Raw genomic sequence first — 57671 nt, forward strand, 5'->3', positions numbered from 1 at the left:
ATCCAAAGACAGGTGAATTCAATCAGAACAAGTCCGACCTAACACCAGTAAAAACTGGCAAAAAACAATGTCACACCCCTAAACGAGAAAAAAGAGTGCAACAACAACAAACAAAAACCATCAAACACACTATTGAGTTCTCAAACAACAGACCTGCACTGACCGCGCAACAATCCCGCGGCTAAAAGCCGCGATACTGTAGTGCGGGCGTAGAAGTAGTCCCACCTAAGTGGCTTTCCTCTTGAATGTCTCGCGCTCTGCGGCTTTCACCGCGTCGCTCTGACTTGCAATAAGTTACGCGAGGGGAAACTGGGAGTCAAATCGCCTGGTAGAGGCGATATTCATCCGAACTTCACTCATGTAACCCTCTGGACCCCCGCGATATTCCGCTTGCCCCTGCGGACCACGAGCCATCGCCCATGCAGGAAGTCCGATGCCTGCGGTACCCAGTCATCGCTTTCGATCCGCACGTTGTTGACCGAGACACCGCCCTCGGCGACCGTGCGACGCGCAGCTCCCTTGCTCGCCGACAGTCCCGTGGCCACCAGAAGATCGGTGATCGCATCGGGTCCGCCCGGCTTCAGCTCGGCCACCTGGTCGTTGCCGGCCTCCCGCAGGGCGGCCGCAAGGGTCGACTCGTCCAACTCCCCCAGTTCACCGCGGCCAAATAACGCCTGGCTGGCGTGCTCGACGGCATCGGTGGCCGCCTGCCCGTGCACCAACGTCGTGAGTTCCTGGGCGAGGCGCCGTTGCGCGGCCCGCTCGTGCGGACGCTCGGCGGTCGCCCGTTCGAGCTCCCCGATCTGCTCGGCGGTGAGGAAGGTGAACCACCGCAGGTACGGCACCACGTCGGCGTCGGCGGTGTTGACGAAGTACTGGTACCAGGCATACGGGCTGGTCATCTCGGGATCCAGCCACAGGTTTCCGCCACCGGTGGACTTACCGAACTTCTTGCCCTCCGAGTCCGTGACCAGCGGCGTCGTCATCGCGTGCACCGTGGCGCCGTGTTTCTGGCGGACCAGTCGAGCGCCGGCGACGATGTTCCCCCACTGGTCGGAGCCACCGATCTGCAGGGCGCAGCCGTGGCGCTGGTGCAGCTCCACGTAGTCGTTGGACTGCAGGAGCATGTAGCTGAACTCGGTGTAGGACATGCCGTCGCCCTCGAGACGGCGGCGCACAGTCTCGCGATCCAGCATCACGTTGACCGAGAAGTGCTTGCCGACGTCGCGGAGGAACTCGATCGCGGAGAGCTCCGCGGTCCAGGTCAGGTTGTTCTCCACGATCGCGCCGGTCGGCGACTCGTCGAACTCGACGAAGCGTTCCAGCTGGCCACGGATGCGCGAGGCCCAGTCGGCGACGGTGTCCGCCGTGTTCAGCGTCCGTTCGCCGGTCTCCCGAGGATCGCCGATCATGCCGGTCGCGCCGCCGGCGAGCACGATCGGCCGGTGACCGGCCGCCTGGAACCGCCGCAACGTGAGCAGTGGCACCAGGTGACCGGCGTGCAGGCTTGGCGCGGTCGGGTCGAATCCCGAGTAGAGCGTCAGGGGCCCTTTGGCCAGCTCAGCCGCCAATGCATCCCGATCGGTCGATTGCGCGATCAGACCGCGCCATTCCAGTTCGCCCAGGATGTCGTTACCCATGGGTCGATCTTCCCGTATGCCGGGCGGCGTCAGTCGCTGTCCCCCGGTGCGGGGGCCCGTGGACTACGCCGGTAGGAGGAGACCTCGGCGCGCCCACTCACCCAGAAGCGCCACGGGCGGTCGGCGGCCGTACTGACCCCGACACGCGGGCCATCGATACCCGCCACCGGGTCGCCGAGCGTCAAGCGCACCGGGCTGGCGTCATCGAAGAGATCGATTCCGTTGTCGGCCAAGGTGATTCCGAGCGCAGAGCACAGATTTCCCGGTCCTCGCGCGAGACCCGCGGGCACGACGGAGGCACCTCGACGCGATGCGGCGACGGTCGTACCGTCATCCACCTCGGCGGCGCGCAGCAGCACGGCGGCCGCCACCCCGTCGGCGCCGCACACCACGTTCGCACAGACGTGGATTCCATGGCTGCGGTACGCGTAGAGCCTGCCCGCGGGCCCGAACATGACCGCGCTCCGAGGCCGGGAGCCACGATAGGAGTGCGCCGCGGAATCGGGCCAGGGTCCGTCCGGGGGTCCGCCATAGGCCTCGACCTCGAGGATCACCGCCGACACCCCACGGCCGGTCAATCGTGCCCCTAGCAGACGCCGAGCCGCGGTGAGCGGGTCGGTGACCAGCGCATTCGAACTCACGGCAGCAATTCTGCCCGCATCGTTGACATCCCCGCGGCGCGGGAGGATATTTCATCACATGATGACTTCATCGTCAGATGAATTAAGCCCCTCGGCCGGGCCCGCCGTCGAGGTCGACCACCTGCGGGTCGTGCGCGGCAAGCGCACCGCCGTCGACGACCTCTCGGTGCGGATCGCCCGCGGCACCATCACCGGCATCCTCGGCCCCTCCGGGTGCGGCAAGACCACGCTGCTCCGCAGCATCGTCGGCACCCAGATCGTCGAGTCGGGCACCGTGACCGTGCTGGGTCTACCCGCCGGATCGGCCGAACTCCGCAGTCGCGTCGGCTACGTCACCCAGGACCCGACCGTCTACGACGACCTGCGGGTTCTGGACAACGCGCGCTACTTCGCCGCCCTGTACGGGAGGACCAAGGACGACGCCGACGGCGCGATTGAGACCGTCGGACTCACCGATCACCGAACTGCCCTGTGCGGCAACCTCTCCGGCGGACAACGCACCCGGGCGTCACTGGCCTGCGCACTGGTCGCCCAGCCGGAGCTGCTCGTACTCGACGAGCCCACCGTCGGACTGGACCCAGTATTGCGGGTCGAACTGTGGGAGCAGTTCCAGCTGTTGGCCGAGCAGGGCCAGACGCTGCTGGTGTCCAGCCACGTCATGGACGAGGCCGATCACTGCCACGACCTGCTGCTCATGCGGGATGGTCGCCTGCTCGCCCACACCACACCATCGAGACTGCGGGAGGAGACGGAATGCACGTCACTCGAGGAAGCGTTCCTGTCGGTCATCCGGCACAGCACCGAGCCCATGAGCGCCGAGGCAGGTTGAGCGCGACCGCCTACCTCGCCACGACCGGCCGGATTCTGCGCCAGCTCGCGGGCGATCACCGCAGTGTCGCGATGATCCTGGTGGTGCCAAGTGTGGTCATCACGTTGATGTACTTCATGTTTCAGAACGCGCCACATCCGCCGGGCATGCCGACGCCGTTCAACAACGCGTGCCTGATCATGCTGGGTGTCTTCCCGCTCGTCGTGATGTTCCTCATCACGTCGATCACCATGCAGCGTGAACGGGTGTCCGGGACGCTGGAGCGGATCCTCACCACTCCCCTGCGCCGGCTCGATCTCCTGGCCGGCTACGGCACGGCGTTCTCGATCGCGGCGGCCGCGCAGGCGGCGCTGGCCTGTCTGATCGCGTTCTGGTTGCTCGGCCTGACCACCGCGGGCAGCCCCGTGCTGGTGTTCGTCATCGCCATCATCAACGCGATACTCGGGGTCGGGCTGGGCCTGTTGTGCAGTGCGTTCGCCCGCACCGAGTTCCAGGCCGTTCAGTTCATGCCGGTGGTGGTGGTGCCCCAGCTTCTGCTGTGCGGCATCATCGTGCCGCGCGCACTGCTGCCCGACTGGCTGCAGTGGATCAGCAATGTGCTGCCGGCCAGTTACGCACTGGAAGCGCTCCAGCAGGTGGGGGCGCATCCCAATCTGACCGCCACCGCCGCCCGCGACATCGCCATCGTGATCGGATTCGCGGTCGTGGCGCTGTGTCTCGCCGCGGCGACGCTTCGCCGAAGGACCCCGTGACCAAACGCCCCGGACGACCGCCCGGGCAGTCCGACACCCGCGACCGGATCCTGTCCAGTGCCCGGGAGTTGTTCGCCCGCAACGGAATCGACAAGACCTCCATCAGATCGATCGCGTCGTCGGCGGGAGTCGACGCCGCGCTGGTGCACCACTACTTCGGGACCAAGCAGCAACTGTTCGCCGCCGCCATCCACATTCCGATCGACCCGATGCAGGTCATCGGCCCGATGCGCGAGACTCCGGTCGACGAACTCGGTCTCAAGCTGCCGTCACTGCTGCTGCCGCTGTGGGACTCCGAGCTGGGGTCGGGTTTCATCGCGACACTGCGCTCGCTTCTGGCCGGCAACGACGTCAGCCTGGTCCGGTCGTTCCTTCAGGAGGTCATCTCCGTGGAGGTGGGACGACGTGTCGACAGCCCACCCGGTTCGGGTCGGATTCGGGTGCAGTTCGTCGCATCCCAACTCGTGGGTGTCGTGATGGCCCGCTACATCCTGGAGCTGGAGCCGTTCAAGTCACTGCCGGTGCAACAGGTCGCCGAGACCATCGCGCCCAATCTGCAGCACTATCTCACCGGCGACCTGCCGGGTCTCGGCTAGTCGGCGCGGTCGAGGAGTCGCTGGTGTTCGGCGTCATCGGTGATCGTGACGGCCTCGTCGACCAGCAGAACCGGGACGTTGCCCTCGATCCGATACGCACGGCGCAGCCGCGGGTTGTACAGCAGCTCCTCGCCGATGAGCAGCAGAGGACCACGGTCCTCGGGGCAGACCAGGATGTCGCGCAAACGGGAGTCGAGCACGGGATTCCGAATCAGCCGAACGGCGACTGGTTGATGTTGATCGACGGCGTGCCCTGATTCCCCGCGGCCATGCCACGCTGCTGATTGCGGCGCTGGAAGGAGAGGGTGTTCTCGAGGGCTGCGATCAACGGAGCCTGATTCGGCCGCTTGTCCAAGGCTGCCACGATGGCGTCGCGATTCCCCTGGGAGGGATAGAACCCCAGCGAACGCAGCTTGAGGACGCTATGGATCAGCTGGGAGAGCTTTCCGCCGCCGGCGCCCGTGTCGTAGTCAGAGGCAATGATCGACAGCGCCTGATCAGCCGTCATCTCACCCGGCTGGGCACCTGCCGCAGCGGCCGACCCGCCGGGAGTGATGGGGCTACCCCGATCCGCTGGGCCCGGAGTGATCGGGCTGGCTGGATCCGCAGGAGCCTCGGGGTCCGAGAACGCGACGGGCGCACCCGCGAGCAGTCCGGCGACCAGGGCACCGCTTGCAACCGCGCCGACAGCGGCACGCCGCCACACGCTCGGCCTGCTGGTCTGCGATGTCATGAATTCCTCCATGCGGAGCGGGGCCCGACCCGTGCGGCGATCTGCCGTCTGCCGGAGCCTAACAGTGGGACATGAGTGACGCACGACCTCAGTCGGCCGAGCCATCACCCATCAGTTCGGCACGCACGGCAGTCGTGAGCCGCTTGTACACACCTGTTTCGTAGTCGAGGTACCAGGCGTTACGTGCAGGCTTCGGCACACCCATCGCCCGCAGTGGCGCGAGCAGCGGCCGGTAGGAGGCGCTGAGCTTCATATCGGGCACAACGTGCACCAGATCGGGGTGCACGCCGACGGGAAGACTGGCCAGCGCCTCGTTCAGGTCGGCGCTCGGAACGCTGCCACCCGGGGCCAGCGTCAGCGCCGTCACGGCCAGCGTCCGTCCCCCGGCCGTCACCTTGTAGGTCACCGAGAGATCGACCGCGCCGACCCTGCTCACCGTGTCGTTCACGGTGGCGCTGTACACCGGCCCCCGGTCGGTGTGGATGACGGTGGCACGGTTGTCGACAAGCCAGAAGTCGCCGTCCTCATCACGGCGGAACAGGTACTCGGTGGACACCCAGGTGTCGGCGGGCGCGAAGACCCCGCGCTTGATCGCGGCCGTCGGGTCGACGGGCCCGCGAGGATGCGCGAGGAGCACGCCCACCTCATTGGGCTGCGCCAGCCGCACGAAACCGCGCTCGTCTTCCAGGATGAGGTCGTCGTCGACGTCGTAGGCGGCGAGCTCCACCCGCCCGGCACCGGGCAGCGGTCTGCCCTCGCTGCCGATCTTGGCGCCCGACACGTTCGCCAGCACGGCCTGACCGTCCGTCGTCGCGAAGAACTCCACGACGTGGGCGGGTTCGAACTCCTGCTCGATGCGCCGCCACAGCCCCGTCGGCATGCCCGATCCGATGAACAGGCGAACCGGGTGCGTGCCGTTGACCGAGAACGACGGGTCGTCCACCACCTCGCGCAGCATCGCCCACGTGTAGGACACCACGGTGACGCCGTACTGGCGCAGTTCGTGCACGAAGCGGTCCGGACGCAGGCCGCGCGACAGGGCGATGCGAGTGCCGCCGACCACCGCGCCGCCCAGGCTGACCAGCAGGCCCGACTGGTGGTGCAGCGGAGTCAGGCAGTACACCGTGTCGCTACGGCCCAGGTTGGCCGCGGACGCGGTGCCGATCGCCGACAGTGCCCAGCGGAAGTTTGTGATCTGACGCGCCACGAGTTCGCCGCCGACGTGCGCGAACGCGACGTAGGCCAGGTCCCTGGCGTAACCGGGGTCGGGCCGGTACCAGCCCGGCAGTTCGACGACGTCAGGATCGATCTTCTCCATGTCGACGACGTCGGCGTCCTCGGGCAGATCCAGATCGCGGTTCTCGCCGCCACCGAGGACCAGCACACGGATCGGCAGCTTCCTCGCGGCATCCAGATTGCCCGGATCCGCGATCACATCGGATATCCCGCCGAGACGCGCCGCCTCCTCCAGGTCGGCGTCGGGCGGCATGAGCACGGCCACGGCACCCAACCGCGACAGCGCGGCGATCGCGACCAGCGCACTGGGCCGGGTCTCCATCAGGACCCCGACGTGCGCCCCCTGCCGCACACCGACGTCGATGAGACCGCGCACGACGTTGTTAATGCGACGGTCGACGGCCTCGTAGGTGTGCACGCGGCCGTCGAACAGCAGGAACTCACCGTTCGGCGTGGCGCTGCTCTGCTCGTTCATGATGCGGCCGAGCGAGATCCGGGTGTAGTCGTTGATCTGACCGAGTCGGGCCAGTCGCGGCAGCGTCCTGGCCGTCTCGACGACGAGTGCGCGTGCCGACTTGTTGGCCGCGACAAATGCGTCGGCCGCGGTGCGGGCCAGACTGAACGTCATCTCGGTGGCGGCCGCACCCACGTGCGCGACGCGCGACGTCAGCTGCACACCACTCTCGTTTGTCTCGGCCGGCTGCAGCGACATCGGCACGACCTGATCGGGCATATCGCCCTCGCCCGATATCCACTTCACCCAGGACGCCACCGTCGGCCAGGTCTGGGTGGCGGCCTTGCCGCCGACCACCAGACCGAAATGTCCTGCGCGGATCAGGTATTCGTAGACGTCGGCCTGCGGCGCGGCGCGCTTGATACCGCGCACCGACGCCGGCTGACCGATGTCATCGACCTCACCGACCACCGCGAGCACCGGGCAGTCGATGTCGGACAGCGTGACCAGATCACCACGGATGGAGAAGCCGCCGCTCATCATCCGGTTGTGCGCGATGAACTGCTTCAGCAGCTCCGCGATCGCGGGACCGGACCAGGCGATCCAGCCGTCGTTGGACAGGAACCGGCGCTGTTGCTCACGGGAGAGCAGCGCCTCGCGGTCGTGCAGTTGGCGCACGAAGTCGATGCGCGCCTGCGCGGTCTTGATCGGGTCGAGCATCTGGAATCCCGTGCGGGCCAGCCAGCCTGGGATGTCGATGCGACTGAAGACGTGGTCGGCCATGAAGTCCGCCGCGCCCGCGGCGAGGCTGGCGGGCAGGTTGAGGGGCAACGCCGCCAGGGTGTCGACCGGCGAGCCGAACGCGACGATGCTGGCCAGGTCCTTCGACCGCCGATACGCGGCGGTCTGGTAGGCGAACATCCCGCCCTGCGAGTACCCGGCGAGGTGGACGTCGCGGTCGGTGACAGTGCGGACGGTGTCGATGGCCTCGCTCAGCGCGACGACGTGGTCGGCGAGGTTGCGCTGCATGCCGCCCTCGACCTGATCGGGCGAGCCGAAGTCGATGACCCACGGGTCGACGCCGGCGGCGTGCAGGATGCCGACGGCACCCTCATCACGCGTCACGTCCCACATGTCGGCCGACATCATCATCGGGTGCACCATGAGCACCGGCGGGCCTGCCGGCTTGGCACCCGGGCGGGAATCGGGCGGGAAGTACCGCCGAAGCCGGTACATGGGGACGCTCTCGATGATCTGGAAGGGCGACGGGACCGCGCCCGTCTCCAGGCCGCCGTAGCGGAGCACCTCCAGCCCGTTCTGCGCGGTTGCCATCAACCGCCCGACCGGCCTGGTGAATGCCGAAAGGTCGACCACCTGTGCACCCCTCTCGCGCTCCCCGACCCGCAGTTTGCCGACGTCATCATGGCACAGCGAACTTCTGGCCCGCGGGGATCGCGCCGATGGCCGCGCGTGCCGAGCCACATATGATCGGCTCCTAATGGCCAACCTGATCAACGTTGAACGCGCGACCGTCGGTTACGGGACGCGCACCCTGCTCGACGGCATAAGCCTCGGTGTCGACGAGGGCGAGGTGATCGGTGTCGTCGGGCGAAACGGCGACGGCAAGACCACGCTGCTACAGATCCTGACGGCGACTCGACCGCCTGACTCGGGCCGGGTGACGCACACGTCGGGATTGTCCGTCGGCTACCTGCACCAGTCCGACGACTTCAAGCCCGAGGCCACGGTGCGCGACCTGATCGTCGACGGCCGGCCGGACCACATCTGGGCGGCCGAGGCGGAGACCAGGTCGGTGGTGGAGAACCTGCTGGCCGAGGTGGCGCTCGACCGTGAGGTGAAAAACCTCAGCGGTGGCGAGCGCCGCCGCGTGGCGCTGGCCGCGGTACTGCTTGCGGGCCACGACGTCCTGGTGCTCGACGAGCCGACCAACCACCTCGACGTCGAGGTCATCGCGTGGCTGGCGGGCCACCTCTCCCGACGGCGCGCCAAGACGTTGCTGGTGGTCAGCCACGATCGGTGGTTCCTTGACGCGGTCTGCACGAACATCTGGGAGGTGCACGGCGGCGCCGTCGACGCCTACGAGGGTGGCTACGCCGCGTATGTGCTGGCTCGCGCCGAGCGGGCCCGGGCCGCCGCAGGCACCGAGGCGCGGCGCCGCAACCTGATGCGCAAGGAGCTGGCGTGGCTGCGGCGGGGCGCACCCGCGCGTACGTCCAAGCCCAAATTCCGCATCCAGGCCGCCAATGAGCTGATCGCCAACGAGCCGGAGCCTCGCGACTCCCTTGCGCTCCAACGCTTCGCGACGGCCCGGTTGGGCAAGGACGTGTTCGATCTTCACCGCGTCAGCTACGAGGTCGGCGAGCCGGATCAATCCCCGGGTCGCTCCGCTCCTGCCCGCCGGCAGATCCTCGACAAGTTGGACTGGTCGATCGGGCCGGGCGTGCGTATCGGGCTCGTCGGCGTGAACGGCACCGGCAAGACGTCGGTGCTGAAGCTGCTGACCGGTGACGTCGCCCCCACCTCGGGCACCGTCAAACGGGGCAAGACACTGCGGATCGGCTACCTGAGCCAGGCCCTCGTCGAGCTGGACGGCGACGAGCGTGTCCTCGACGCCGTCGAGAACGCCAAACGAGTCACCGAGCTCGCGGGCGGCAAGGAGGTCAGCACGGCCACCCTGCTCGAGGACTTCGGGTTCACGGGCGACAAGCTCACCACGCGGCTGTCCGAACTCTCCGGTGGCGAGAGGCGGCGGTTCCAGTTCCTGCGGCTGCTTCTCGACGAACCCAATGTGCTGCTGCTCGACGAGCCGACCAACGACCTGGACATCGACACCCTGAACGTCATCGAGGACTACCTCGACGGCTGGCCGGGCACCTTGATCGTCGTCACCCACGACCGCTACTTCCTCGAACGCGTCACCGACGTGACGTATGCGCTGCCCGGCGGCGGCCGCTGCGTGCTGCTGCCCGGCGGTATCGAGCAGTACCTGGCCGAGCGGACGACCGCCAACGGCGCTGCGGCAACCCGTCCAACCGATCGCACCGAGACCGCGTCGGCGCGTGAGCGCAAGGCGGGAAAACAGTTGTCCCGCATCGAGAGTCAACTCCGCACGCTCGACGAGCGGATCTCGAAACTGCACCAGACGATGGCCGAGGCGGCCGCCGACCATCTGCGGTTGGGCGAACTCAACGACGAACTGCGCGACCTGCACGCGCGCCAGGAGTCCCTCGAAGAGGAGTGGCTGACCCTGGCCGAGGGTTAGCGCCGCAGGCTGATCCGCAGCCGGTCCGCGGTGTCGCGCACGACGCCCAGCTGCTTGGCCACCTGGATCGGAGCCGTACCACCGCGCGCGTCACGGGAGTTCACCGATCCGGCGACGGTGAGCACCTCGCGAACCTCGGCCGTCAGGCCCGGGTGAATGCCCGCCAGTTCGTCGTCGGCGAGCTCCTCGAGCCCCACGCCGCGGGCGTCGGCGGCGCGCACCGCCGCGCCTGCCGCCTCGTGGGCGACGCGGAACGGGATGCCCTGGCGGACCATCCATTCGGCGACGTCGGTGGCCAGCGTGTAGCCCAGTGGCGCGAGTTCGGCCATCCGGTCGGTGTCGAAGCGCAGGGTTGCGACCAGGCCGGCCATCGCGGGTAGCAGCAGTTCGAGCTGGGCCACCGAGTCGAAGACCGGCTCCTTGTCCTCCTGCAGGTCGCGGTTGTAGGCCAGCGGCTGCGCCTTGAGCGTGGCGAGCAGTCCGGTGAGATTGCCGATCAGCCTGCCCGACTTGCCACGGGCCAGTTCGGCGATGTCGGGGTTCTTCTTCTGCGGCATGATCGAGCTACCGGTCGACCACGACTCGTGCAGGTCGACGTAACCGAATTCGGTGGTGCTCCAGAGAATCACGTCCTCGGCGAGACGCGACAGGTCCACCGCGATCATCGCCAGCACGAACGCCGCCTCGGCCGCGAAGTCCCGTGATGCGGTCGCATCGATCGAGTTGTCCGCCGCCGCGGTGAAGCCGAGTTCGGCGGCGATGGCGTCGGGATCCAGACCAAGCGAGGAGCCGGCCAGCGCGCCGGACCCATAGGGCGACACCGCCACTCGGGTATCCAGGTCCACGATGCGTGCCGCGTCGCGCAGCAGCGGATGGGCATGGGCCAGCAGGTGGTGGGCCAGCAGCACCGGCTGTGCGGACTGCAGATGTGTCTTGCCGGGCATGATCGCCGTCGGATGTGCGGCCGCCTGTGTGGCGAGTGCCCCGACGACGTTGAGCACGCCGTCGCCGACGGTCTGCATGGCGTCGCGCAGCCACATCCGGAACAGCGTGGCGACCTGATCGTTGCGTGACCGGCCCGCCCGCAGCCTGCCGCCGAGATCGGCGCCAACCCGGTCGATCAGCCCGCGTTCCATCGCGCCGTGGACGTCCTCATCCGACGGCAACGGCCCGAAGCTGCCGTCCGCGACGTCCTCCCCCAGGCTGTCCAGACCGACCAACAGACCGTCGCGCTGCTCCTCGGTGAGCAGACCGGCACCGAACAGCACCCGGACGTGTGCCTTGGACGCTTTCACGTCGTAAGGCGCCAGCACCCAGTCGAAGTGCGTGGACTTGCTCAGCGCGGCGAGCGCGTCGGAAGGACCGTCGGCGAACCGGCCGCCCCAAAGCGAACCCTCATTGGTGCTCATGTGGTCACCCTTCTCCCGTGCGCAGTCCACGCAAGCGCATTAGAGGCCGAGGTCCCGGCGGGCTGCGATCTTGCTGCTCAGGCCGTGGATGTGGACGAAGCCCTTGGCACTGGACTGGTCGTAGGTGTCGCCCTCGTCGTAGGTGGCGAGGTTGAAGTCGTACAGCGACTCACTGCTGCGCCGGCCGTTGACCGCGATGTGGCCACCGTGCAGCACCAGTCGGATCTCACCGGTGACGTGCTCCTGGGTGTGGTCGACGAACGTCTCCAGCGCGCTCTTCAGCGGCGAGTACCAGAGGCCGTCGTAGACCAGCTCGCCCCACTTCTGGTCGGTGTTGCGCTTGAACCGGCCCAGCTCGCGCTCGAGTGTCACGTGCTCGAGCTCGGTGTGCGCGGCGATGAGGACCATCGCGCCCGGCGCCTCGTAGATCTCGCGGCTCTTGATGCCAACCAACCGATCCTCGACGACGTCGAGCCGGCCGACACCCTGAGCGCCCGCACGCTGGTTCAGCTCGACGATCGCCTCGAGCACCGAGACCGGCCTGCCGTCGATCGACACCGGCACGCCCTTGGCGAAGCCGATGATGACCTCGTCCGGTGAACTCCAGTTGACCGTGGGGTCCTCGGTGTAGTCGTACACGTCCTTTGTCGGTGCGTTCCAGAGGTGCTCGAGGAACCCGGTCTCCACCGCGCGGCCCCACACGTTCTGGTCGATCGAGAACGGCGACCGCTTCGTGACGTTGATCGGGATCTCGTTCTGCTCGGCGAACGCGATCGCCTTCTCGCGCGTCCACGCGTAGTCACGCACGGGTGCGAGCACCTCGAGATCGGGTGCGAGCGTGGCGAATCCGACCTCGAAGCGCACCTGGTCGTTACCCTTGCCGGTGCAGCCGTGGGCGACGATGCCGCCGTTGTGCTCGCGCGCCGCGGCCACCAGGTGCTTGACGATCAGCGGACGGCTGATCGCGGACACCAGCGGGTAGCGGTCCATGTAGAGCGCGTTGCTCTTGATGGTGGGAAGGCAGTACTCGTCGGCGAACTCGTCGCGGGCGTCGATGACGACGGCCTCGACGGCACCGCAATCGATGGCGCGCTGCCGGATGACCTCCATGTCCTCACCGCCCTGCCCCAGGTCGATGGCGACGGCGACCACCTCGCGGCCGGTCTCCTTCCCGATCCAACTGATCGCGACCGAGGTGTCCAGACCGCCGGAATACGCCAGGATGACGCGTTCGGACCCCGACGTTTGTGACATGGCCAATCTCCTTCTGAGTGAACTACTGAACGTTTTCGAACATGCCGGCGAGTTCCGCGCCGGTCATCGGCTCGCGGGCGACCACGAGAATGGTGTCATCACCGGCGATGGTGCCGACGACGTGGGGCAGCGAAGCGCGATCGATCGCGCTGGCCAGATAGTGCGCCGCACCCGGTGGGGTGCGCAGTACCGCCAGATTGCCGCTGGCGTCGGTGGACACCAGAAGCTCATTGAGCAGGCGTGCCATGCGGTCGGTGCCACCGGACACGCCACGCACCGGGCTGCCGTCCTCCGGCACGATGTACACGCCGGTCCCGCCGTCGGCGCCACGCAGTTTCACCGCGCCGAGCTCCTCCAGGTCACGCGACAGCGTCGCCTGGGTGACGTCGATGCCCTCCTCGGCGAGCATCGTCGCGAGTTCGCTCTGACTGCGCACGGGATTGGACGAGAGGAGCGTCACGATGCGCGCCTGCCTGCCCGCCCTGGTCGAGGCGGTCACGGTGCGCTCATCGGCTTCGCTCCAGGAGCCACACCAACAGCGCCTTCTGGGCGTGCAGACGGTTCTCGGCCTCGTCCCACACGGCACTCTGGGGGCCGTCGATGACGTCATCGGTGATCTCGTGCCCGCGGTGCGCGGGCAGGCAGTGCAGCACGACGGCCGCCGGGTCGGCCAGTTCCATGAGCGCGGCGTTGATCTGGAACGGCCGAAACGGTCGCACCCGATCGAGCCCGTCGTTCTCCTGGCCCATCGACGTCCAGGTGTCGGTGACGAGGACGTCGACGCCCTCGGCGGCGGCCTTCGCGTCGGAGGTCACCGCCACGGTGGCCCCGGTCTCGGCTGCCCGAGCCTGCGCCGCTGCGACGAACTGTGGGTGCGGCTCGAAACCGGCTGGGGCGGCGATGGTCACGTCGATGCCCGCCGTCACGCCGCCCAGCATCAGCGAGTGCGCCATGTTGTTGGCGCCGTCGCCGAAGTAGGTCATCCGGAGTCCCTGCAGCGAGCCCTTGCGCTCGGCGAGGGTCTGCAGGTCGGCGAGCACCTGGCAGGGGTGGAACTCGTCGGACAGCGCGTTGACGATCGGCACCGTCGAGCCGGATGCCATGGCGGTCAAGCGTTCCTGGGCGAACGTGCGCCAGACGATGGCGTCGACGTAGCGCGAGAGCACCACACCGGTGTCCTCGAGGGTCTCCTCACGGCCGAGCTGGGTGCTGCGGCCGTCCACCACGACGGCGTGCCCGCCCAACTGGGCGATACCCACCTCGAACGAGAACCTGGTGCGGGTCGAGTTCTTCTCGAATATCACGGCGACGCCGCGGGGTCCCTCGAGCGGGCGGGCGCTGAACGGCGCCTTCTTGAGCTCGGCGGCCAGCGCCAGCACCTCGGCCTGCTCGCCGGGGGTCAGATCGTCATCGCGCAGGAAGTGTCGCAGTGTCACGGTGCCTCCAGGGCGGTCTTGTTGGCAGCCTCAACGGCACTGTCCAGGATTGCGGGTAACGCGGTCAGGAACGCATCGATCTGCGCGTCGGTGACCACCAGGGGCGGGGCGAGCCGGACGACGTCGGGGGCGGCGGCGTTGACCAGGAAGCCCGCGTCCCGGGCGGCGCCCTCGATGTCCTTGCTCCGCGGCGCGGTCAGCACGATGCCGCGCAGCAGCCCACGGCCACGCACGTGATCGACCAGTGGATGCCCGATCGACTCGATACCGTGCTCCAGCGTCTTGCCCAGAGCGTCGGCGTGTGACATGAGGTCGTCGTCGGCCAAGGTCTTGAGCACCGCCAGCGCCGCGGCCGTGCACACGGGGTTGCCACCAAATGTGCTGCCGTGCAGCCCCGGTGTGAGCAGGTCCGCCGCCTCGCCGATGGCCAGGCACGCGCCGATCGGCAGCCCGCCGCCGAGGCCCTTCGCCAGGGTGATGACGTCGGGCGTGATGCCATCGTGCTGGTGGGCGTAGAAGGTTCCGGTACGTCCGACACCGGTCTGCACCTCGTCGAGCACCAGCAGCGCACCGTGGCGCGCGGTGAGTTCCCGTGCGGCGACGAGGTATCCGGCCGGCGGTGTCACCACGCCGCCCTCCCCCATGATCGGCTCGAGGAACACCGCCGCGGTCTCGTCGGAGATCGCGGCCGACAGTGCCTCGACGTCGCCATACGGGACGTGGGTGACGTCGCCGGGCAGCGGCTCGAACGGGGCCTGCTTGGTGGGCTGCCCCGTCAGCGCGAGCGATCCCATGGTGCGACCGTGGAAGGCGCCTTGCGCGGCAACCAGTTTGGTCCGGCCGGTCAGCCGCGAGATCTTGAACGCAACCTCGTTGGCCTCGGTACCGGAGTTGGCGAAGAACACCCGCGCGTGGGTGTCGGCGCCGAGATGCGCGACCAGCGCCTCGGCGAGAGCGACGCCGGGTTCGGTGGCGTACAGGTTCGACGTGTGGCCCAGTGTGTTGAGCTGCCGGGTCACCGCCTCGATCACAGCCGGGTGGCGATGCCCGAGGACGTTGACCGCGATACCGCCAAGGAGGTCGACGTAGGACTTGCCGTCGACATCGGTCACCACCGCGCCGTCACCTGAGGCCAACGCCACCGGTGGTGTGCCGTAGTTGTCCATCATCACGGCCCGCCACCGCGCCTGCAGCGCCTCGGTGTTGGAGGTCATCTGGGCACCACCTTTGTTCCGGAACCCTCATCGGTGAGGAGTTCGACCAGCACGCAGTGCTCGACGCGACCGTCGATGACGTGGGCGCTCGGGACGCCGCCTCCCACCGCACGCAGGCACGCCTCGATCTTGGGCACCATGCCGGACTCGAGTGTCGGCAGCAGCCCGGTCAGCGCCGCCACGTCGATCTCGCTGACCAGCGAATCACGGTCGGGCCAGCGGGTGTAGAGCCCCTCAACGTCGGTCAGCATCAGCAGCTTCTCCGCGCCGAGAGCCTCGGCCAGCGCCGCGGCAGCCGTGTCGGCATTGATGTTGTGCACCACACCGTCGGTATCGGGAGCGATGGTCGAGACGACCGGGATGCGTCCGGCCTTGATCAGATCGAGCACCGCCGAGGTGTCGACCCTCTCGACGTCGCCGACGAGGCCGATATCGGTCGCCACGCCGTCGACCATGACGCTGCGGCGGATGGCGGTGAACAGATGGGCGTCCTCGCCGGTGATGCCCACCGCGTATGGGCCGTGGGCGTTGATGAGGCCGACCAGTTCACGACCGACCTGGCCGAACAGCACCATCCGCGCGACGTCGAGCACCTCGGGGGTGGTCACCCGGAATCCGCCCTTGAACTCGCCCTCCAGGCCGAGTCGCTTCAGCATCGCGCTGATCTGCGGGCCGCCCCCGTGCACGACGACGGGATGGATACCGCAGTTGCGCAGGAATGCCATATCGGCGGCGAATGCGGTCTTGAGGACGTCGTCGGTCATGGCGTTGCCGCCGTACTTGACCACGACGATCTTGCCGTTCAGCTGCTTCAGCCAGGGCAGCGCCTCGGCGAAGACGGCGGCCTTGGTCGCGGTGGGAATCGTCTCGGTCGGGATGCTCATGAGCTGTAGGCCGAGTTCTCCTCGACGTACGCGTGGGACAGGTCGGTGGTGCGGATGGTCGCCTCGCCCGTGCCGATGCCGAGGTGCACGACGACCTCGATGTCGGTACCCGACAAATCGACCTCACGCGCACCCGGAGCGCCCACACCGTCCACGCAGACCGGGGAGCCGTTGAACGACACGGTGATCCGGTCGGGATCGAGTTCGACGGGTGCCATGCCCACTGCGGCCAGCACCCGGCCCCAGTTGGGGTCGGACCCGAACAGCGCGGTCTTGACCAGGCTGTCCCTGGCGATCACGCGGGCGGCCGCCACGGCGTCGTCCTCGGTGGCGGCACCGGTGACCGTGACCGCGACGCGCTTGGTCAGGCCCTCGGCGTCGGCCTGAAGTTGTGCGCACAGGTCGTCGCACACCGCGAGGATCGCGGCATCGAGTTCATCCTGTGTCGGCGTGACGGCGCTTGCGCCGGACGCCAGCAGCAGCACTGTGTCGTTGGTGGAGCAGCTGCCGTCGACGTCGAGTCGGTCGAAGGTGCGTCCGGCCGCCTTGCGCAGCGCCCGATCCAGCGCCTCGGCATCGGCGACGGCGTCGGTGGTGATGACACACAACATGGTGGCGAGCGACGGCGCCAGCATCCCGGCACCCTTGGCCATGCCGCCGACGGTCCAGTTGTTCCGATGGTGCAGCGCAACCTGCTTGGGCACGGTGTCGGTGGTCATGATCGCCTGCGCCGCTTCGGTTCCACCGGTGAGACCGCCGGCCATCTCGTGCACGACGTCCTGGACCCCGGTCAGCATCTTGTCCATCGGCAGGCGGTCGCCGATCAGGCCCGTCGAGCAGACGGCGACCTCGATTGCCCCGGTCTCGGTACCCCAGTCCGACAGTGCGTCCGCGACCGCCTCCGCGGTGGCATGGGTGTCCTGGAAGCCGCCGGGTCCGGTGCACGCGTTGGCGCCACCGGAGTTGAGGATCACCGCGCGCAGTCGCCCCGTGGACATGATCTGCTGGGTCCACAGCACCGGAGCCGCCCGCACCTTGTTGCGGGTGAACACCGCGGCCGCGGCCAGATCGGGTCCCTCGTTGACGACCAGCGCGAGGTCGCGCGCTCCGGATGCCTTGATTCCCGCCGCGATACCGGTCGCGCGGAAACCCGCGGGGGCGGTCACACCCTGAGTCCGAACGATGTTCTCGGTTGTTGTCACGGCGCCACTCCCACGGTCGAAAGTCCTTCAGTCTCTGGCCATCCCAGCGCCAGGTTCATCGACTGCACTGCTGCGCCGCCGGTTCCCTTGACGAGGTTGTCGATCGCACACAGGGCCACCAGGACCCCCGCGTCGGGGTCGACGGCGACGGCGATCTGCGCGGCGTTGCTGCCGACCACCGCGCCGGTCTTGGGCAACCGGCCCTCGGGCAGCAGGTGAACGAAAGGCTCGGCACCGTAGGCCTTCTCATAGGCCGCGCGGATCTCCGATGTCGATGCCGTGGTCCGCGCCGTGCAGGTCGCGAGGATGCCCCGCGACGTCGGGATCAGGACCGGCGTGAACGACACGGTGACGTCGCGGTCGGTGACCGTGCGCAGACCCTGCGCGATCTCGGGGGTGTGCCGGTGCGCGCCGGCGATGTTGTACGCCCGCGCCGAGCCGATCACCTCGGCGCCGAGCAGGTCGACCTTCGCGGCGCGGCCCGCACCGGATGTGCCGCTCACCGCGACCACGGTGACGGCCGGCTCGACAAGGTCAGCGGCGACGGCGGGCAGCAGTGCGAGCAGTGCCGCGGTCGGGTAGCAGCCGGGGACGGCGATGCGCTTGGTGTTCTGCAGCGCCTCGCGTCCGCCCGGCAGCTCGGGCAGGCCATACGGCCAGCTGCCCGCGTGCGGCGAGCCGTAGAACCGCTCCCATGCGCCCGCGTCGGTGAGCCGGAAGTCCGCACCGCAGTCCACGATGAGCGTGTCGGGGCCCAGCTGCTCGGCCAGTTCGGCCGAGTGCCCGTGGGGCAGGGCCAGGAACACGACGTCGTGACCGGCCAGCACCTCGACGGTCGTGGCCTCGAGCACGCGGTCGTCCAGGGGAAGCAGGTGGGGATGGTGCTCGGTGAGGTGGGTGCCGGCACTGGCCGCGGCGGTCAACGCACCGATTCTCAGGCGTCCGTCAGCGTAGGCGGGGTGTCCCAGGAGGAGACGAAGGATCTCGCCGCCCGCGTATCCGCTGGCACCGGCGATGGCCACTGAGGTCATCGCACAATTCTGCATGGTTATGCATTCGGATGCAAACTGATTATTCGGTTCGTGGGCGGGGCGGATCACCTGCGCTGGACGGCGCCGACACGCTCGGCAGCCAGAGCCACCGCGGCGTCGCGCGCGGCACTGGCCTCATCCTCGGTCAACGTGCGGTCGGGCGCGCGGAACCGCAGGGCCAGAGCGAGTGACTTGCGCCCCTCACCGACCTGCGGGCCGACGTACACGTCGAACAGTCGGACGTCCTCGACGAGCTTTCCGGCGCCCTCTCGCACCGCGTCCACGACATCCTGGGCCGCCACTGTGTCATCGACAACGAGGCTGACGTCCTGGAACACCGCCGGGAACGGCGACACGGCGGGCACGGGCAGTCGCTCCACGGTGGGCACCGCGTCGAGATCGAGTTCGACGGCACACGTGCCCTTAGGCAGGCCGGTCCGCTCGATCACCGCGGGGTGCAACTCGCCGGCGTATCCGACGACCTGGTCCCCGAGTAGAACCTCAGCGCAGCGGCCGGGATGCCACGGCAGCTCTTGGGCCGCCCGCAGCGTGACGTCGACATTGCAGGCCCGCGCGATGATCTGCACTGCCTCGAAGGCATCGGTGGCCTGCACCGGCCGCCCCGCACCCCACGGACCGGCGGGTTCGCGGAGTCCGGCCATGACGGCACCCACGTGCAGCGGCTGACGCGGCAGCGAGTCGTCGATCGCGGCGATCTCCGCGGCGGTGGGCCTGCGATCAACCGGGATCGGGTCGAGCGCACGGGTCTGCGGTGTCGCCAGCGCCACCTGCTCGATGGCGAACAATGCGACGTCGGCGGCACCACGGGAAACGTTGCGCACCAACGCCTCCAGCATGCCGGGCAGCAGCGTGGTCGCCAGCTGGGGCCGATCGGCCTCCAGCGGGTTGAGCACCGTCATTGCGGCGCGGCGTGGATCGTCGGGCGCCAGGCCCCACGCATCGAAGATGCCAGCGGGCAGGAACGGTGTCGGCAGGATCTCGACGAAACCGTTGAGCGCCAGCGACTTTCCGATCGCCCTCCGGCGCACCTGGCCGGGTGTGAGACCACGACCAGCGGGTGCCGCCGGCAGAATCGACGGGATCAGCTCGAGGCCCTCGAGCCTGAGCACCTCCTCGACGAGGTCCGCGGGTTCCCTCATGTCGGGTCGCCAACTGGGCGGTGTCACCGTGATCTGGCCGTCGTGACTGCTCACCCGGCCACCCACCTGGGTGAGCCTGCGCACGGTGGCGCCCTCGGCATAGGCCACACCCGCGGTCCGGTCAGGCAGGTCCAGTGCCATGCTCACCGGCGCCGGTGACCAGTCCTCGCGCGGCGGGTCACCGCGCCAGTCCGTCAGTGTCGGTTCCAACGTGCCGCCTGCGATATCAGCCAGCAGCGCGGCGCAACGATCAAGGGCGGCAACCGAAATCGCCGGATCCACGGTGCGCTCGTAGCGCCGGCTCGCCTCGCTCACCAGGTGCAGACGGCGCTGCGTCCGGGATACCGTCGCGGGGTCCCAGACCGCCGCCTCCAACAGCACGTCGGTTGTGCTCTCGCGCACCTCGGTGGTGCCTGCGCCCATCACACCGCCGAGCGCCGCCGTCGCGACGTCGTCGACGATGAGAACGTCGCCCGGATCGAGTGTGCGTTGGACGCCGTCGAGGGTGACGACCGTCTCCCCCGGCTTCGCGAAGCGGACATCGAACCCGCCGGTGATGAGCTTGCGGTCATGGGCGTGCATCGGGTGACCGATCTCCACCATGACGTAGTTGGTCACGTCGACGGCCGGGGAGATGGACCGGATTCCGCTCAGCAGCAGACGGCGTTGCATCCACCACGGCGACACCGCAGTCGGGTCGATGCCCGTCACGGGGCGAAGGCCGAAGCGCTGCACACCGGTGCCCGGCTGAATGGTCAACGGCCACGCCTCGCCCTCGGCGGGCAGTGCGGGGATGGTGTCAACGGGGTCGACGAAGTCGAGGTCGTAGGCGCAGGCGATCTCGCGAGCCATGCCACGGACGGACAGGCAGTAACCGCGATCCGGGGTGATCGCGAGGTCGAACACCACGTCATCCAGACCGAGGACGTCGATGGCGTTGGCGCCGGGCTCCGCGGTGCCGGGCGGCAGAACCATGATGCCGGCGTGGTCGGAGCCCAGGTTCAGCTCGGACGACGAGCAGATCATGCCGTCGGAGGTGCGGCCGTAGGTCTTACGCTTGGCGATGGTGAAGTCACCAGGCAGCGTGGTGCCGGGCAAAGCCACGACCACCAGATCGCCGACCTTGAAATTGCTTGCTCCGCAGACGATGTCACGCGACTCACCGTCGAGGTTCTGCGCGCCCACGTCGACCTTGCATGCACGTATGGGCTTCTTGAACTCGGTGAGTTCCTCGATCTCGACAACTCTGCCAACGGTCAACGGTCCCGTGACCGAGCCGACCGGGATGATGTCCTCGACCTCGTGACCGATGCGGATGAAGGTCTGCTCGAGTTCCTCGGGACTCACGTCCCAACCCGGTGCGCCGACTGAGACGATCTCGCGCAGCCAGCTGTACGGAAGGCGCATCAGGCCCCCACCCCGAACGGAAGCGAGAACCGCACGTCACCCTCGACCATGTCACGCATGTCGGGGATGCCGTTGCGGAACTGAAGTGTGCGCTCCAGGCCCATGCCGAACGCGAAGCCCGAATACTCGTCCGGGTCGATACCGCAGGCGCGCAACACGTTTGGATTGACCATGCCGCAACCGCCCCATTCCACCCAGCCCGGCCCACCCTTCTTGTTCTCGAACCAGACGTCCACCTCGGCGGACGGCTCGGTGAACGGGAAGAAGTGCGGCCGGAAGCGGGTCCGACCCGCGGGGCCGAACTCCGCCCGGGCCAGCGAGTCGAGCGTGCCCTTGAGGTGCGCCATCGTCAGGCCGCGGTCCACCGCGAGTCCCTCGACCTGGTGGAACACCGGCGTGTGCGTCGAATCGAGTTCATCGGTGCGGAACGTCCTGCCGATCGACACGATGTACACGGGCAGCTCACGCTCCAGCAGTGCCCGGATCTGGACCGGCGAGGTGTGCGTGCGCAACACCTGGCGCGACCCCTCGGGTGCGATGTGGAACGTGTCCTGCTCACTGCGCGCCGGATGGTCGGGAGGAAAGTTCAAGGCGTCGAAGTTGAACTGCTCGGTCTCGAGTTCGGGTCCCTCGGCCAGTTCCCAGCCCATGGCCACGAAGGTGTCGGCGACGTGCTCGGCCAGGATCGTGATCGGGTGCCGTGCACCGATCGGCTGACGCGTGGAGGGCAGGGTCACGTCGATGCGCTCGGCGACCAGCACCGCCGCGTCCCGTTCGAGGCGCAGCGCCTCGAGGCGTTCGTCGTAGGCGGCCTGAGCCTCGGTGCGGGCCACGTTGACGAGGCGGCCGGCATCGGCGCGCTCGGTCTTGGGCAGCGAGCCCAGCGCCTGACGAGCCAGCGCGATCGGCGACTTGTCACCGAGGTGATCGGTCTTGGCGCGCGCCAGCGCCTCGAGATCGGACGCGGCGTCGAAGGCACGCCGGGCCGCGCTGACGGCTTCGGTCAGCGCTTGCTCGGACGGTCCAGTTGATCCCGGCTTTACCACGGGCTGATCAGCCACCCGGAGATCATAGCTACGGGACAGGTGTGACCCGCGCTACCCTCACGCGGTGATCACGCGGCCTTTGATCGTCGCAGGTGTGTGGGGTGTATCCGCGCTGGCGGTGTTCGCCGCCCTCGCCGTTTCCAGTTGGTGGATGGTTCCGGCCACAGTGCTCGCGGGGCTGGCCGCGCTCGGGACGTGGGATCTGATCCAGACCCGGCACACCATCCTGCGTGTGTATCCGATCCTGGGTCACGTCCGCTTCGTGATGGAGTTGATCCGCCCCGAGATCCGCCAGTACTTCATCGAATCCAACACCGAGGCAGCCCCGTTCGACCGGGAGACCCGCGACCTGGTCTACGAGCGGGCGAAGGCCACCAAGGGCGACGAGCCATTCGGCACCGAACGCGACGTCAACGCAGTCGGCTACGAGTTCCTTCGGCATTCCATCCGGGCGTCCTTGGCCAAGGACCTGCAGCCCAGGGTGCGGCTCGGCGGCCCCGACTGCGCGGCGCCGTACGACATTGCGCTGCTCAACGTTTCGGCGATGAGCTTCGGCGCCTTGTCGGCCCAGGCGATCGAGGCCCTCAGCGGCGGCGCCGCACGGGGCGGTTTCGCCCACGACACCGGCGAGGGTGGCATCAGCCCCTACCACCTGCGCGGCGGCGCCGACCTCATCTGGGAGATCGGCTCGGGCTACTTCGGCTGCCGCGATGCCGACGGGCGCTTCGACGCCGCCACATTCGCCGAGAAAGCTCGGCTGCCGTCGGTGAAGGCGGTGTCAATCAAGCTGTCCCAGGGCGCCAAACCCGGCCTCGGGGGCGTGCTGCCGGGCGCCAAGGTCAGTCCCGAGATCGCGGCCACCCGCGGCGTGCCGGTGGGCAGGACGGTGGTGTCCCCGCCTTCGCACAGCGCGTTCAGCACGCCGACCGAGTTCGTCGCGTTCATCGCGACGCTGCGCCGACTGTCGGGCGGCAAGCCGATCGGGTTCAAACTGTGCGTCGGCGCCCGCACCGAGTTCTTGTCGATCTGCAAGGCGATCATCGCGACCGGCATCGCCCCCGACTTCGTGATCGTCGATGGCGGCGAGGGCGGTACCGGCGCCGCGCCGCAGGAGTTCGAGGACCACGTCGGCATGCCACTGACCGAGGGCCTGATGCTGGTGCACAACTGTCTGGTCGGCACCGGACTCCGCGACCGTATCCGGGTCGGCGCGTCGGGCAAGGTGGCCAGCGGCGTCGACATCGTCAGCCGCATCTGCCAGGGTGCGGACTTCACGATGTCAGCGCGGGCGATGATGTTCGCCGTCGGCTGCATCCAGGCGCTGAAGTGCAACACCAACCACTGTCCCACCGGCGTCGCCACCCAGGATCCAGCCCGTGCCCGGGCCCTCGACGTGCCGGACAAGAGCACCCGGGCATTCAACTACCAGCAGGCCACTGTCGCCAGCGCCGCGCAGATCGTGGCATCGATGGGACTGGCCGGTTTTCACGAACTGTCCCCGGCGATGTTGAACCGCCGCATCGAGGGCCAGCGCACGCGGACCTACGCCGAGATCTACGAGTGGCTGATGCCGGGCGAGTTGCTCGACGATCCGCCCGAGGCGTGGCGCTCGGACTGGATCGAGGCGTCCGCCGACGAGTTCACCTAAGCCCGCAGGCATTAGAACGGCGGGTTTGAGTCGGGCATCGTGAGTATCGCGGCCTCTTCGTTCTCTCGGCGCTCCTCGTCGATGCGGCGCTTGCGGGCCTCGGCCCGGGTGGTGTCCCGGCGCGGCATGCGCAGGCCGGAGTTGGTGATGGCGGACCCTGCGGTTTCGGTGTGCGGCGTCGGCACGGGTGCGGTGGGTTTGCACAGTGCGGGGAAGAGCAGGTGGCTGCCGGGCCGGGTGCGGTAGGTCTGCGCGCCCGGTGTGGTCCAGATGACCGTTCCGTCAGGTAGTTGGCGGTCGCGCCAACCTTTGGGCCCGTTCCAGAACGTCTTGAGCAAATGATGAAAACGACACAGGCACTTGAGGTTCGACGCACACGTCGAACCCACCGGATACGGGATCGTATGGTCGAGGTCGCAGCGCTCGGCCGGTACGTCGCAACCCGGGAATCGACACGTCAGATCGCGGCAGCGCACGAAGTCAGCCAGCGTCGTCGACGGAACGTATCGGGGCTCGGGTGGTCTGTCGCCGGGATGGATGATGCGTTTGATCACGGCCTGCAGTGCGAGGCGGCGGACGATCGGCCCCGGCACAACCGGACCGCCGAGCATCACGCCGGGACGGGTGGCCGCGGGCTCGCCGGGGTCGGCATCGTGCAGTGCCTCGGCCAGGGTGAGTTCGCGCACCGGCCTGTCGAACAGCCGGGACTGCACACCGTCGAGGGCCGCATCCTGCCGTTCGGTGCCCTCGCTCTGGTCGGTGATGGTGTCGTCGTGAGCGACCACATAGATCACGGTAGAACTCGGGGCCGGTGCCGCCGCCTCGCACTCGGATTGGCCGCACAGGCACGCCAACCGGTCAGCCCCGTGAGCCAGTGCGCCGAGGGCATCAGCCCGGCGCTGATCGATGGTTCGCAGGTCGCTGCCGCAGACCGTGCCGGCCAGGGTGTCCAGACGTTGGTCGAGGGCCTTGGCGTCGTGGGCGAACAACTCACCCCACAGTGTCGCCAGGCCCGAGGCGTCGTCGATGTCGATGTCCACTGATCGGCCGCGGGCGCGGTTCTGGGTGCGGCGCAGTGCGTGGGGGTCGTGGCGGATGACGAACACGTCGATCGCGTCGACCATCTTCTGCTGCGACAGCGCCGGCCACTCGGACAATGCCTCTGAGATCTCGGTGTCCACCGCGCGTAGCGCGTGGGGATCCTTGATCGCTGCCGTGCGCCACACGATGGTCGACGCCAGCTGGTAGGTCAGGCCACCGTCGGCGAACACCGCAGCCACCTTGGGTAGCCGGTCGCGCAGTGAAGTGGCCACCAACAGCTGTCTGGAGGCGGACGCGGAGGTGATCTGTTGGGCGGCGCCGATCTCGGCACAGACCGCACCCCAGTTGTCCAGATACCACTGCTCACGCTCGACGGAGTCATCGGCAGACTGGCGCGCATCGAGCATCGCGACCATTGCCGTAAGCCTGCGAGCGCACGCCGCGGCCTCCACCCGCGCCCACGCTCCGATCGCTGCACCCCCACGTGCAGAGGAGGCCTCGGCCACCAATTCATCGAACATGTGTACGAATTTACGTCCGTACGCGAGCATGCGCCACCAGGAAAGCCGCTGGTTGTGGATGAATTCGCGACTGTGGATAACTCCGTGTTCGTACGCTGAAATTGTCGGAGCCCAGGGGTAGAGGCACGCCCACGACAGTCGAGCTACGCCCCCGGAGCCGCCCCGTCGTCCACGACTTCGCCCGCCACGCCTACGCGCGACTTCACCCAGTACATGACGAGGTCCTCGGGGACGCCGGCGATCTTTTGCGAGAACAGTTGCTTGCGAACACGTTTGACGGAGACGCCCAGCGAGTCCAACTTGTCCGCCGAGATCCGCTCCAACGTCGCACCGGACACCACGAGCCCGCCCCGGGTCGCCCGGTCCATGACGCGCGAGGCGATGTTGACGTCGACACCGAGCCAGTCCGAACCGATCCGCTGCGGCCGACCGGTGTGCACGCCTGCCCGCACGCGCGGCGTATAGCCGCCCACGTCAACACCTTTGACGGCGTCCATGGCGGTGAGCACGGCTCCGATGGCCGTTGCGGGATCGGCGAACACGCTCATGGTGCCGTCGCCCATCCGCTTGACGATCTGCCCGCCCGCAGCCAGCAGAGGGGGCTCCATGACCTGGGCGACCCGCCGCAACAGCCGCAGCGTGGCGTCATCGCCTGCGCCGAGCGCCCAGTCGGAGAACCCGACCAGATCGGTGAAGACGAGCGTCACCTCACGGTTGGCAGGCTGGCCCGACACCCGTTCGGTCAGGGCCTGCCATACCTGCAGTGCCCCCAGGCTGACTTCGCGCGACGCCGCGTCGCGGTCCAGAAGCCGGTCGGCCGCCCGCGCGGCGGCGCGGGGGCCACCCACACCCGAGGCCGACAACGGATCGCCGAAATCCGGATCACCGGGAAGCGCGCGGCGCGCACGCCGGACGAAGGCGACCACGCCCGGGCTGTGATTGGTGGCCTTCAGCCACCCCAGCGGCCCCTTGACGCCGTAACCGGAGTCGATACGCTGTGCCCCGGGGTCCGAATCTGCGTCGTCCAGCCCACCGGATCGCCCCTCGAACGATTCGGCATCCACAGCGCCACCCTAGGTGCCCGCTCGAATGAGCGGCAACGACGATGTCAGAGGTCACACCCCTACCGAGACAAGTCGCTGGTCACCCGATCTTGACGTGCCATGAACCACATCTCGCCGTCAGGATGTGACCGGGGATTGTTGAACGGCGTGTTCTGCTGCGCGCCGCCCTGAGAACACACAATCGGCGATGGACAGCCCGCTGACGTAGGAGTTGGCGCAGACTCCGATGGCTGTCCGCCCCGCCGCGTACAGGCCGGGAATCGATTCACCAGTCGGGGTCGTGACTGCTCCGGTGTCTTCGTCGACCACCAGTCCGCCGAGGGTGAACATCGGAGTCGGGTTGATGACGCTTCGTTTCACCGACAGTGAGATCAGAACGAACGGGCCCTCTCCCACCGGGCGGACGAATTCAGCCGGCTTACCCATCGGGTCAGGCGCTGCGGCAGCGGCAGCGTCATTGTGGGCCGCCACTGTCTCCCGCAGCCCAACCGGGTCGACGCCGGCCTTGGCGGCCACGCCCTCGAGTGTGTCCGCGCGAACGCTGTCGGTGCGCAACATCGCCTCCATCTGGAGCCTCTGGAACCAGATCGCCTGCTGCGCAAGGTCAGCGCGCGCCTGCGTGAGCAGCCGGTGGTCGGCGAGAATCCACCCTTTGCCGCCGTGGTCCTGGATCATGGCATGACCCAGTGCCGCGCCGTAGCGGGTCTCGTCGATGATCCGTTGCCCGCGCGCGTTGACCACCAGCGCCCCCAGAAATGCGCTCGGAGGTGTGATGAATCGCCATGCCGACACATTGTCGAGGCGATCGACGGCCGCACCGATGTCGGTGGCCAGGCTGATACCGCTGCCGTCGTCTCCGGTGGTGCCGAGCCGGAGCCCCTCGCGGTAGGCGGGCGCATGCTCGGCGATCCAGTCCTGGTTGGCGATGTACCCGCCTGCCGTCAGGATCACTGCCTTGCGTGCGTGAATATCGACGGTGCGGGCATACTTTCGCTCCAAGCGGGCCAGGTTGTGCTCCATCGCCGTGCGCAGCGGCTCGTAGTAGATACCCGGCTTCACCGCAAGGGCGGCGTAGGTACGGTAACGACGCCGGACCCACGCAGGCGCCTCGGCGAGCGTGGCCACCCGTACACCGACCACCACACCGTCCGCGTCGGTCAGCAATGACATTGCGCGGGTGTGCAACTGGACACGGACACCGTTCCGTTCCGCTGCCGCGGCGAGCGGCTGAAAGATCATCTTCCCCGACGCGCCCGGCCCCTTGGCCCTATGCCCCCGCTGCACCGGCGCAGTGACGGAGCGAAAGCGCCCGGAGTTCTCGCTGCCTGAGTAGTACAGGTAGTACTTGTTGTTCGGATACGACGTCTTGTATGGACACACCGAGGCTTCGAACGGGACGCCGTGGGCAGAGAGCCAATCGATCATTCCCGGACTGGAGTCAACGAAGCGCCGCAAGGTCTCGGGCCGGACGGCATCTCCGATCTCCGCATGCAGATACGCGAACATGGCGTCGCTGGTGTCGTCGAGTCCCGCTGCACGCTGAACCCACGTTCCACCACCGGCGTAGATGATCCCCCCGGACATCTGCGTAGCCCCACCCCCGTTGAACCGGTCGAGGGCCAGGACATCGGCGCCGCGGGACCGGGCCTCCAAGGCGGCACACACACCCGCAGCGCCGTAGCCGACTACCACCACATCAGCTGTAGTCATCGCGTCCCCTGCAATCGACCGAACATCGCTTCAAACTAACAGTTTGCACTCAAAGTACAACCTTCGCGCCCAACCGTCGTAGACTGCGTCCGTGGCAGAACAGGGTGGACGCGCTGTGCCCGCATCGGTGGCGAACAAGCTGTATGCGGCAGCCGATCTCATCGCCACCAGCGGGCTCGCGAACACCAAGATCGAGGACATCGCCGCGGCGTCCGGCGTGCCGAAGGCGACGCTGTACTACTACTTCGCGGGCAAGGACGAAATCCTGTCGTTCCTGTTGCGTGACTCGCTCTCGCTGCTGGCACGCGAAGTGGCTGATGCTGCCGATGCACCGGGGCTCGGCAGAGAGCGACTGATAGCAGTGATTGCCGTCCAGATCGAGCACACGATGAACCGGCCCGGATCGAGCCGCGCACTCGTCGGAGACCTCGGACGCGCCATTCGCCTACCGGAGCTCGCGAGTGCAGTTCAAGACGCCTTCTACGACCCAATCGCTCGCGTGCTGGAAGCCGGCGCCGACGATGGTTCGCTTCGACCGCTCCCGGACCCCCAAACCGGTGCGATGAGCATCTTCGGCGCCATCATGATGGCGGCGATGCTGCACAACGTCATCAGCTCAGACAAGGAGATTCGCGAGGTTGCCGACGGCGTGATCGATCTGGTTGTCAACGGCGTTTCGTCGGATCGCCATCCCTGACGGGCACCGTCGCTTTACTCAGCGGAAATAGGGTTCGACCGTGCCACTGAGCTTGACGACCATGGGATTTCCGCGGCGATCCTTTGCCGTAGGGACTTCAACACGCACCCAACCTTCGGCCACGTTGTATTCGTGAACGTTGGTTTTCTCGATGCCATTGAAACGAATGCCCACGTCGCGGCGGAGAGCTTCTTCGCTGTAGAAGGGGCTGCGCGGATCGATGGAGAGGTGATTCGGCGGAATGTCTGTGTTCTGATCCTCGGGCATGATGGCTTTCGTTGACTGCTGCGTTAGGTGCTCGGATTGAGCCTCAAAGAATCTACGCGGCCCTGCATTCACACCACGTCGCGGCCAGATAACAGTTGCGGTCCGACGCGCCCGCAATCGTGGACAACGCGCGTTGTCACGAATATCGTGGCGGAACAACCATGGCTGGCACTCAGCGAGGACACCATGACCAGGAACGCCCCGAGATCAACGAAGATCCACGCCGCCGAGCACGCCGGCGGCCCTCACAATGCCGTTGACGCCCACGATCCCCTGGGCCCCGACTCCCTCACCTGGAAGTACTTCGGTGACCTGCGCACCGGAATGATGGGCGTGTGGATCGGAGCCATCCAGAACATGTACCCCGGGCTTGGCGCGGGCGTCGAGGACCACTCGATCCTGTTGCGCGAGCCGCTGCAGCGCGTCGCCCGCTCGGTGTACCCGATCATGGGCGTCGTGTACGACGGCGACCGAGCCGCCCAGACCGGCGCGCAGATCCGGGGCTACCACGACACCATCAAGGGCGTTGACGCGACGGGGCGGCGCTATCACGCCCTGGACCCCGAGACGTTCTACTGGGCGCACGCCACGTTCTTCATGATGATCATCAAATGCGCCGAGTACTTCTGCGGCGGACTGACCGAGGCCGAGAAGCGGCAGCTCTTCGACGAGCACGTGCAGTGGTACCGCATGTACGGCATGAGCATGCGTCCGGTCCCGAAGACGTGGGAGGAGTTCTGCGAGTACTGGGAACGCACGTGCCGTGACGACCTCGAGATCAACCGCGCCACACTCGACATCTTCACCATCCGGATTCCCAAGCCGCGCTTCGTTCTGATGCCGACGCCCGTCTGGGACCAGATGTTCAAACCCCTCGTGGCCAGCCAGCGCTGGATCGCCGCGGGGCTGTTCGACCCGGTCGTCCGCGAGAAGGCGGGAATGCGGTGGACACCGAGCGACGAGGTGGTGCTGCGTCTGTTCGGCAAGCTCGTCGAGATCGCGTTCGTCGCCGTTCCCGAGGAGGTCCGATTGCACCCGCGGGCACTGGCGGCGTACCGGCGGGCCGAGGGCCGACTGCCCCAGGATGCGCCGTTGGTCGAGGCGCCGGGCTTCACCGCCCCGCCGCGGGACCGCCGCGACCTCCCCATGCACTACGTGCCGCGTCCGCGGTCACTGTTCGAACGCGCGGGATCCCTGGTGCACACCACGTTCTCCCTCACCGGCCTGCGCCCCGCTCGCAACCGGCAACGAAAGGCAGCTTGATACATGCTCGAATGGTCCGACGTCGACATTGCCGTGCGCGACGCAGTTCGCGACTTCGTCGACAAGGAGATTCGTCCACACGTCGACGACCTCGAGAGCGGCGAGATGGCGCCCTACCCCATCATCCGAAAGCTGTTCTCCACATTCGGTATCGACGTGATGGCCAAGGAGTCGCTCGAGCGTCGACTGGCCAAGCTGCGCAGCGGTGAGACCTCCACCTCGTCGTCCTCGGGCGGGATGTTCGGCGGGGGTCGCGATCAGGCCGGAATGGGTTTCGTTCTGGTCAGCGAACTGTGCCGGGTCAGCATGGGAGTCGTCACCGGCATCGGCGTGAGCCTTGGCCTGACCGTGCCCACCATCGCGTCCCGCGGCACCCTGGCGCAGCAGGAACGCTGGCTGCCGGGACTGGTGACCTACGAGAAGATCGGCGCCTGGGCGATCACCGAGCCCGACGCCGGTTCGGATGCGTTCGGCGGCATGAAGTCCTATGTGGTGCGCGACGGTGACGACTACATCCTCAACGGCCAGAAGACGTTCATCACCAACGGTCCCGACGCCGACGTGGTGGTGGTCTACGCCAAGCTCGACGAGGGCGATGGAGCCGATAAGCGCAACCGCAAGGTGCTCACCTTCGTCCTGGACCGCGGCATGGAGGGGTTCGAGCAGTCGAAGCCGTTCCGCAAGATGGGGATTCACAGCTCACGCACCGGCGAGCTGTTCTTCCACAATGTGCGACTCGGTCGCGACCGGCTGCTCGGCGAGACCGAGGACAACAAGTCAGGTGACGGCCGCGACAGCGCGAAGTCGAACTTCTCGTCGGAGCGGATCGGCGTGGCGGCCATGGCGCTCGGGGTCATCGAGGAGTGCCTGCGCCTGTCGGTCGCCTACGCCAAGGAGCGCACCCTCTGGGGCAAGGAGATCGGCCAGTTCCAGCTGATCCAGCTCAAGCTGGCGACGATGGAGGTCGCCCGGATGAACGTGCGCAACATGCTGTTCCGCGTCATCGAGGCCGCGCAGAACGGCGTGTCGATATCGCTGCCGGAGGCCTCGGCAATGAAGTGGTACTGCTCCCAGGCGGCCACCGACGTGGCGATGGAGGCGATCCAGCTGTTCGGCGGAAACGGCTACATGACCGAGTACCGGGTGGAGCAACTGGCCAGGGACGCCAAATCGCTCATGATCTACGCCGGCAGCAACGAGGTGCAGATCACCCACGTGGCACGGGGGCTGCTCAGCGACTGAGGCCGCTACCGGTTGCGTAGCAGCATGGCCGCGGGCACCGCAGCGAGAACGAAGAGCACGCCCGCCATCGCGACGTAGAGGTGGACGCCGGTCGCCGAGCTCACCGGAGCGCCATCGGCGAAGGTGCCGGGGACTTGGGTGGCCTTGAGCACCTCGCCCCCGGCGAAGTTGAAGACGACCGAGCCGAGGGCGAGGACGACCGACACCAGACCGGCGATCGTGCCCTGCCGCTCGGGCGCTTCGATGCTGATCGCCAGGTTGTAACCGGACGCGCCGATCGCGCCGGCGGCCATCCCGAGCATGGCGCCGCAGGCGATCGCCATCGGAAACATTGATACGCCCGCCAGCATCGCGAAGGTCGCCACGGTGCCAATGAGGATGCCCCCCAGGAGGGGAAACCCGGGACCGATCCGGCCCGCGATCCATCCGGCGCACACACCGCCGATCACGATGCCGAGATTGGGCGCGGCGAGCAGCAATGCGATCGCCTCTCCGTTGCCCAGCCCGTAGCCGAGCCCCTGATCGGGGGGCACCTGGGCGATGACACTCGTGAGTTGCAGCATGCTCCGGAAGGCCCCCGCTGCCAGTACCAGGGCCAGCAGCGTCAGGAGGATCGGACGGCTCAGCGCCCGGATGTCGATGATGGGTTCGTCTACCCGCAGCGCGAGAAACGCCCAACCGGCCACTGCGGCCGCACCAACCGCCAGTAGTGCGACCATGCCACCGGACAGCCATCCGAAGTCACGCCCGAGGCTGATGTAGGCGAGTACCGCGCCGAGGCCGCCGCCGAGTAGGAGTGCCCCGCCCACGTCGACTCGGCCGGCACTGCGGATCGGCGACTCCGGGATGAAGGAACGCACGCAGAGCGCGGCGGCCGCGGCGAGCAGTGCCGCCGCGACGAACACGCTTCGGTAGCCGAACACATCAATGATCGGTTTCATCAGGAACGGCTCGATGATTCCGACGACCGACGAGCCGGACGTGACGAGCCCCACCACGGCCATCGAAACACGCGGGGCACAGATCTGGCGTACGAGGGCCACTGTGAGGAAGACCGCGGCGAAGGCGGCACCTTGAAGGAAGCGGCCCACCAGGAAGATCCAGATACTGGGGGCAACGAGGCAGACCAGCGCTCCTGTGCATGCGAGGAGCAGCGTGCCGATGAGTATCCGGCGCTTGCCGAAGATGTCGGAGCTCTTCGCGAGCAGCGGCGACCAGATGGCCCCGGCCAGCATCGCACTCGCGTTCAGCCACGCGGCCTGATCGGTGTCGAAATGCTCCATCAACTGGGGCAGAACCATCATGGGCGAGCCGATGACCACGTCGGCCAGGACGTTGGCGAGGATCAGGACCGCCGCCCAGAGGATGAGTCGCCTACTCCAATGGTGTTCTGGGGCAGCCGTTTCCAGCGTGTCGTTACTGGACATTCGCCAGCGCCCTATTGCGGGAGGCGATGGCAGCCCAGGTCACCGGCAGCATGCGATCGCGACCGCTGTCGGCACGGCCCTGAGCGAAGGTGACGTAGGGGCGCTGCCGCGCCTCGTACCGTGCGAACGCAGCGGTGTGGTTGCCGCACCGTTCCAGTTCTTCGGCGAGAAAGCGTGCGCCGGTGAGTGCGAGTGAGGTGCCCCGGCCGGACAGGAAGGCCGGGCAATACCCGGCGTCGCCGACAAGGACGACGCGACCGCGGTGCCAGGAGGGTAGGTGGATCTGGTCCGCGGAGGTGAAAAAGAAACCAGGATCCGCGCGAGCCGCATCGAGCAGCTCAGGGATCCGCCACGACCGGTAGCCCGAGAAGGCGTCGATGAGGATCTTCTTCTGGGCGTCCAGGTCATTGCGGTCGTAGTCGATCGGCTCCGAGCGGAACTCGAAGACCGCAACGGCCTTGCCGTTGTACCGGAAGACGCCTGCCATCCGGCCGGGGACGTTGTAAATCGAGTTGGCGCCCTCGGATCGCGCCTCGCCGGGGAGATCGGCGAGAGCAAAGTAGACACCGAGGTGCCGGAGATAGTGCTCCTCGGGCCCGAACACCAGCCCCCGTACCGCGGAGTGCTGGCCGTCGGCACCGACCACCAGGTCGTACCGCCCGGTGCGGCCCGATTCAAAACGCACGTCGACACCGTCGACATCGCCGGTCAGCGTCTCGATCGAGTCGCCAAAGCGAACGACCACGGTGTCCGGGACCGCATCGGCGAGGATAAGCACGAGGTCCTCGCGGAGAAGCTCGATGTCGTCGTCGGAGTCGCTGACCTCCGCCATCGGGATCCGGGCAACCGGCTCGCCCCCGCTGTCGATGAACTGGGTGAGTTCAGACATCCGGACCCGTTGCGTCCGAATCTTCGCGAGCAGTCCCATCCTGTCCACGGCCTCGACCGCGTCGCCTCGGATGTCAATGGGTGTGCCTGTGAGCCGGAGGCGGCGGGCGGACTCGACAACGGTGACGTCGTGGCCGCGGGTGGCGAACTCACGTGCGCAGGCGAGCCCGGCGATACCCGCCCCTGAGACAAGGATGTTCACGTGTGCGCTCCAGATTGGTCGAGGTGGGCGTGCGATCTGATCGGCCGTCACTCACTGGCGGGCAATCCACACATTAAAGCGACATCTTGTTGCTTTAATGAACGTACTTGCCGCTGGCTTGCACCGCAATGCCCCACCTGGCGACAATCGGCACCGGAGCGGAGGACAGGAGGTGAGCGCGGCGATGGTCAACGGCATCCCTGACCGACCGCCCGCGCGGCGCCCCGGCGGCCGCAACGCCAGGGTGAGAGCGCAGATCCTCGCGGCGACCGCCGAACTCGTTGCGCGCGACGGTATCGCGGGCTTCCGTTACGAGGACGTCGCCGAGGTCGCCGGCGTGCACAAGACCAGCGTCTACCGCAACTGGCCCGACCGCGAGGAGCTGGTGGTCGAAGCTCTGCTGCGCTACGCCGAGGACCTGGCCTCCGTCGCCGACACCGGCGACATCCACCGAGACCTGGTGGACTTCCTACTGGCCCTCGCCGGTGGCCTGGAAACGCCGTTCGGCCGGACCCTCGCACAGGCCATCCAGCCCGCCAGTCATCACTCCACCGTTCAGGCGCTGACCAAGGTTCTCGACCAGCGCGTCGCCGCCATGCAGCGGCGCGTGGACACCGCCGTGGACCGGGGCGAGCTTCCCCCGGTCGATAGTTCGTTCCTCGGCGAGATGATCTCGGGTCCAGTGCATCTCATCGTCGACCGCGGCATGCGCCCGTTCACCCGCAAGGACGCGGAGCGCATCGTCGCCGTGGTGCTCGCCGGCTTCCGGGCCACGGCACCGAACGTCTGAGCACTCGCCCGGCTAGCGGGACACGCGGGAACTCTCGTACAGGCAGATCGCGGCCGCGGCAGCCACATTCAGGCTTTCCGCTCCCCCGCGCATCGGGATGTGCACACGCGCGTCGGCCATGGCGGCGACCTCGGGTGCGAGACCGTGGGCCTCCGAGCCGAACAGCCACGCCGTCGGTCGCGCCAGATCAGCGTCGGACAGTGAGGTCTCGCCGTCCAGCGTGGTTGCGAGCACCTGCAGGCCCACACCACGCAATGCGGCGATGACGCCCGCAGTGTCCGGGTCCGACAGCACCGGAAGCGCGAAAATGCTGCCCGCAGAGGAGCGCAGGCACTTCCCGTTGTACGGGTCGACACTGTTTCCGGCGAGCACCAACGCGTCGGCGCCCATGGCGTCGGCCAGCCGAATCAGGGTTCCCGCGTTACCCGGCTCGGAGGTCTCGACGGCGACGGCGACCAGTTGTGGGCCGTCGGCCAGGACGTCGGCCAGCTGGGGCTGGGGCAACGTGCACACCGCCACCAGACCCACGGGTGTGACGGTGTCGGACAACGCCTTTGCGGCGCGGTCGGTGACACGGTGCACCGGCGCATCGACCAGCAACGCGCCGAAGCAGTCCAGCGCATCGTCGGTGGCGAACACCTCCACGACGAAACCGCGCCGCAGCGCTTCCTCAACGAGGTTTGGCCCCTCGGCCAGGAAGCGTGCGGCGCGGCGACGTGCTACGTGTCGGTGCAGTTTGACCGCCGCCGCCACCCGGGCGGAACGTTCGGTCAATGCCCCTTCGGTGTGGCTCAGGCGGCCTCACCGGTCGGTGCGTTGACATCCTCGGGCAGCGCGGCCTTGGCCGCCTCGACCAGCGCGGTGAACGCAGCCGGATCGCTGATGGCGATCTCGGAGAGGTTCTTGCGGTCAACCTCGATGCCAGCAGCCTTGAGGCCCTGGATCAGCCGGTTGTAGGTGATGTCGTTGGCGCGGGCCGCGGCATTGATGCGCGAGATCCACAGCTTGCGGAACTCACCCTTGCGAGCACGACGGTCGCGGTAGGCGTAGTTCAAGGAGTGGAGCTGCTGCTCCTTGGCCTTGCGGTACAGCCGCGAGCGCTGGCCGCGGTAGCCCTTGGAGGCCTTGAGGATGGTACGCCGCTTCTTCTGGGCGTTGAGTGCGCGCTTCACGCGTGCCATTGGATGTTCCTATCTCGATCGGGTCAGGTCAGGGCCGTGTTCGGCCGCACAGGCGAAGTCAGCCGTTCAGCATCTTCTTGACGCGGGCGGTGTCGTTGGCAGCGACGGTCGTACGGCCGTCGAGACGACGGGTGCGCTTGCTCGCCTTGTGCTCGAGCAGGTGGCGCTTGCCGGCCTTCTGGCGCACGATCTTGCCGCTACCGGTGACGCGGAATCGCTTCGATGCGCCGCTGTGGGTCTTGGCCTTGGGCATGTTGTCCTCAGTTCTGTGGTGTTTCGGTCGGTGGTGCTTCGGCAGGCGGCGCGCTTTCGGGCTGCGCGCTTGCGCGCTGCGCCGTCGGTGCGTCTGCATCGTGCGCGGCCTTGGCGCGAGTCTTCGCGCCGCGGTGCGGCGCCAGCACCATCGTCATGTTGCGGCCGTCCTGCTTCGCTGACGTCTCGACGAAGCCGTAATCGGCGACATCGGCGCCCAAGCGCTGCAGAAGGCGGTAGCCCAACTCGGGTCGCGACTGCTCGCGTCCGCGGAACATGATGGTGACCTTGACCTTGGACCCCGCCTCGAGGAAGCGGACTACGTGACCCTTCTTGGTCTCGTAGTCGTGGGGGTCGATCTTCGGTCGCAGCTTCTGTTCCTTGACGACGGTCTGCTGCTGGTTCTTGCGAGACTCGCGTGCCTTTTGAGCCGTCTCGTACTTGAACTTGCCGTAGTCCATGATCTTGCAAACCGGTGGTTTGGCGTCTGGAGCTACTTCGACGAGATCGAGATCGGCGTCAGCGGCAACGCGGAGTGCATCTTCGATGCGCACGATCCCTACCTGTTCACCGCCCGGTCCGATCAGGCGAACTTCAGGTACGCGAATGCGCTCGTTGATGCGTGTCTCAGTGCTGATGGGGCCTCCTATGTCGTCTTAGAGGAGGCCCGCAACGTCAGCACCCCCAAAATGGGGAAAGCCCTGCTAGATGCAGGGCCCAATGCCGACCGATCACGGCCGAAGCCGTCTGCGCGCTACGCAGAACGGGCATCTCTCGATACCCGTGACCGGACCGCTGAACCTGTACGGTCAACGGTGGGAGTGGGACTCCACTTGCTGTCCTGGCGTACGCCGGGACGGTCGCGCATGCCAGCATATCAGGCATGAGCGATGCACCCGAACCGTCCGATCTGGCAGCGGACCTGCCAACTCGCGAGCTGGCAGAGATTCCCGCCGTCGAGGTGATCACCCGGGCAGCCGTCATGTTGATGAGCGCCGCCGCGGAGAAGCTCGGTTTGTCGGCGGAGGATCCCGACGAGAGCCCGCATCGCGATCTCGACGAGGCCAGACGCCTCATCACAGCGCTGGCCGGACTGGTGCAGGCCTCGGTCGAGTACCTGGGCCTGCATGCCGGCCCCGTCCGTGACGGGCTGAAATCGCTGCAGCTCGCCTTCCGTGAGGCAAGCGCTGTGCCCGACGAGCCAGGCCACGGTCCGGGCGAGAAGTTCACTGGTCCCGTCTGGTAGGCGCGTCACCACCGCACTCGCACCATTTCACGGTCTGACCGAATATCCTCGCGGCCTATGACCCTGACCGCGGTACGACACGACAAGCGTTCGACGTACTGGTGGGTCCCCGCTGCGGCGGGCTGGACCGTGGGCGTCATCGCCACGCTGTCCCTGATCGCCAGCGTGTCCCCGTTGATCCGGTGGATCATCAGGATTCCGCGCGAGTTCGTCAACGACTATCTGTTCAACTTCCCGGACACCAGCTTCGCGTGGGCGGTGGTGCTGGCACTGCTGGCGGCGGCACTGGCGGCCCGCAAGCGGATCGGCTGGTGGATCCTCGTTCTCTACATGGTGGCGGCCATCGGCGTGAACATCGCCGACCTGATCGCCGGCGACGAGCCAGTCATGGACGAGATCGGCGAGGTCATCGGCCTGGCATTCCACGTCGCGGCGATCGCGTTCCTGGTCCTGGCCCGGCGTGAGTTCTGGGCGAAGGTCCGTCGCGGCGCACTGATCAAGGCCGCCGCAACATTGCTCGCGGGCATGGGGTTGGGAATTCTGATCGGCTGGGGCCTGCTGGAGCTCTTCCCCGGCACACTCGAGCGCGACTACCGCCTGCTCTATGCCGCCAACCGCGTCGTCGCCTTCGCCGGTGTCGATGCGGGCGCGTTTGACGGGCAGCACCCCCATGTCTTCGTCAATGCGCTGCTCGGCCTGTTCGGGGCGGTCGCACTCGTCGTCGCGGCGATCGTTCTGTTCCGGTCCCAGCGTGCGGAGAACGCGCTCACCGGCGAGGACGAGTCCGCGATCCGCGGTCTGCTGGCGCTGTACGGCAAGAACGACTCGCTGGGGTACTTCGCCACCCGCCGCGACAAGTCGGTGGTGTTCGCGCCGAACGGGCGCGCGGCGATCACCTACCGCGTCGAGGTGGGCGTCTGCCTGGCCAGCGGTGACCCGGTCGGTGACCCCAAGGCGTGGCCCGGAGCCATCTCCGCCTGGCTGCAGCTGTGCCAGTCCTACGGCTGGGCGCCGGGTGTGATGGGCGCGAGTGCGGCTGCCGCGCAAGCGTTCCGCGACGCAGGACTCAATGCGCTCGAACTCGGCGACGAGGCGATCCTGCACCCCGACGGTTTCAAGCTGTCCGGCCCCGATATGAAGCCCGTTCGCCAGGCGGTCACGCGGGCCCGGCGGGCCGGCCTCACCGTGCGGATGCGCCGGCACCGCGATCTCACGGCGCAGGAGATGAGCGATGTCATCGAGCGGGCCGACGCCTGGCGCGACACCGAGACCGAGCGCGGATTCTCGATGGCGCTGGGCCGGTTGGGCGATCCAGCCGACGGCGACTGCCTGCTCGCCGAGGCCATTCAGGGCGACGGTGATCAGGCCACCGTCGTCGCAATGCTGTCGCTGGTCCCGTGGGGCACCAACGGCGTCTCGCTCGACCTGATGCGGCGGTCCCCCCAGTCCCCCAATGGCACCAACGAGTTGATGGTCAGCGAGCTGTGCCTGCAGGCCGAGGCGATCGGCATCAGCCGCATCTCGCTCAACTTCGCGATGTTCCGGTCCGCCTTCGAGGAGGGGGCGCAGCTCGGCGCGGGTCCGGTGGCGCGACTGTGGCGTGCGCTGCTGGTGTTCTTCTCCCGCTGGTGGCAGCTGGAGACGCTGTACCGGTCGAACATGAAGTACCAACCCGAGTGGGTTCCCCGGTTCGCCTGCTACGAGGACGCCCGCCTCATCCCGCGGGTCGGAGTCGCCTCCGTCATCGCCGAGGGATTCTTGGTGCTGCCGTTCAGTCGGCGCAATAAGCAGCACACCGGCCACCACTCCTCGGTGCCCGAGAACCTGGCCAGGACGGGCCTGCTCCACGACGATGGCAGCACGCCCGACCTCGGCACCATCACGATCGACGGCGACGACGGCAGCGACGACGCCCCGCGGCTGCCCGAACAGGTCCGCGTGCGAATGGCCAAGCTGAAGTCATTGCAGGACAACGGCATTGATGCCTATCCAGTGGGCCGACCACCGAGCCACACGATCGCCGAGGCCGTCGGCACCGATGACGTGAGCGTCAGCGTCGCCGGCCGCGTACTGCGGTTGCGGGACTACGGCGGCGTGTTGTTCGCTCAGCTGCGGGATTGGTCAGGCGAGGTTCAGCTCCTGTTCGACAACTCACGGATGACCGCGGGCAGCATCGCGGACGTGACCAACGCGATCGACCTCGGCGACCTGATTGAGGTCACCGGCACGATGGGCACCAGCAGATCCGGCGCCCGGTCACTGCTGGTGGACCACTGGCGCCTGAACGGCAAGTGCCTACGCCCGCTTCCCGACAAGTGGAAGGGGCTCACCGATCCCGAGGCCAAGGTCCGGACCCGCTATGTCGACCTCGCCATCAACACCGAGTCACGTGATCTGATCACCGCCCGTAGCCGCATCCTGCACTCGATCCGGGAGACGTTGGTCGGCAAGGGTTTCCTGGAGGTTGAGACGCCGATCCTGCAGCAGATCCACGGCGGCGCGAACGCGCGCCCCTTCATGACGCACATCAACGCCTACGACCTCGACCTGTATCTGCGAATCGCACCCGAGCTCTACCTCAAACGGCTCTGCGTCGGTGGTGTGGAGCGGGTCTTCGAGCTCGGCCGCGCATTCCGCAACGAGGGCGTTGACTTCAGCCACAACCCCGAGTTCACGCTGCTGGAGGCCTACCAGGCGCACGCCGACTACAACGTGTGGGTCGACGGCTGCCGCGAGCTGATCCAGAACGCCGCCGCGGCCGCCAACGGCAGCCAGGTGGTGATGCGTCCCGGGGACACCGACGGCACACTGCAGGCCGTCGACATCTCCGGTCCGTGGCCGGTGAAGACCGTGCACGGCGCGGTGTCCGAGGCCCTCGGCGAGGAGATCGACCCAGGCACCGAGCTGAGCAGGCTGCGCGCGCTGTGCGACGGTGCAGGCGTGCCCTACCTGACGCACTGGGACGCCGGGGCGGTCGTGCTCGAGTTGTACGAGCGCCTGGTGGAGGGGCAGACCGAGCGCCCAACGTTCTACAAGGACTTCCCCACGTCGGTGTCACCGCTGACCCGGCCCCACCGCAGTCTTCCCGGCGTCGCCGAACGCTGGGACCTGGTGGCGTGGGGTGTCGAACTCGGCACCGCCTACAGCGAGTTGACCGACCCGGTGGAACAACGCAGGCGTTTGCAGGAGCAGTCGCTGCTCGCCGCGGGCGGTGACCCGGAGGCCATGGAACTCGACGAGGACTTCCTTCAGGCAATGGAGTACGCGATGCCGCCGACCGGCGGCCTCGGAGTCGGCGTGGACCGCGTGGTCATGCTGATCACCGGGCGCAGCATCCGCGAGACGCTGCCGTTCCCGCTCGCCAAGCCACGCTGACCCTGCCCCAGCCCACCGGCGGCCAATTCACAGCCTGTTTACAGGATCGGCAACAACGATGAATCCGTGACGACCTCAACGACGATCGCCGCGACCCTTCTGGCGGACCCGGCTGGATCGTTTCGCCTGCAACATCTTTCGCTGATGCACGGCTGGTTGCCGCTGACGGCGCAAGTGGTCACGGTGGTCGTGTTGGTCGCGGCGGTCGGCTGGCGCAGCCGGAGATGGCGGCTGGCGTGGCTGCCAACGGCGATCGGCGCAGGCTTGGCCCTGACCGCGGTCACGTACGGATACGTGTCATCAGAGGGTCTCGCGGGCGATCCAGCGCCAAAGCTGCTGTGGATCTGGACCACCGTCAGCGGGGCGGCACTTATCGTGCTGGTCGCCGGGTGGCGTGATGCCCGTTGGTGGCGACGCGGCGTCTCCGTCATGGCCGTGCCGTTGTCAGTGCTGTGCACCGCGTTGGCGCTGAACCTCTGGGTGGGCTACTTCCCCACCGTGCAGACCGCATGGAACCAGCTCACAGCGGGACCGCTACCCGACCAAACGGATCAGGCGACCGTGGTGGCGATGCAGCACGCACGCAAGATCCCGGCCCGCGGCTCGGTGGTGCCCGTCAACATCAGTTCGGCGGCATCGGGGTTCAAGCACCGCGGTGAACTCGTGTACCTGCCGCCCGTGTGGTTCGCCTCGGATCCGCCAGCCGCGCTGCCGACGCTCATGATGATCGGCGGCGAGTTCAACACGCCCGCGGACTGGTTGCGCGCGGGCAACGCGATCAAGACGATGGACGACTTCGCGGCAAGACACGCGGGTAACGCCCCCGTGCTGGTGTTCGTCGACTCGGGCGGTGCGTTCAACAACGACACCGAGTGCGTCAACGGCAGCCGCGGCAACGCCGCCGACCACCTGACGAAGGACGTCGTGCCGTTCATGGAGGACACCTACGGGGTCAGTGCCGATCGGGCCAACTGGGGCATCGTGGGCTGGTCGATGGGCGGGACATGCGCCGTTGACCTCACGGTGATGCACCCCGAGACCTTCAGTGCGTTCGAGGACATCGCGGGCGACCTCAGCCCGAACTCCGGCACCAAAGCCCAGACCATCGAGCGCCTGTTCGGAGGTAGCGCGGCCAACTACGCGGCCTTCGACCCCACGACGGTCATGACGCGCCACGGCCGATACGCCAACACCGCAGGGCTGTTCGCCGTCAACGACGCCACCGCCGCATCCGCGACACCCGCCGTGGTCAACGTCAACAACGCCAACGGCCTCGGTGGACGTGACGCGGCGTCGCACACCAACGATCAGGCCACCGCCGCGGACTCACTGTGCGGCCTTGGCGGCACCAACGGCATCGACTGCGCCGTCGTCACACAACCGGGCAAGCACGACTGGCCTTTCGCCGCAAAGGCGTTCGCGGATGCCCTGCCGTGGCTGGCCGGCCAGATCGGCACTCCCGGCGTGCCCAGGCAGTCGCTTCCGCTGCCCGTCGCACCTGCAACACATGCCGCGCCGACGATTGCGTCCGCCGCCAAATGATCCGCCGCCAGATGAGACGTCAGCAGTCGGATCCTCAGTAGTCGGATTCGGCGGCCAGGATCTCGGCGAGGAAGGCGTCGGATGCCGGCCGCTGCAACCGGGATCTGGCGAATTCGCGGATCCGATGGCGCGCTTGTGCCGCCTCCGGTGAGTCACCGAGATCCGCCCCGACCGACACGATCGTGGGCGCCCAGTCATGGTTCCAGGCACGGCCTTCGGTGAGCGGCACCTCACCGGCGTCGACGATCTCGAGGCGTGCCGCGCCGTCGGCATCCAGTACGCCCGCGGCACTCAGCTCACCGGACCGGAGCCGTACGCCGATGTCGGTGGCCGGTGTGGCACCGATCATCGCGACCCGCACCGTCGCGACCGCGGTCGAGCCGACGGCCTCGACGCGCCAATCGACGGTCTCGTCAGCCGCGTCGAAAACGCCGGGAGGCACGGACGCCCAGTTCAACGACTGGACGCCGCCGGCCACCGCCAGCGGTGTGGACTGCGCAGGCCCGGTGCCTGCGGCCAGCGCATAGTCGGCACGCTCCGATGTCGCGATATCGGGCACGACCAGGAGATCCGCCGCGTCCCACGCCCCCACCTCATCGGCGAGTTCGACGGCCGTATCGACCAGCGCGACTACCCGCGGGTCACCACCACGGCGATGGTGCAGCAGCGCCGCCCGGTGCCGCCGCAGCAGCCCGGTGACGTCACCGTCCATGGCGTCACCGTCGAGGAACTCCTGTGCCTGCGCGGTCAGCACGGCCAGTTCGGCGTCGAGGATGGCCGAGTCGAGACCCACGATGCCGTCACGGAGGGTTACCGGCCACCATCTGCGGGCCCAGTGCCCGAGCGCGAGGCGCCGCAAAGGCAGGACCCCCTCGGCTGCCACCTCGATGCCGGGCAGGTCAATCGGGACACCCGGATCACGGCCGTCGAGGGCGTCGAGCAGGACCGCGTGGCCGGTTGTCCCGACCAGCCGCCAAAGCCATTCGGCGGCGGTCGCATCCGTGAACGTGATGCGGGTCGCGGCGGCACCGGCAGGGTCATCGACCGTCCACGCCAGCACCGCGCCGGCCAGCTCGATCACCGCGACCTCGGGGGCGTCGGCCACCGCGGGGCCGGTGCTCCACAGTCCGCCCTCGGCGACGATTCTCACAGCGCCACCTCGAGTTCGAGCATTGTCTTGATCCGCTGGCGGTGATCCAGGCTGACCGATCGGGCGACGCCTTCGAGCAGCGCGCGCACGTCGTCGACATCGTCGCAGGGTTCCTGCCAGACGTCGCGCCCGTGCAGCCTGGCCCACAGTCTGCTCAGGTAGGGCCTGCCGAATGCGCGCAGGTCATCCACCACCTGACGCTGCCTGGGGTGCAGGGGGTCACCGTCGGCGAGGTAGCGCCGGGCGTGCAGCACGTAGGCCTCCTTGCGGAGCCTGGCCGCAATCGTGTGTCCCAGTTCGTATCTGGTCGATGCCTGCTCAGTCAGTGGCGTCAGGTCGCCCGCCAACTCCATGCCCGCGACGAGCGTTGCCTGCTTGTCCTCGGACAGCAGGCCCCACGGTGCACAGGCCCGGTCGACCTCCTCTGCGCACAGTGCCGGAATGTCGGGAAGCTCGTCGTGGTCGAGCCCACGGCGCAACGTGGCGCGCAGTCGATCCACCACGCTGCGGTCCAGCGGACGGGCACCCTCGGCGCCACTGAACACCGCTGGGGCCACCTGTGGTTCTGTCGAGCTGAGCCCGAGTTCGACAATCGACCACGGCAATCCACCGGAGGCGACACGCGCCCGCGCGCCGAGGTTGAAGGGTGTGGCGTCGGCGATCAGCGCCGACCACACCCGTTGGCGCGCGACCCGGGCGGCATGCCGGTCGGCGGGGCCCAGAACGGTGGTCAGGCCGGCCAGGAAGGGTCCGGCAATGGTGTCCGACGAGCGCACGTCTCGCCAGCTACGGTCGAGTTGGCGCGTGAGGGTGTCGATCACGTCCTGGTCCTCGACGTACCGGTTGAGCACCTCGACGGCGGTGCGGTCCCGGTCGTCGTGAATCCGGCGCAGTACCGTCTCGGCAGCCTGTGCCGCCGCGTCCTCGTGCTGGGGCGGAACCCCCTCGGTGACAGCGAGTTCGAAGCACACCGGGAAGTACAGTTCCTGCGCATTGCCGGTGGTGATCCGCAGCCGTCGGCGATGCGCCTTCAAGAGCGCGAACCAGGCTGCAGTGCAGCGAAGTTGGGGTGCGTGATCGATTATCACCTCGACCATCGCGGCGGCCTCGTCAGCGGCGAGCACCGGGACCGAGAACTGCGGGTTCGACCGCAACCGAAGGACCAGCGGGTCCAGGATGCGCTTGACGGTCCGTCGCAACGGTCCCCCGTCGATACCGCTGAGCACCTCGACGCCCGGCCCGATCGCGTGCCAGGCCTGGTCGATCACGGCGCGCCGTGGCATAGCAACCGCGACCGGCCTCGCCAGATGCCCCGTACTCATCCGACCAGGATAGAGGCACCGTGAGAAGTTGGGTTCGGTAGCGCAGTGTGCGGGCGACGATCTCAAACATGTCCGACACCGTGGTCACCCTGCTCGTAGTCCTGATCTGTGCCGCCGTTGGCACGAGTGTGCTTGCCCCGGCCCTCCTGGGCTCACGCGAGCGACGCTGCGTCCCGCGCATCGAGCCCGACGCGGTGGCATCGGTGGCCATCGGCACCGTGCGATCGGTGACCGACTTCATCATGGTCGAGGTCGAGAGCGTGACGGGTCAGAAGTTCGTGGGCCGATTGCGATATCAGGAGAACGACCCGGTGACGGCTGAACTGCGGCCGGGAGTGGTCCTGCTCGTTGCATTCGATCCCGGTGCCCGGGAACGCCTTTCGCTGGCCGACGATATGGACGTAGTGCGTTCCGCGTTCGACCAGATGCTGGTCCGAAAGGGCCTGGTGACACGGGAACAGCTCGACCTGATCCGGTATGGCACCCGGTCTCGCGGCGTCGTCACCGCGATGCGCCCCACCGGAACCGCGCGAGAGGATTACCGCGAGATCGAACTCGACCTCATGGTCCGCAGACCTGAGGGCGGGCAGTTCCCTGCGCACGAGAGGACCTTGGTGCCGGAGTCCGCGCTTGAACGCGTGGCGCCTGGCAGCCTGATCGACACCTACTACCGGCGCGGCGATGAGAGCTCCGTCGCCGTCTGCGTATCACCGGACTGAACCTCACCGGGCCCCATCGACGGCGAACGTGACCAAGGCCGCCCAGTACAGCGGGCTCGCCGCCAGATCCCCGGAGCGCCAACGCCGCATCTGATCCCGCTGCCAGCGGTTCACTGCCAGCGCGGCGTCCTGCTCATCGTGGGCCTGGTCGACGGCGATGACGACATCGGTCATGGGGTCCGCATCCGAACCGGTGAACTGCCGGTAGCCCGCCGTCGTTGGCAATGACCACAGCGTGGCGGTCACCAGCTGGGCTCCGCCGAGCACTGCCGCCGCGACGAGCCCGGTGGCCTCGTCGAAGCGGTAGTCCCCGCCCGAGGCGCAGGCCAGAAGCGCCACGCGCGGCGGAACGGGCAACGCCATGGACATGACGTCCGCCGCGGTCAGCGGTCGCTCGTCAGCGAGGTAGATGGCCGCCTGGTCGGCGCTGCCGGATTCGGCCGCGGTGGCGTGACCCACGTAGAGAAGGCGGGCAGGCTCCTCGCCCAACATCTCGGCAAGCCAGTGTCTGTCGGCGTCGGTGCGCCGGAACAGCTCGACGACACCGGCCACATTGGGTAACACCCTCCCACTCGGCGCTGTCGACGAGCAGTGGGTCGACGAGAAGTGCCGTGCCAGCGCGGTATCCGGGGACGGTCGGCCCAGCACCGAGCCCAGCGAGGAGTCGGCTCGCTGCCCCGGCACCCGAGGATCGAGTACGAGCAGGGGTGGGCGAGCTGCCCGTTGGCCCCAGGCGACACGTGGCCGCGATGCGTTGACGATGTTGGGCGGCACCGCCATCAACACGTCGACGATCTCCATCAGCCGGTAGCCCTCGGTGAGTGCACCCGGGTCCAGATCCGGCCACGGGACCGCGGCCGGGGCCGTGCCGTGCACGGTGACTGCCGCTGCCCTCGCCCGCACCAGATCGTCGGTGTCCGGCCATGCCATGGGCAGCGCGAGCAGGCCCCACGGAACGCGGGCCAGCCGCGCACTCGGTGACACGAACAGCGTGGCGCGCGGATCCGAGGCGCACTCCACCAGTAGCTGCCACGCGGCGGCGGACACCAGCAGCACACCCAGGCGGTAGGCCACGATGAGTTCGGTGGCCGGCGCGGCGAAGGGCCCGGCTCCCAGCGCCCGCGACAGCGCGTCGGCCAGGGACTCCCCCGTGCCCGGCTCCGGAAGAGCTGCATCGAGTTCGGCGAGCGCGGCGAGCAGCAGCGGTTCCTCGATCACCCAGGTCAGGGTTCGCGACGGATCGCCGACGAACCGAAGGCTGGCGTAGGTGGCCGTGCCGACGTCGGCGAACCTCAGGACGAGTGTCTCCTGCGTCATGGCCACGTCGACCAGGCCGCCTCGTCGGTGGTGACGTGTTGGCCGTACCGGGTCAGCGCGAGTTCGCGGTACTCGGCCAGTACCGGCACCCCCGTTGGATCCATCGTCAGCGGCGGTAGCGGGCCGAGCCTGGTGAGCGACCGGCCCGCGGTGACGACCGGGCCGGCTGCCACCTGGGCCAGTTCATCGACGTCGCTGATCGGCGCCGGTGCCGTCGTCACCCGGGACCACTCGATAACGTCGGCCGTGCCGATTCCCGGGTCGCTGCGCTCCTGCCCTCCGGTGGACCGCTTCTCGGTGCTGAACGTGCCTCGGGCGCTGTGGTACTCGATGAGCTCACCGGTCAATGCCGTGTTCTCCCACTCCCAGGCGACGGCGAAGGCTCCGGCGAGCATTGGCGCCGACACGCAGTCGGCCCATTGTGATCTGGACTCGGCATCGGTGATCGAGTAGCGCACGGAGTCGACGGCAAGCGCGGCAGGCAGTTTGAGGTCTGCGGCCCGGGCCAGCTTGGTCATGGCCGCGGCGAACCCCGGGCTGTCCGGGCCGGCGTTGGTGACGCCAAGCGACGAGCCGTACCGGGCCTCGATGGTTGACCAGTCCTCATCGGGCCGGCCTGCCCCGTCGAAGCCGAGATCGGCCAATGCGTCGGCGCGCCAGATGGTTCCGAGGTGGTCGTCAAGGCGCGCGTAGGCCAGCCAACTACTGCGCGGGGACTCGTCAAGGCAGGCCCTGGCTCGCTCGACCATGTCGATGGCCTCCTGGTAGCGCCCGCGCAGGATCGCGATCCAGCTGCGCTGCAGCAGGATGCGATGAATGTGCAGCGGCCTGCCGAGTTCCCGCCAATGCCGCTCGGCGTGCTCCCAGGACTCGTCGGCGGCCGCAAGCATCCCAACGCCCATCCTGGTGAGGCCGAAGTACAGCCAGCACCTCGACACGTCGTTCGCCCTTGCGTACTCGGCGATGACCGGATAGGCCTCGCCGACGAGGCGCTCCGTGGCGACCTGTTCGCCTCGCGACCAATACGCCGTCGCGCGTTCCAGAAGCGTCCTCGCGGTGGCCAGCTTCCACCCCCGCGCCTCGGCACGCGCACCCGCGCGGCGAAGCCAGGGCTCGGCCTCCGACAGTCGTCCGGTCTCGATGCAGAACCGGGCGTAGCCGATGGCCCCGAGCACCAGTAGGTTGTCGGTCGACTCGGTCGGCGTCGCGGTGGCCTCGATATCGTCGATGACGTTCTGCCACAGCCCAACCGAGCGGACATGCAGATCGTCCTCGCACAGCGCGATGGCGCACAGTATGCGGGCGTGGGTCCGCAGGTAGGAGAACTCGTCGGCGAGGTCGTCGAACGCGGTGTTGTCGTGCTCGTCCATACCGTCGAGTGCGCTCAACGCCACGCCGGCACCCTCGTGGTCACCGAGCGCGGCGGCCAGGCCGATCTCGAGGCACTGGGCCCGTCGCGCGTAGCGGCAGTGCATGTGCCGAATGTCGGCGGATGTCATGGTGTTCTTGCCGATGACATCCGGTGGTGCGGTGCCGTCGAGGATCGAGGCGTACACCGCTAGGCAGTCGCGGATGCGGCGGATGGATTCGGTCACGCCCTCATAAGCCGTGCGGACGAGGTAGAGCTCGCCGAGTTGGGCAAGCAGCTCGAACATGTGGTCGTCGCGGTCGGATTCCTCGATCTGGGGCCCCAGTGACAGCAGCAGGTCCTTCGCCGACGTCTCGTCGGCGGCCAGCGCCAGCGTGCGCGCGCGCTCCAGATCGTCGGGGATCGACACGGCTGCATCTTAAGCGGGCGCGGACATGAGGAGCGGAGAAGCACACGGGTGGTGGTGTCCAGACACCGAAAGCGGCGGACGTGCTGAGCACGTCCGCCGCCCGCGGAGTGACCTGTCAGTTGCAGGTCACCTTGATCACGAACTTCTTCGTGATCATGCCCGCCATCGGGTTACTCATATCGGCTCCGGCCGCCTCGCCGGTGATGGTGTAGGTGCTGCCGTCAACCGCGACGTCCGCGGAACCCGACTTCATGCCGCCCATCTCGGACACCGCCAGGGCGCTGCCGTCCACGACCAGGCCGAGCGACTCAACCTTCGGTGTGTCGGCATCGGTCATCACGATGCCCAGCCCCTGTGCACCCCCGCCGATCGGTGCGCTTGCGACATTGATCTTGCCGGCCTGCTTGACGCAGGTCACCGAGTTCAGGTCGAGGCCGGCGAGGTCCTTGCCCTCCACCGTGACCTCGGCGCCGCCACCGGTGCTCACCTCCGAGCTGCCGGTGCCGCTCGCGGCCGGGCTGCTGGACGCCGTGGTCGAACCCTTGTCGTCGGAACAGCCGACGAGCACCAGTGCCGCCGCAGCCAGGCCGATTCCCGCAGTGACAACTCGCTTCGTGGCCTGCTTCTTGTCCATGTCCATCGGACATTCCCTTCACTTCACGTCGCCCCGATGGCGTCGTCGTGAAGCAAGTACAAACGCCCCCAATCGCTACCGATCCCAACAATCCCCGGGGGTGATGTCCAGCAGGAGGCGGATGAGTTCGGCCTGCCGGTGGGTGCCGGTCTTGTCGAACACATGGTGAAGGTGAGTCTTGATCGTGGCCATTGACAGCGACAGGTCGTCAGCGATCGGGGTGAGGCCGTCACCCCTCAACACGCGCAGGGCGACCTCCGCCTCGGCGTTGGTGAAGCCGTAGAGGCGGCGCAGGAGCATCGGTGGGGGCTCGGGGTTCTGCTCCGGATCCATGATCACCACCAGGGCCCTGGCGTCCGCGGAGTCCCCCGGTGTGGGCAGGAAGGGCAGTACGTGAATGACGTAGGGACGCTTCCCCGATGGCCGTGCACACGTGAACGCGTCGCCGGTGCGCGATCCGCACTTCCGGTCGGACAGCGCACCCGCAAGGCTGCGATGCAACTCGGCGTCGGAGGCCGCCCTGGTGGCCTCGATGTTGCCCGACCGTATTTGGAGTCCGTCGCGGCACGTCAGGATCCGCTCGGCGGCGGCGTTCATGTGGACGACGCGTGGCCCCTTGGCGACAACGACGATTCCGTGTCGCACGACGTCGAGGGCCCGGGCCATGTCACTCACGCCGCACGCGACGTCCCTGAGGTGTTCCTGGGTGCGAAGCGCCTGCTGGAGATGAGGAACGAGCGCGCTCACGAGCTGGATGCGCTCAGCGGTGTCAAACGATTCGGAGCGCCTGGGCGCCGCGACCAGAAAGCAGGTCGGGATCGGGCCGCCGGTCAGCCGCACGAAGAGGCCGGCCTCCATCTCGTAGGGCCGTAGGAAGCCCGCGTGGAACTCCGTCCGCACCCGTTCCTCGATGAGTTCCGATCCGCTCCGGATGAGGCCGACGTGACCGCTCTCGACGTCTTCCAGCACGTGGTCGACATTGCAGTAGCGCTCGCTGTAGATCTCCCTGGCCTCCGGCGCGAGGCTCGCGCTCATGACGGACCGGCTCGCGCCGTCGGCAACGATGAGTGCGCAGCTCGTCGCGTCGAGTACGCGGCGAATGTCGGCCAGCGCCACAATCCAGTTGTCGGGATCCACCGCCGAGGTATAGGTGGCGGAGACTATGCGCGAGAAGTCATCGAGCGCGACCACTGCCGACTCTCCGATTCATTGTGATCCCCATCACATTTTCGACATATTGTGAGGTCGTGCAGTTTAGCCCGATATCAACCGTTCGGATGAGGCTTCGACGCCCCTGAACTGGTTTTTTTACGACATGGTCAAAACGAGGCTCACGTAGCGTCTCGGAACCATGGGTTCGAGGGGTCCCATGGTTTCCGAGACGCTGCTCGCCGCGGATCCGGTGGTCGACCCGGCGAGCGCGGAGGCGTGAGTGACTGACCGGAGGCGACAATCGACGGCCTCGACGTCTGACACGAGCGGTACGGTGGCTTCGTGTCAGATTCAGAGGCGACGAACGACCCGGATTCGTCCGGCCCGGCACCTGACCGGCCGGTTTCCGATGACGTCGTCGAAACTGACGTCGTCGAAGCTGACGTGGTCGAGACCGACGTGGTCGATCCCCAGGCGCCCGATCCGGGGACTCCCCCTGTCGACGTGATCGCGGAGCCCGTGCCAGTGACACCCCCTGACACCGGCTACACCGCCGCAGGTGTGCCGACCTTCGACGCCGTGCGCGAGAAGATCGAGACGCGCTTCGGCGCGTCTATCGGGTCGGCAGAACTGGCGGCCGAAACCCCGCAGGGCCGCAGCATCGAGGAGCAGTACGAGGCTCGGCAGAAGGCCGCCGCGGAACGCCTCGAGCAGATCCGGGCCTCGATGCGCGACGAACCCGACGCCTGAACGTGCGCTCGTTCTCCCCCGCGGAGCGTCGTGCCCGGCTGGCACGGCGCCACCTCCTGACCGGATCGTCAGCCGTCGATGTCACCGAGGCCGCCTCACGACTCGTCGGCCTGCACGCCACTGATCCGGCGACGCCCTACCTGTCCCTGTGGGCCCGCATTCCGGGTTTCCGGACCGCCGATCTGGATGCGGCGCTCTACGAGGAGCGCTCGGTGGTCAAGCACCTGGCGATGCGGCGGACGCTGTGGATCGTGCACGCTGACGAATTGCCTGCGGTCCAGGCCGCCGCCAGCGACCGCGTGGCGGCCAACGAACGCAAGCGCCTCATCGCCGACGTCGAGAAGGCGGGTATCGCCGCCGACGGCTCCGCGTGGCTCGAGGCGGCCTCGGCCGCCGTCCTGCGGCATCTCAAGCAGGGTCCGACGAGTGCCGCCAAACTCCGTGCCGCGCTTCCGGAGTTGGCGGGCACATATGACCCCGCGCCCGGAAAGACCTGGGGTGGAGAGGGTCCCATCTCGCCGCGGGTGCTGACAGTGCTCGCGGTGCAGGGTCACCTGGTGCGCGGTCCCAACGACGGCGGCTGGACGACATCGCGTCCCCGCTGGGCGTCGTCGGAGACCTGGCTGGCCGCGGGCGATCCTGCCCACGCCGACGGGGCGCGGGAGACGTTGGTCCGTAACTGGTTGCGCGCGTTCGGGCCCGCCACTGTCAATGACGTCAAGTGGTGGTTCGGGAACACCCTCACCTGGGCGCGTGCGGCGCTGGCCGACATCGGGGCGGTCGAGGTCAGCCTGGAGGACGGCGACGGAGCCCCCGGCTACGTGCTGTCCGACGACCTCGAGCCGGAGCCGCCTTCCGAACCGTCGTGTGCGCTGCTGCCGGGCCTGGACGTCACGACGATGGGCTGGCAGGACCGCGACTGGTACCTCGGTGAGCACCGCACCCAGATCTTCGACCGCAACGGCAATGCGGGTCCGACCGCGTGGTGCGACGGCCGGGTCGTCGGCGGATGGCGGCAGGACCCCGAGGGCCGGGTCGAGGTCCAACTGCTCGAGGACGTCGGCACCGCGGCGAGCACAGCGCTGAACCGCAAGGCCGACGAACTGACGGCGTGGCTCGACGGCGTGCTGATCAAACCGCGGTTCCCGTCGCCGCTGTCGAAATCCTGACGCCGGGCGCTAGGCGCTGACCTTGCGCCGCTTGCGTTTCGGCTTGGCCGGTGGCTCGAGCATCTCGGCGAGGAACTGCCCCGTGTAGCTGTTGGCATTGGCCGCGACGTCCTCGGGAGTGCCCTGGGCCACCACCGTTCCGCCACCGGACCCACCCTCGGGCCCCATGTCCACGATCCAGTCCGACGTCTTGATGACGTCGAGGTTGTGCTCGATGACGATGACGGTGTTGCCCTTGTCGACCAGGCCGTTGATGACCTTGAGCAGCTTGCGGATGTCGTCGAAGTGCAGCCCGGTGGTGGGCTCGTCGAGAATGTAGATGGTGCGCCCGGTCGAGCGCTTCTGCAGTTCGGCGGCCAGTTTGACGCGCTGAGCCTCACCACCGGACAACGTGGGCGCGGGCTGTCCGAGCCGGACGTAGCCCAGACCGACGTCGACGAGCGTCTTGAGGTAGCGGTGAATCGACGAGATCGGCTCGAAGAAGTCGGTGGCCTCCTCGATGGACATGTCCAGCACCTCGGAGATGGTCTTGCCCTTGTAGTGCACCTCAAGGGTTTCCCGGTTGTAGCGGGCGCCCTGACACACCTCGCACGGCACATAGACATCCGGCAGGAAGTTCATCTCGATCTTGATGGTGCCGTCACCCGAGCACGCCTCGCAGCGACCGCCCTTGACGTTGAACGAGAACCGGCCCGGCTGATAACCGCGGACCTTGGCCTCCGTGGTCGCGGCGAACAGCGTGCGGATCTTGTCGAAGACACCGGTGTAGGTGGCCGGGTTGGATCGCGGTGTCCGACCAATCGGCGACTGGTCCACGCGGACCAGCTTGTCGAGTTGGTCGAGGCCGTTGATCCTGGTGTGCCTGCCGGGAACCTGACGGGCACCGTTGAGCTTGTTGGCCATCACCGAGGCGAGGATGTCGTTGACCAGTGTCGACTTGCCCGACCCCGAGACGCCGGTGACCGAGGTCAGCACGCCGAGCGGGAATGAGACGTCGATCTCGTCCAGGTTGTGTTCGCGCGCACCCACGACCGTCACCTGCCGCTTGCGGTCGATCGGCCGACGGATCGCCGGCACCTCGATGCTCTCCTTGCCGGAAAGATATGCGCCGGTGATGGATTCGGGGTTGGTCAGCAGATCGGCGTAGGTGCCGCTGTGCACGATCTGGCCGCCGTGCTCACCGGCGGCGGGACCGATGTCGACGACCCAGTCGGCGTGCGCGATGGTGTCCAGGTCGTGTTCGACGACGATCAGCGTGTTGCCGAGGTCGCGCAGTCTCACCAGGGTGTCGATGAGCCTGCGGTTATCGCGTTGGTGCAGCCCGATCGACGGCTCGTCGAGCACGTAGAGCACGCCGACCAGGCCGGAGCCGATCTGAGTGGCGAGTCGAATGCGCTGTGCCTCACCACCGGAGAGGGTGCCCGCCGCGCGTGACAGGCTCAGGTAGTCCAGCCCGACGTCGAGCAGGAAGCCCAGCCGCGACTGCACCTCCTTGAGCACCTGACCGGCGATCGCGGTCTCGCGCACGCCGAGGGTCAGCGCGTTGAGGAATGCCGAACAGTCGGCGATCGACAGCTCGCAGACCTGGGCGATGGACTTGGCGCCGTACTCGCCGGCTGTCAGCGAGACGGCCAGGATCTCCGGCTTGAGCCGGGTGCCCTCGCAGACGGGACAGGGCACATCGCGCATGTAGCCCTCGTAGCGCTCCTTCATCTGCTCGGACTCGGTCTGCTCCATGCGGCGCTTGAGGAACGCCATGACGCCCTCGAAGTCGGCGTAGTAGGAGCGGGTGCGGCCGTACCGGTTCTTGTACCGGACGTGCACCTGTTCGTTGCAGCCCTCCAGAATCGCCTTGCGCGCCTTGGCCGGCAGCTTCTGCCACGGGGTGTCGGTGTCGAACCCGAGGGCATCGCCGAGCCCCTCGAGCATGCGGGTGAAGTACTCGGCCGAGTGGCCTGCCGACCACGGGGCGATGGCCCCCTCGGCGAGAGTCAGTTCGGGGTCGGGGACGACGAGGTCGGGGTCGACCTCCTTGCGGATGCCCAGCCCCGTGCACTCCGGGCAGGCGCCGTAGGGCGAGTTGAAGGAGAACGACCGCGGTTCGAGGTCGTCGACGGCGAGCGCGTGGCCGTTGGGGCAGGCGAGCTTCTCCGAGAACCTCTGCTCACGATGCGGATGGTGGTCGTCGCGGTCGACGAACTCGAGCACAACGATGCCGTCGGCCAGACCGAGAGCCGTCTCGACGGAGTCGGTGAGCCGCTGCTTAGACGAGGCCTTGACGGTGAGGCGGTCGACGACCACCTCGATATCGTGCTTCTCCTGCTTCTTGAGCTTCGGCGGCTCGGTCAGCGGGTGCACCACGCCGTCCACCCGGACCCGGCTGTAGCCCTGCGTGTTGAGCTTGTCGAAGAGGTCGACGAACTCGCCCTTGCGGGTGCGGACCACCGGCGCGAGCACCTGGAAGCGGGTGCCCTCCTCCATCGCCAGCACCTGATCGACGATCTGCTGCGGCGTCTGGCGGGCGATGCGCTCACCGCAGACGGGGCAGTGCGGCGTGCCCGCCCGCGCGTACAGCAGGCGCAGGTAGTCGTAGACCTCGGTGATGGTGCCGACGGTGGATCGCGGGTTGCGGTTCGTCGACTTCTGGTCGATCGACACCGCAGGTGAGAGGCCCTCGATGAAGTCGACGTCGGGCTTGTCCATCTGCCCGAGGAACTGGCGCGCGTAGGCCGACAACGACTCCACGTAGCGCCGCTGTCCCTCGGCGAAGATGGTGTCGAAAGCCAGCGACGACTTGCCCGAACCGGACAGGCCGGTGAACACGATCAGCGCATCACGCGGCAGGTCCAGGTCAATGCCGCGCAGGTTGTGCTCGCGTGCACCCTTGACGATCAGGCGGTCAGCCAACTGATACCTCTCCAGGTTTTGAGCTGCGTTTCGACCGACAGACAGCGGTCCGCGCCCATGCTATGTCCACCCTCCGACAAGTCTCCCGACAAGCCCTGGGCCGAGCCCGATACCGTGGCGGTCATGACGGTCGTCGATGACAACTACACGGGCCACGTCGAACCTGGGAGCGCCGCGCGCCGCACGCTGCCGGGCGCCACCATCGTGAAGGCGTCGGTGGGCCCCATGGACAACAACGCCTACCTGGTCACGTGTTCCCGAACCGGCGAGACCCTACTCATCGATGCCGCGAATGACGCTCCGGTGCTGCTCGAGCTGATCGAAGCCCACGCGCCGACCCTGTCGCTCATCGTCACCAGCCACCAGCATCCCGATCACTGGCTTGCCCTCGAGCAGGTGGCCAAGGCGACCGGCGCCCCGACGGCCTCCCATCAGCTCGACGCGGAGCCGCTGCCGGTGAAACCCGATCGAATCCTGGCCCATGGCGACACCGTGACGGTGGGCGATCTCACCTTCGATGTCATCCACCTGCAGGGACACACCGAGGGATCGGTGGCGCTCGCGCTGCGCGGGCCCGCCGCCGGCGACACGGTCCAGCTGTTCACCGGCGACTGCCTGTTCCCAGGCGGTGTCGGCAAGACCTGGCGAGACGGCGACTTCGAGCGACTCCTCGATGGCGTGAGCGCCCGCCTGTTCGACGTGTACGACGACTCGACGGTTGTGTACCCAGGCCACGGTGACGACACGACGCTGGGCGCCGAGCGGCCACACCTGGCCGAATGGCGCGAACGCGGCTGGTGACCCCGGCCCGTCCTGCGGGCGTCTGCGGGTCTAGGAGGTGTGGACGATCAGCACGTCGGTCTTGGACCGGCGCGCCACATTGGCGGGTACGGAGCCAAGAAGGCGTCCGGCGATGGTGCTGAGACCGACGTTGCCGACCACGAGTAGGTCGGCCTTGACCTCTTCGGCGAGTTCCACGAGGGCGTCAACGGGAGCGCCGACGACGGCCTTCTCCTCGATCTCGGTGGCGCCTGCGGCATGGGCACGGTCCCTGGCCTCACGCAGGATCGCGTAGATCGGGGCATTGCCTGACATCTTGTAGCCCTCGTCCTTGAGGACGTCGGCCGCACGCGCATCCTCGCTCTGAGGGAAGTAGGCCGTGGTCACGATCAGTCGTGCGCCTGAACCGGCGGCGATAGCACCGGCCCGATCCACTGCTCGCAGCGACGAATCCGAGCCGTCGGTTCCGACAACAACGGTCTTGTAGCCGCTCATGCATGCCCTCCAAGTGTCGATTGCAACGCCATTCGAGACCCTAACCCGTTGCCCCGCGGACGGGGGAACGAATCGACGACAAGCGTTCGCTGGGGTCGGCGCCGCAAAGTACGTCCCCTACCGGCACTGATGCTAATGGCAACGACCCTGCTGAGCGGGGGTTCCGTGACCAACCGGATACGTGTTTCGCGAAGCGAGGAAGGTCCTACCCCGGGCGCAGAAGTGAGCAGGCTCATGCCGATGCGATCATCGTGGCGTCAAACGCACAGGGCGGCAGGGACTTACGGGTGCCAGCTCACCGTCCGCGCGGCCAACGAGCGCCCAGGCTCGTTCTAGTGTTGCGCGAGACACAGTTTCACGCGGGTCGCGCCCGAGAACTGACACTGACCCACGCGGTTCGAGATCCTCACTTGCCGCCGAAGTACAGCTCCTGGGTTGCGATGCAGACCAATTCACCGGCCCGGTTGTACATGGTCGAGGTCGCCAGTCCGCGGCCGTCGATTCCGCTGGGCGAGTACTGATCGGAGAGCACCCAGTCCGTCATGTCGATCGGCCGGTGAAACCACAGCGCGTGGTCGATCAACGCGTTGAAACTCGACACCTGCGTCGTGCGCCGCATCGTGACGGCGGTCTCCAGCATGGTGGTACCCGACAGGTAGGTCAGCAGGCTGCTGTGCAGGGCGGGATCGTTCGGTACGGTCTCAATTGGCCGCCACCACAACCTGATTCGCGGTGAAGGGTCGGGCAGGTCCATCGCCAGCCGTGGCGGTGCATCGACGTAGCGCAGGTCGAACGGCTGCGGACGGACCCAGTAACCGTGCGCCTCGTCGGCGTATGGGGCCATCTGCTCCTGCATCGACGGCAGCGACTCTGGCGCTGGCACGTCGGGCATGCTCACCTGGTGCTCGAGACCCCCGACGGGCGTGCTGAACGAC

Annotated in this window: 51 protein-coding genes (1 of these 51 running past the window's edge); 17 read left to right on the plus strand and 34 right to left on the minus strand. The window is 67.7% G+C overall.

Annotated features, from left to right (window positions below):
• The coding region (locus tag ABIA65_RS33020) for a hypothetical protein (RefSeq protein WP_354526222.1) at positions 1-185 on the plus strand (185 nt) is incomplete at its 5' end.
• A gap of 171 nt (positions 186-356) precedes the next feature.
• Here the strand turns inward: ABIA65_RS33020 and tyrS are convergent.
• On the minus strand, positions 357-1640 hold the full coding sequence (gene tyrS, locus ABIA65_RS33025; protein ID WP_354526223.1) for a tyrosine--tRNA ligase: 1284 nt from the start codon (positions 1638-1640) through the stop codon (positions 357-359).
• A gap of 29 nt (positions 1641-1669) precedes the next feature.
• Entirely contained in the window at positions 1670-2281 is a 612-nt protein-coding gene (locus tag ABIA65_RS33030; RefSeq protein ID WP_241405008.1) for a DNA-3-methyladenine glycosylase, read from the minus strand.
• A gap of 58 nt (positions 2282-2339) precedes the next feature.
• Here ABIA65_RS33030 and ABIA65_RS33035 point away from each other — a divergent pair, with 58 nt between their 5' ends.
• Genes ABIA65_RS33035 through ABIA65_RS33045 form a run of 3 tightly spaced genes read left to right on the plus strand, consistent with a single transcriptional unit; the run spans position 2340 to position 4458 of the window.
• A complete protein-coding gene (locus ABIA65_RS33035; RefSeq protein ID WP_354526224.1) occupies positions 2340-3110 on the plus strand; it encodes an ABC transporter ATP-binding protein in 771 nt (256 codons plus the stop codon).
• A complete protein-coding gene (locus ABIA65_RS33040; protein WP_354526225.1) occupies positions 3035-3862 on the plus strand; it encodes an ABC transporter permease in 828 nt (275 codons plus the stop codon). Before ABIA65_RS33035 ends, ABIA65_RS33040 begins: the two co-directional genes overlap by 76 nt.
• A complete protein-coding gene (locus ABIA65_RS33045; RefSeq protein WP_371747044.1) occupies positions 3823-4458 on the plus strand; it encodes a TetR/AcrR family transcriptional regulator in 636 nt (211 codons plus the stop codon). The genes ABIA65_RS33040 and ABIA65_RS33045 overlap by 40 nt, the downstream gene beginning before the upstream one ends.
• Here ABIA65_RS33045 and ABIA65_RS33050 read toward each other — a convergent pair.
• From ABIA65_RS33050 to ABIA65_RS33060, 3 genes are all read right to left on the minus strand, one after another.
• Complete coding sequence (locus ABIA65_RS33050; protein WP_241405004.1) at positions 4455-4658, minus strand: Trm112 family protein; 204 nt, start codon at positions 4656-4658, stop codon at positions 4455-4457. The genes ABIA65_RS33045 and ABIA65_RS33050 overlap by 4 nt on opposite strands.
• Positions 4659-4669: 11 nt before the next feature.
• A complete protein-coding gene (locus ABIA65_RS33055) occupies positions 4670-5191 on the minus strand; it encodes a hypothetical protein (protein ID WP_354526226.1) in 522 nt (173 codons plus the stop codon).
• Between the two features lie 88 nt (positions 5192-5279).
• The gene (locus ABIA65_RS33060; RefSeq protein ID WP_354526227.1) at positions 5280-8255 is read right to left on the minus strand and encodes an acyl-CoA synthetase; all 2976 of its coding nucleotides are present in this window, start codon (positions 8253-8255) and stop codon (positions 5280-5282) included.
• A 124-nt stretch (positions 8256-8379) separates the two neighbouring features.
• Between ABIA65_RS33060 and ABIA65_RS33065 the strand changes: the two genes are divergently transcribed.
• On the plus strand, positions 8380-10164 hold the full coding sequence (locus tag ABIA65_RS33065; RefSeq protein ID WP_241405002.1) for an ABC-F family ATP-binding cassette domain-containing protein: 1785 nt from the start codon (positions 8380-8382) through the stop codon (positions 10162-10164).
• Here the strand turns inward: ABIA65_RS33065 and argH are convergent.
• The 10 genes from argH to pheS all read right to left on the minus strand — a co-directional run bounded on the left by argH (position 10161) and on the right by pheS (position 22222).
• Positions 10161-11573: an argininosuccinate lyase gene (argH, locus tag ABIA65_RS33070; protein WP_354526228.1), complete on the minus strand. Its 1413-nt coding sequence runs from the start codon at positions 11571-11573 to the stop codon at positions 10161-10163. The two genes, ABIA65_RS33065 and argH, sit on opposite strands and share 4 nt — an antisense overlap.
• Before the next feature lie 39 nt (positions 11574-11612).
• The gene (locus tag ABIA65_RS33075) at positions 11613-12827 is read right to left on the minus strand and encodes an argininosuccinate synthase (protein ID WP_241405000.1); all 1215 of its coding nucleotides are present in this window, start codon (positions 12825-12827) and stop codon (positions 11613-11615) included.
• 22 nt (positions 12828-12849) lie between these two features.
• On the minus strand, positions 12850-13326 hold the full coding sequence (locus ABIA65_RS33080; protein ID WP_241404999.1) for an arginine repressor: 477 nt from the start codon (positions 13324-13326) through the stop codon (positions 12850-12852).
• A gap of 7 nt (positions 13327-13333) precedes the next feature.
• Positions 13334-14257, minus strand: coding sequence for an ornithine carbamoyltransferase (gene argF / locus ABIA65_RS33085; protein WP_354526249.1), 924 nt, complete (start codon positions 14255-14257; stop codon positions 13334-13336).
• A 2-nt stretch (positions 14258-14259) separates the two neighbouring features.
• A complete protein-coding gene (locus ABIA65_RS33090) occupies positions 14260-15477 on the minus strand; it encodes an acetylornithine transaminase (protein ID WP_354526229.1) in 1218 nt (405 codons plus the stop codon).
• Positions 15474-16361 (minus strand): acetylglutamate kinase, encoded by an 888-nt coding sequence (gene argB / locus ABIA65_RS33095; protein WP_354526230.1) that lies wholly within the window; start codon positions 16359-16361, stop codon positions 15474-15476. The genes ABIA65_RS33090 and argB overlap by 4 nt, the downstream gene beginning before the upstream one ends.
• The gene (argJ, locus tag ABIA65_RS33100) at positions 16358-17563 is read right to left on the minus strand and encodes a bifunctional glutamate N-acetyltransferase/amino-acid acetyltransferase ArgJ (RefSeq protein WP_241404996.1); all 1206 of its coding nucleotides are present in this window, start codon (positions 17561-17563) and stop codon (positions 16358-16360) included. Before argJ ends, argB begins: the two co-directional genes overlap by 4 nt.
• Positions 17560-18594: an N-acetyl-gamma-glutamyl-phosphate reductase gene (argC, locus tag ABIA65_RS33105; RefSeq protein WP_241404995.1), complete on the minus strand. Its 1035-nt coding sequence runs from the start codon at positions 18592-18594 to the stop codon at positions 17560-17562. Before argC ends, argJ begins: the two co-directional genes overlap by 4 nt.
• A gap of 65 nt (positions 18595-18659) precedes the next feature.
• Positions 18660-21161, minus strand: coding sequence for a phenylalanine--tRNA ligase subunit beta (gene pheT, locus ABIA65_RS33110; RefSeq protein WP_354526231.1), 2502 nt, complete (start codon positions 21159-21161; stop codon positions 18660-18662).
• Positions 21161-22222: a phenylalanine--tRNA ligase subunit alpha gene (pheS, locus tag ABIA65_RS33115; RefSeq protein WP_371747043.1), complete on the minus strand. Its 1062-nt coding sequence runs from the start codon at positions 22220-22222 to the stop codon at positions 21161-21163. The genes pheT and pheS overlap by 1 nt, the downstream gene beginning before the upstream one ends.
• 52 nt (positions 22223-22274) lie before the next feature.
• Between pheS and ABIA65_RS33120 the strand changes: the two genes are divergently transcribed.
• A complete protein-coding gene (locus ABIA65_RS33120; RefSeq protein ID WP_241405636.1) occupies positions 22275-23855 on the plus strand; it encodes an FMN-binding glutamate synthase family protein in 1581 nt (526 codons plus the stop codon).
• An 11-nt stretch (positions 23856-23866) separates the two neighbouring features.
• On the opposite strand, the gene ABIA65_RS33125 is transcribed toward ABIA65_RS33120, so the two are convergent.
• From ABIA65_RS33125 to ABIA65_RS33135, 3 genes are all read right to left on the minus strand, one after another.
• Complete coding sequence (locus tag ABIA65_RS33125; RefSeq protein ID WP_354526232.1) at positions 23867-25417, minus strand: HNH endonuclease signature motif containing protein; 1551 nt, start codon at positions 25415-25417, stop codon at positions 23867-23869.
• A 143-nt stretch (positions 25418-25560) separates the two neighbouring features.
• Entirely contained in the window at positions 25561-26481 is a 921-nt protein-coding gene (locus tag ABIA65_RS33130) for an adenylate/guanylate cyclase domain-containing protein (RefSeq protein WP_502919649.1), read from the minus strand.
• 117 nt (positions 26482-26598) lie between these two features.
• Positions 26599-28191 (minus strand): FAD-binding protein, encoded by a 1593-nt coding sequence (locus ABIA65_RS33135; RefSeq protein WP_354526233.1) that lies wholly within the window; start codon positions 28189-28191, stop codon positions 26599-26601.
• Between the two features lie 91 nt (positions 28192-28282).
• Here ABIA65_RS33135 and ABIA65_RS33140 point away from each other — a divergent pair, with 91 nt between their 5' ends.
• Complete coding sequence (locus tag ABIA65_RS33140; RefSeq protein ID WP_241404992.1) at positions 28283-28888, plus strand: TetR/AcrR family transcriptional regulator; 606 nt, start codon at positions 28283-28285, stop codon at positions 28886-28888.
• Between the two features lie 18 nt (positions 28889-28906).
• Here ABIA65_RS33140 and ABIA65_RS33145 read toward each other — a convergent pair whose 3' ends face one another.
• Positions 28907-29155 carry a DUF3297 family protein gene (locus tag ABIA65_RS33145; RefSeq protein ID WP_354526234.1) on the minus strand — a complete coding sequence of 83 codons (249 nt, stop codon included), beginning with the start codon at positions 29153-29155 and terminating at the stop codon, positions 28907-28909.
• Between the two features lie 186 nt (positions 29156-29341).
• On the opposite strand from ABIA65_RS33145, the gene ABIA65_RS33150 reads away from it, so the two are divergent.
• Together ABIA65_RS33150 and ABIA65_RS33155 are read left to right on the plus strand one after the other, a co-directional pair.
• Positions 29342-30418, plus strand: a complete 1077-nt coding sequence (locus ABIA65_RS33150; protein ID WP_241404990.1) for an oxygenase MpaB family protein — start codon at positions 29342-29344, stop codon at positions 30416-30418.
• A gap of 3 nt (positions 30419-30421) precedes the next feature.
• Positions 30422-31660, plus strand: a complete 1239-nt coding sequence (locus tag ABIA65_RS33155) for an acyl-CoA dehydrogenase family protein (protein ID WP_354526235.1) — start codon at positions 30422-30424, stop codon at positions 31658-31660.
• 5 nt (positions 31661-31665) lie between these two features.
• Here the strand turns inward: ABIA65_RS33155 and ABIA65_RS33160 are convergent, their stop codons facing one another.
• Both ABIA65_RS33160 and ABIA65_RS33165 read right to left on the minus strand, forming a co-directional pair.
• Positions 31666-33087, minus strand: coding sequence for an MFS transporter (locus tag ABIA65_RS33160; protein WP_354526236.1), 1422 nt, complete (start codon positions 33085-33087; stop codon positions 31666-31668).
• Positions 33077-34177, minus strand: coding sequence for an FAD-dependent monooxygenase (locus ABIA65_RS33165; RefSeq protein WP_354526237.1), 1101 nt, complete (start codon positions 34175-34177; stop codon positions 33077-33079). The genes ABIA65_RS33160 and ABIA65_RS33165 overlap by 11 nt, the downstream gene beginning before the upstream one ends.
• 172 nt (positions 34178-34349) lie before the next feature.
• On the opposite strand from ABIA65_RS33165, the gene ABIA65_RS33170 reads away from it, so the two are divergent.
• Complete coding sequence (locus ABIA65_RS33170; protein ID WP_354526238.1) at positions 34350-34967, plus strand: TetR/AcrR family transcriptional regulator; 618 nt, start codon at positions 34350-34352, stop codon at positions 34965-34967.
• A 12-nt stretch (positions 34968-34979) separates the two neighbouring features.
• On the opposite strand, the gene ABIA65_RS33175 is transcribed toward ABIA65_RS33170, so the two are convergent.
• From ABIA65_RS33175 to infC, 4 genes are read right to left on the minus strand one after another with little or no spacing between them, the layout of a single operon-like run.
• Positions 34980-35720 (minus strand): TrmH family RNA methyltransferase, encoded by a 741-nt coding sequence (locus ABIA65_RS33175; protein WP_354526251.1) that lies wholly within the window; start codon positions 35718-35720, stop codon positions 34980-34982.
• A 38-nt stretch (positions 35721-35758) separates the two neighbouring features.
• Positions 35759-36148, minus strand: a complete 390-nt coding sequence (rplT, locus tag ABIA65_RS33180; RefSeq protein WP_241404988.1) for a 50S ribosomal protein L20 — start codon at positions 36146-36148, stop codon at positions 35759-35761.
• Positions 36149-36206: 58 nt separating this feature from the next.
• The gene (gene rpmI, locus ABIA65_RS33185; RefSeq protein ID WP_241404987.1) at positions 36207-36401 is read right to left on the minus strand and encodes a 50S ribosomal protein L35; all 195 of its coding nucleotides are present in this window, start codon (positions 36399-36401) and stop codon (positions 36207-36209) included.
• 7 nt (positions 36402-36408) lie between these two features.
• A complete protein-coding gene (gene infC / locus ABIA65_RS33190; RefSeq protein WP_241405633.1) occupies positions 36409-37038 on the minus strand; it encodes a translation initiation factor IF-3 in 630 nt (209 codons plus the stop codon).
• A 245-nt stretch (positions 37039-37283) separates the two neighbouring features.
• On the opposite strand from infC, the gene ABIA65_RS33195 reads away from it, so the two are divergent.
• From ABIA65_RS33195 to ABIA65_RS33205, 3 genes are all read left to right on the plus strand, one after another.
• Positions 37284-37646: a DUF1844 domain-containing protein gene (locus ABIA65_RS33195; protein ID WP_241404986.1), complete on the plus strand. Its 363-nt coding sequence runs from the start codon at positions 37284-37286 to the stop codon at positions 37644-37646.
• A gap of 57 nt (positions 37647-37703) precedes the next feature.
• The gene (lysX, locus tag ABIA65_RS33200) at positions 37704-41021 is read left to right on the plus strand and encodes a bifunctional lysylphosphatidylglycerol synthetase/lysine--tRNA ligase LysX (RefSeq protein ID WP_354526239.1); all 3318 of its coding nucleotides are present in this window, start codon (positions 37704-37706) and stop codon (positions 41019-41021) included.
• A 66-nt stretch (positions 41022-41087) separates the two neighbouring features.
• On the plus strand, positions 41088-42563 hold the full coding sequence (locus ABIA65_RS33205) for an alpha/beta hydrolase (RefSeq protein WP_502919650.1): 1476 nt from the start codon (positions 41088-41090) through the stop codon (positions 42561-42563).
• A 34-nt stretch (positions 42564-42597) separates the two neighbouring features.
• On the opposite strand, the gene ABIA65_RS33210 is transcribed toward ABIA65_RS33205, so the two are convergent.
• Positions 42598-43713: a hypothetical protein gene (locus ABIA65_RS33210; RefSeq protein ID WP_354526240.1), complete on the minus strand. Its 1116-nt coding sequence runs from the start codon at positions 43711-43713 to the stop codon at positions 42598-42600.
• Complete coding sequence (locus ABIA65_RS33215; protein ID WP_354526241.1) at positions 43710-45035, minus strand: hypothetical protein; 1326 nt, start codon at positions 45033-45035, stop codon at positions 43710-43712. Before ABIA65_RS33215 ends, ABIA65_RS33210 begins: the two co-directional genes overlap by 4 nt.
• A gap of 68 nt (positions 45036-45103) precedes the next feature.
• Here ABIA65_RS33215 and ABIA65_RS33220 point away from each other — a divergent pair, with 68 nt between their 5' ends.
• Complete coding sequence (locus tag ABIA65_RS33220; RefSeq protein ID WP_354526242.1) at positions 45104-45754, plus strand: hypothetical protein; 651 nt, start codon at positions 45104-45106, stop codon at positions 45752-45754.
• A gap of 3 nt (positions 45755-45757) precedes the next feature.
• On the opposite strand, the gene ABIA65_RS33225 is transcribed toward ABIA65_RS33220, so the two are convergent.
• The 4 genes from ABIA65_RS33225 to ABIA65_RS33240 form a co-directional block, all read right to left on the minus strand.
• On the minus strand, positions 45758-47071 hold the full coding sequence (locus ABIA65_RS33225; RefSeq protein WP_354526253.1) for a CHAT domain-containing protein: 1314 nt from the start codon (positions 47069-47071) through the stop codon (positions 45758-45760).
• Positions 47068-48849: a hypothetical protein gene (locus ABIA65_RS33230; RefSeq protein ID WP_354526243.1), complete on the minus strand. Its 1782-nt coding sequence runs from the start codon at positions 48847-48849 to the stop codon at positions 47068-47070. Before ABIA65_RS33230 ends, ABIA65_RS33225 begins: the two co-directional genes overlap by 4 nt.
• A gap of 115 nt (positions 48850-48964) precedes the next feature.
• A complete protein-coding gene (locus ABIA65_RS33235) occupies positions 48965-49483 on the minus strand; it encodes a lipoprotein LpqH (RefSeq protein ID WP_241405630.1) in 519 nt (172 codons plus the stop codon).
• A 75-nt stretch (positions 49484-49558) separates the two neighbouring features.
• Complete coding sequence (locus ABIA65_RS33240; protein WP_354526244.1) at positions 49559-50674, minus strand: helix-turn-helix transcriptional regulator; 1116 nt, start codon at positions 50672-50674, stop codon at positions 49559-49561.
• A gap of 405 nt (positions 50675-51079) precedes the next feature.
• Here ABIA65_RS33240 and ABIA65_RS33245 point away from each other — a divergent pair, with 405 nt between their 5' ends.
• Complete coding sequence (locus tag ABIA65_RS33245) at positions 51080-51385, plus strand: hypothetical protein (protein ID WP_502919651.1); 306 nt, start codon at positions 51080-51082, stop codon at positions 51383-51385.
• 2 nt (positions 51386-51387) lie between these two features.
• The gene (locus ABIA65_RS33250) at positions 51388-52554 is read left to right on the plus strand and encodes a winged helix DNA-binding domain-containing protein (RefSeq protein ID WP_241404979.1); all 1167 of its coding nucleotides are present in this window, start codon (positions 51388-51390) and stop codon (positions 52552-52554) included.
• A 9-nt stretch (positions 52555-52563) separates the two neighbouring features.
• On the opposite strand, the gene uvrA is transcribed toward ABIA65_RS33250, so the two are convergent.
• Complete coding sequence (gene uvrA / locus ABIA65_RS33255; RefSeq protein ID WP_241404978.1) at positions 52564-55461, minus strand: excinuclease ABC subunit UvrA; 2898 nt, start codon at positions 55459-55461, stop codon at positions 52564-52566.
• A 123-nt stretch (positions 55462-55584) separates the two neighbouring features.
• Between uvrA and ABIA65_RS33260 the strand changes: the two genes are divergently transcribed.
• Complete coding sequence (locus ABIA65_RS33260) at positions 55585-56262, plus strand: MBL fold metallo-hydrolase (RefSeq protein ID WP_241404977.1); 678 nt, start codon at positions 55585-55587, stop codon at positions 56260-56262.
• A gap of 30 nt (positions 56263-56292) precedes the next feature.
• Here the strand turns inward: ABIA65_RS33260 and ABIA65_RS33265 are convergent, their stop codons facing one another.
• Both ABIA65_RS33265 and ABIA65_RS33270 read right to left on the minus strand, forming a co-directional pair.
• Entirely contained in the window at positions 56293-56736 is a 444-nt protein-coding gene (locus ABIA65_RS33265) for a universal stress protein (protein ID WP_241404976.1), read from the minus strand.
• 406 nt (positions 56737-57142) lie between these two features.
• Positions 57143-57671 carry the 3' portion of an acyl-CoA thioesterase gene (locus tag ABIA65_RS33270; protein WP_241404975.1) on the minus strand. The gene runs 323 nt beyond the window's last position, so the window shows 529 of its 852 coding nt (coding positions 324-852); its start codon lies beyond the right edge, outside the window; its stop codon occupies positions 57143-57145.

It is taken from the genome of Mycolicibacterium sp. 624, assembly GCF_040548615.1.
Lineage (GTDB): Bacteria > Actinomycetota > Actinomycetes > Mycobacteriales > Mycobacteriaceae > Mycobacterium.

Bases quoted from the DNA above. Each gene is read 5' to 3' on its own strand.
- ABIA65_RS33235 (WP_241405630.1), bottom strand. From the start codon at position 49,483: ATGGACAAGAAGCAGGCCACGAAGCGAGTTGTCACTGCGGGAATCGGC.
- ABIA65_RS33260 (WP_241404977.1), top strand. From the start codon at position 55,585: ATGACGGTCGTCGATGACAACTACACGGGCCACGTCGAACCTGGGAGC.
- ABIA65_RS33150 (WP_241404990.1), top strand. From the start codon at position 29,342: ATGACCAGGAACGCCCCGAGATCAACGAAGATCCACGCCGCCGAGCAC.
- ABIA65_RS33225 (WP_354526253.1), bottom strand. From the start codon at position 47,071: ATGACGCAGGAGACACTCGTCCTGAGGTTCGCCGACGTCGGCACGGCC.
- ABIA65_RS33265 (WP_241404976.1), bottom strand. From the start codon at position 56,736: ATGAGCGGCTACAAGACCGTTGTTGTCGGAACCGACGGCTCGGATTCG.
- argC (WP_241404995.1), bottom strand. From the start codon at position 18,594: ATGACCTCAGTGGCCATCGCCGGTGCCAGCGGATACGCGGGCGGCGAG.
- ABIA65_RS33090 (WP_354526229.1), bottom strand. From the start codon at position 15,477: ATGACCTCCAACACCGAGGCGCTGCAGGCGCGGTGGCGGGCCGTGATG.
- argB (WP_354526230.1), bottom strand. From the start codon at position 16,361: ATGAGCATCCCGACCGAGACGATTCCCACCGCGACCAAGGCCGCCGTC.
- ABIA65_RS33195 (WP_241404986.1), top strand. From the start codon at position 37,284: ATGAGCGATGCACCCGAACCGTCCGATCTGGCAGCGGACCTGCCAACT.
- ABIA65_RS33055 (WP_354526226.1), bottom strand. From the start codon at position 5,191: ATGACATCGCAGACCAGCAGGCCGAGCGTGTGGCGGCGTGCCGCTGTC.
- ABIA65_RS33145 (WP_354526234.1), bottom strand. From the start codon at position 29,155: ATGCCCGAGGATCAGAACACAGACATTCCGCCGAATCACCTCTCCATC.
- ABIA65_RS33155 (WP_354526235.1), top strand. From the start codon at position 30,422: ATGCTCGAATGGTCCGACGTCGACATTGCCGTGCGCGACGCAGTTCGC.
- ABIA65_RS33075 (WP_241405000.1), bottom strand. From the start codon at position 12,827: ATGTCACAAACGTCGGGGTCCGAACGCGTCATCCTGGCGTATTCCGGC.
- ABIA65_RS33040 (WP_354526225.1), top strand. From the start codon at position 3,035: ATGCACGTCACTCGAGGAAGCGTTCCTGTCGGTCATCCGGCACAGCAC.
- tyrS (WP_354526223.1), bottom strand. From the start codon at position 1,640: ATGGGTAACGACATCCTGGGCGAACTGGAATGGCGCGGTCTGATCGCG.
- ABIA65_RS33135 (WP_354526233.1), bottom strand. From the start codon at position 28,191: ATGACTACAGCTGATGTGGTGGTAGTCGGCTACGGCGCTGCGGGTGTG.
- rplT (WP_241404988.1), bottom strand. From the start codon at position 36,148: ATGGCACGCGTGAAGCGCGCACTCAACGCCCAGAAGAAGCGGCGTACC.
- ABIA65_RS33035 (WP_354526224.1), top strand. From the start codon at position 2,340: ATGATGACTTCATCGTCAGATGAATTAAGCCCCTCGGCCGGGCCCGCC.
- ABIA65_RS33215 (WP_354526241.1), bottom strand. From the start codon at position 45,035: ATGAGTACGGGGCATCTGGCGAGGCCGGTCGCGGTTGCTATGCCACGG.
- ABIA65_RS33125 (WP_354526232.1), bottom strand. From the start codon at position 25,417: ATGTTCGATGAATTGGTGGCCGAGGCCTCCTCTGCACGTGGGGGTGCA.
- argH (WP_354526228.1), bottom strand. From the start codon at position 11,573: ATGAGCACCAATGAGGGTTCGCTTTGGGGCGGCCGGTTCGCCGACGGT.
- ABIA65_RS33220 (WP_354526242.1), top strand. From the start codon at position 45,104: ATGTCCGACACCGTGGTCACCCTGCTCGTAGTCCTGATCTGTGCCGCC.
- ABIA65_RS33160 (WP_354526236.1), bottom strand. From the start codon at position 33,087: ATGTCCAGTAACGACACGCTGGAAACGGCTGCCCCAGAACACCATTGG.
- lysX (WP_354526239.1), top strand. From the start codon at position 37,704: ATGACCCTGACCGCGGTACGACACGACAAGCGTTCGACGTACTGGTGG.
- pheT (WP_354526231.1), bottom strand. From the start codon at position 21,161: ATGCGCCTTCCGTACAGCTGGCTGCGCGAGATCGTCTCAGTCGGCGCA.
- ABIA65_RS33065 (WP_241405002.1), top strand. From the start codon at position 8,380: ATGGCCAACCTGATCAACGTTGAACGCGCGACCGTCGGTTACGGGACG.
- rpmI (WP_241404987.1), bottom strand. From the start codon at position 36,401: ATGCCCAAGGCCAAGACCCACAGCGGCGCATCGAAGCGATTCCGCGTC.